The organism is Sphingobacterium corticibacter, from assembly GCF_003076635.1.
GTDB lineage: Bacteria > Bacteroidota > Bacteroidia > Sphingobacteriales > Sphingobacteriaceae > Sphingobacterium > Sphingobacterium corticibacter.
The window spans coordinates 1-57,671 of sequence record NZ_QDKG01000006.1 but is presented as its reverse complement, the minus strand read 5'-3'; the positions used below and the strand labels follow the sequence as shown (position 1 = coordinate 57,671).

At 42.9% G+C, this 57,671-nt stretch carries 40 protein-coding genes; 16 read left to right on the top strand and 24 right to left on the bottom strand.

What is annotated here, in order from left to right; genetic code table 11:
• Positions 1–78: 78 nt before the first annotated feature.
• From DC487_RS14390 to nhaA (DC487_RS14365), 6 genes are all read left to right on the top strand, one after another.
• Entirely contained in the window at positions 79–591 is a 513-nt protein-coding gene (locus DC487_RS14390) for an RNA polymerase sigma factor (protein ID WP_116776667.1), read from the top strand.
• A 70-nt stretch (positions 592–661) separates the two neighbouring features.
• A complete protein-coding gene (locus DC487_RS14385) occupies positions 662–1,279 on the top strand; it encodes a hypothetical protein (RefSeq protein ID WP_116776666.1) in 618 nt (205 codons plus the stop codon).
• A gap of 6 nt (positions 1,280–1,285) precedes the next feature.
• Positions 1,286–3,715, top strand: coding sequence for a TonB-dependent receptor (locus DC487_RS14380; protein ID WP_116776665.1), 2,430 nt, complete (start codon positions 1,286–1,288; stop codon positions 3,713–3,715).
• A gap of 18 nt (positions 3,716–3,733) precedes the next feature.
• Positions 3,734–4,951: a hypothetical protein gene (locus tag DC487_RS14375; RefSeq protein ID WP_133228619.1), complete on the top strand. Its 1,218-nt coding sequence runs from the start codon at positions 3,734–3,736 to the stop codon at positions 4,949–4,951.
• A gap of 132 nt (positions 4,952–5,083) precedes the next feature.
• On the top strand, positions 5,084–6,325 hold the full coding sequence (locus DC487_RS14370; RefSeq protein ID WP_116776663.1) for a PepSY-associated TM helix domain-containing protein: 1,242 nt from the start codon (positions 5,084–5,086) through the stop codon (positions 6,323–6,325).
• 169 nt (positions 6,326–6,494) lie between these two features.
• Positions 6,495–7,721, top strand: a complete 1,227-nt coding sequence (gene nhaA, locus DC487_RS14365; protein WP_116776662.1) for a Na+/H+ antiporter NhaA — start codon at positions 6,495–6,497, stop codon at positions 7,719–7,721.
• A gap of 28 nt (positions 7,722–7,749) precedes the next feature.
• On the opposite strand, the gene DC487_RS14360 is transcribed toward nhaA (DC487_RS14365), so the two are convergent.
• The 7 genes from DC487_RS14360 to DC487_RS14325 all read right to left on the bottom strand — a co-directional run bounded on the left by DC487_RS14360 (position 7,750) and on the right by DC487_RS14325 (position 19,183).
• Positions 7,750–8,595: a hypothetical protein gene (locus tag DC487_RS14360; protein WP_116776661.1), complete on the bottom strand. Its 846-nt coding sequence runs from the start codon at positions 8,593–8,595 to the stop codon at positions 7,750–7,752.
• A gap of 171 nt (positions 8,596–8,766) precedes the next feature.
• The gene (locus tag DC487_RS14355) at positions 8,767–10,749 is read right to left on the bottom strand and encodes a calcineurin-like phosphoesterase C-terminal domain-containing protein (protein ID WP_116776660.1); all 1,983 of its coding nucleotides are present in this window, start codon (positions 10,747–10,749) and stop codon (positions 8,767–8,769) included.
• A gap of 163 nt (positions 10,750–10,912) precedes the next feature.
• Positions 10,913–12,460 carry a DUF5689 domain-containing protein gene (locus DC487_RS14350; protein ID WP_133228616.1) on the bottom strand — a complete coding sequence of 516 codons (1,548 nt, stop codon included), beginning with the start codon at positions 12,458–12,460 and terminating at the stop codon, positions 10,913–10,915.
• Between the two features lie 31 nt (positions 12,461–12,491).
• Positions 12,492–13,946: a SusD/RagB family nutrient-binding outer membrane lipoprotein gene (locus DC487_RS14345; protein ID WP_116776658.1), complete on the bottom strand. Its 1,455-nt coding sequence runs from the start codon at positions 13,944–13,946 to the stop codon at positions 12,492–12,494.
• Between the two features lie 12 nt (positions 13,947–13,958).
• Entirely contained in the window at positions 13,959–17,396 is a 3,438-nt protein-coding gene (locus DC487_RS14340) for a SusC/RagA family TonB-linked outer membrane protein (protein WP_239016396.1), read from the bottom strand.
• Between the two features lie 151 nt (positions 17,397–17,547).
• Positions 17,548–18,519 (bottom strand): FecR family protein, encoded by a 972-nt coding sequence (locus tag DC487_RS14330; protein ID WP_116776655.1) that lies wholly within the window; start codon positions 18,517–18,519, stop codon positions 17,548–17,550.
• A 70-nt stretch (positions 18,520–18,589) separates the two neighbouring features.
• On the bottom strand, positions 18,590–19,183 hold the full coding sequence (locus DC487_RS14325; RefSeq protein ID WP_116776654.1) for an RNA polymerase sigma factor: 594 nt from the start codon (positions 19,181–19,183) through the stop codon (positions 18,590–18,592).
• 301 nt (positions 19,184–19,484) lie between these two features.
• On the opposite strand from DC487_RS14325, the gene DC487_RS14320 reads away from it, so the two are divergent.
• From DC487_RS14320 to nhaA (DC487_RS14300), 3 genes are all read left to right on the top strand, one after another.
• Positions 19,485–20,882: an NAD-dependent succinate-semialdehyde dehydrogenase gene (locus DC487_RS14320; protein WP_165799097.1), complete on the top strand. Its 1,398-nt coding sequence runs from the start codon at positions 19,485–19,487 to the stop codon at positions 20,880–20,882.
• Between the two features lie 1,079 nt (positions 20,883–21,961).
• Positions 21,962–23,380: an alanine/glycine:cation symporter family protein gene (locus DC487_RS14305; protein WP_116776650.1), complete on the top strand. Its 1,419-nt coding sequence runs from the start codon at positions 21,962–21,964 to the stop codon at positions 23,378–23,380.
• Between the two features lie 14 nt (positions 23,381–23,394).
• Positions 23,395–24,621 carry a Na+/H+ antiporter NhaA gene (nhaA, locus tag DC487_RS14300; protein ID WP_116776649.1) on the top strand — a complete coding sequence of 409 codons (1,227 nt, stop codon included), beginning with the start codon at positions 23,395–23,397 and terminating at the stop codon, positions 24,619–24,621.
• 151 nt (positions 24,622–24,772) lie between these two features.
• Here the strand turns inward: nhaA (DC487_RS14300) and DC487_RS14295 are convergent, their stop codons facing one another.
• Positions 24,773–25,768 (bottom strand): helix-turn-helix domain-containing protein, encoded by a 996-nt coding sequence (locus tag DC487_RS14295; protein ID WP_116776648.1) that lies wholly within the window; start codon positions 25,766–25,768, stop codon positions 24,773–24,775.
• A gap of 156 nt (positions 25,769–25,924) precedes the next feature.
• Here DC487_RS14295 and DC487_RS14290 point away from each other — a divergent pair, with 156 nt between their 5' ends.
• On the top strand, positions 25,925–26,659 hold the full coding sequence (locus DC487_RS14290) for a DUF6796 family protein (RefSeq protein ID WP_116776821.1): 735 nt from the start codon (positions 25,925–25,927) through the stop codon (positions 26,657–26,659).
• A 215-nt stretch (positions 26,660–26,874) separates the two neighbouring features.
• Here the strand turns inward: DC487_RS14290 and DC487_RS14285 are convergent, their stop codons facing one another.
• The 5 genes from DC487_RS14285 to DC487_RS14265 form a co-directional block, all read right to left on the bottom strand.
• Entirely contained in the window at positions 26,875–28,080 is a 1,206-nt protein-coding gene (locus tag DC487_RS14285) for a hypothetical protein (RefSeq protein WP_133228613.1), read from the bottom strand.
• Between the two features lie 127 nt (positions 28,081–28,207).
• The gene (locus DC487_RS14280) at positions 28,208–28,798 is read right to left on the bottom strand and encodes a hypothetical protein (RefSeq protein ID WP_116776646.1); all 591 of its coding nucleotides are present in this window, start codon (positions 28,796–28,798) and stop codon (positions 28,208–28,210) included.
• Between the two features lie 128 nt (positions 28,799–28,926).
• Positions 28,927–31,521 (bottom strand): outer membrane beta-barrel family protein, encoded by a 2,595-nt coding sequence (locus tag DC487_RS14275; RefSeq protein ID WP_116776645.1) that lies wholly within the window; start codon positions 31,519–31,521, stop codon positions 28,927–28,929.
• Between the two features lie 152 nt (positions 31,522–31,673).
• Entirely contained in the window at positions 31,674–32,372 is a 699-nt protein-coding gene (locus DC487_RS14270; protein WP_165799096.1) for a LytR/AlgR family response regulator transcription factor, read from the bottom strand.
• A complete protein-coding gene (locus DC487_RS14265) occupies positions 32,362–33,348 on the bottom strand; it encodes a sensor histidine kinase (RefSeq protein WP_165799095.1) in 987 nt (328 codons plus the stop codon). The genes DC487_RS14270 and DC487_RS14265 overlap by 11 nt, the downstream gene beginning before the upstream one ends.
• A gap of 190 nt (positions 33,349–33,538) precedes the next feature.
• Between DC487_RS14265 and DC487_RS14260 the strand changes: the two genes are divergently transcribed.
• The gene (locus DC487_RS14260) at positions 33,539–33,922 is read left to right on the top strand and encodes a VOC family protein (protein WP_116776820.1); all 384 of its coding nucleotides are present in this window, start codon (positions 33,539–33,541) and stop codon (positions 33,920–33,922) included.
• Between the two features lie 107 nt (positions 33,923–34,029).
• Here DC487_RS14260 and DC487_RS14255 read toward each other — a convergent pair whose 3' ends face one another.
• The gene (locus DC487_RS14255) at positions 34,030–35,085 is read right to left on the bottom strand and encodes a hypothetical protein (RefSeq protein WP_133228610.1); all 1,056 of its coding nucleotides are present in this window, start codon (positions 35,083–35,085) and stop codon (positions 34,030–34,032) included.
• Between the two features lie 252 nt (positions 35,086–35,337).
• Between DC487_RS14255 and purN the strand changes: the two genes are divergently transcribed.
• The 5 genes from purN to rimK all read left to right on the top strand — a co-directional run bounded on the left by purN (position 35,338) and on the right by rimK (position 40,220).
• On the top strand, positions 35,338–35,913 hold the full coding sequence (gene purN, locus DC487_RS14250; protein ID WP_116776641.1) for a phosphoribosylglycinamide formyltransferase: 576 nt from the start codon (positions 35,338–35,340) through the stop codon (positions 35,911–35,913).
• 45 nt (positions 35,914–35,958) lie between these two features.
• A complete protein-coding gene (gene purH, locus DC487_RS14245; protein ID WP_116776640.1) occupies positions 35,959–37,485 on the top strand; it encodes a bifunctional phosphoribosylaminoimidazolecarboxamide formyltransferase/IMP cyclohydrolase in 1,527 nt (508 codons plus the stop codon).
• Between the two features lie 123 nt (positions 37,486–37,608).
• On the top strand, positions 37,609–38,787 hold the full coding sequence (locus DC487_RS14240) for an AIR synthase related protein (RefSeq protein ID WP_116776639.1): 1,179 nt from the start codon (positions 37,609–37,611) through the stop codon (positions 38,785–38,787).
• A gap of 18 nt (positions 38,788–38,805) precedes the next feature.
• Positions 38,806–39,240 (top strand): ATP-dependent zinc protease family protein, encoded by a 435-nt coding sequence (locus tag DC487_RS14235; RefSeq protein ID WP_116776638.1) that lies wholly within the window; start codon positions 38,806–38,808, stop codon positions 39,238–39,240.
• Between the two features lie 41 nt (positions 39,241–39,281).
• Positions 39,282–40,220: a 30S ribosomal protein S6--L-glutamate ligase gene (rimK, locus tag DC487_RS14230; RefSeq protein ID WP_116776637.1), complete on the top strand. Its 939-nt coding sequence runs from the start codon at positions 39,282–39,284 to the stop codon at positions 40,218–40,220.
• Positions 40,221–40,258: 38 nt separating this feature from the next.
• Here the strand turns inward: rimK and DC487_RS14225 are convergent, their stop codons facing one another.
• The 10 genes from DC487_RS14225 to DC487_RS14180 all read right to left on the bottom strand — a co-directional run bounded on the left by DC487_RS14225 (position 40,259) and on the right by DC487_RS14180 (position 57,465).
• The gene (locus tag DC487_RS14225) at positions 40,259–41,602 is read right to left on the bottom strand and encodes an MFS transporter (RefSeq protein WP_207774437.1); all 1,344 of its coding nucleotides are present in this window, start codon (positions 41,600–41,602) and stop codon (positions 40,259–40,261) included.
• Positions 41,603–41,685: 83 nt separating this feature from the next.
• Positions 41,686–43,446, bottom strand: coding sequence for an alpha-amylase family glycosyl hydrolase (locus DC487_RS14220; RefSeq protein ID WP_116776819.1), 1,761 nt, complete (start codon positions 43,444–43,446; stop codon positions 41,686–41,688).
• Positions 43,447–43,658: 212 nt separating this feature from the next.
• Positions 43,659–45,980, bottom strand: a complete 2,322-nt coding sequence (locus DC487_RS14215; RefSeq protein WP_116776635.1) for a glycoside hydrolase family 65 protein — start codon at positions 45,978–45,980, stop codon at positions 43,659–43,661.
• 63 nt (positions 45,981–46,043) lie between these two features.
• A complete protein-coding gene (gene pgmB, locus DC487_RS14210) occupies positions 46,044–46,703 on the bottom strand; it encodes a beta-phosphoglucomutase (protein WP_116776634.1) in 660 nt (219 codons plus the stop codon).
• Positions 46,704–46,813: 110 nt separating this feature from the next.
• On the bottom strand, positions 46,814–48,682 hold the full coding sequence (locus DC487_RS14205) for a glycoside hydrolase family 13 protein (protein ID WP_239016395.1): 1,869 nt from the start codon (positions 48,680–48,682) through the stop codon (positions 46,814–46,816).
• A 65-nt stretch (positions 48,683–48,747) separates the two neighbouring features.
• Positions 48,748–49,812, bottom strand: coding sequence for a SusE domain-containing protein (locus tag DC487_RS14200; protein ID WP_116776633.1), 1,065 nt, complete (start codon positions 49,810–49,812; stop codon positions 48,748–48,750).
• Between the two features lie 36 nt (positions 49,813–49,848).
• Positions 49,849–51,432, bottom strand: coding sequence for a RagB/SusD family nutrient uptake outer membrane protein (locus tag DC487_RS14195; protein ID WP_116776632.1), 1,584 nt, complete (start codon positions 51,430–51,432; stop codon positions 49,849–49,851).
• 23 nt (positions 51,433–51,455) lie between these two features.
• Positions 51,456–54,413 (bottom strand): SusC/RagA family TonB-linked outer membrane protein, encoded by a 2,958-nt coding sequence (locus DC487_RS14190; protein ID WP_116776631.1) that lies wholly within the window; start codon positions 54,411–54,413, stop codon positions 51,456–51,458.
• Between the two features lie 284 nt (positions 54,414–54,697).
• Entirely contained in the window at positions 54,698–55,714 is a 1,017-nt protein-coding gene (locus tag DC487_RS14185; protein ID WP_116776630.1) for a LacI family DNA-binding transcriptional regulator, read from the bottom strand.
• Between the two features lie 203 nt (positions 55,715–55,917).
• Positions 55,918–57,465 carry a sulfatase family protein gene (locus tag DC487_RS14180; RefSeq protein WP_116776629.1) on the bottom strand — a complete coding sequence of 516 codons (1,548 nt, stop codon included), beginning with the start codon at positions 57,463–57,465 and terminating at the stop codon, positions 55,918–55,920.
• Positions 57,466–57,671 lie beyond the last annotated feature (206 nt).

The window sequence follows — 57,671 nt, the reverse complement described above, 5'->3', positions numbered from 1 at the left end:
TCAGACAGCTATTATTTGTAATTAATCTAAATAGTAATTACATTCGCCGCCAGAATAAAACATTACAGCCGGCCTTCCATGTCTGAAATTGATAGCAGTGCCTTTCGTGAAATATATGATGTGTACTGGCATAAAGTATATAAGTACGCCTCGCGCATTCTCGCAGATTCGGAGTTGGCTCAGGATGTAGTACAACAAGTTTTTGTATCATTATGGGAGCGCAGAGCTCATCTAGATCTGAACAATGTGGAAGCTTACTTGATACGCGCCATTAAATTTGCTTGCCTTGCAACCTTAAGAAAACAGCAAAAACAGCGAAGTCTCGACGAGAAAGACTATTTGTGGAGCGCCTCATCGCATGCAACCGATGAATACTCTCTTGGTAAAGACTTAGCAAGGCATCTTAACAAGATATTAGCGACTTTAAGTAAAGATGAAGAGTACATTTTCCGTATGCGATTTGAAGATGGTTTGGATAACAGGACGATAGCAGCTAACCTCATGCTATCAGAAAAAACTATTCGAAACAAGTTGTGTACGACGCTCGGTTTTGTCCGTAGAAAGCTCAAATCATACGGACTTAAGGATTAAACTTATTTAACAACAATTCTTTTTGATTTTTTTTCGGGACATATCCTCTAGTTAGGATACTACCCTATACATGAATCAAGAATTGTTAGCAAAATACCTAAACAATACTTGCACCGCAGATGAACGCAAGCAGGTGGAGCAATGGTTGGCACCAAAAGAATTTTCTGAAGAAACATCTATCGATCATTCTATCTGCGACTTGCAGCATAAAAATCGAATGTGGCAGGATATACAAAGCAGTATACAAGTAAGTCGCAAGCGTAGACCATATGCACTTATATGCTCGCGATATGCTGCAGCTGCCATCCTGCTATTGCTTTTTACTTTTCAGAAGAACGATACGCTATTCGTTGGCGATGCTTATAGGCATGCACTTAATGTGGAAAAGATTGAGCAGACTTCGCACATAGATATTCCCTTCAAGCTGCAAGATATACACCGCATCTCTAACCCCGGTAGCCGCGCTATACAGATACAGACCTACAGTCATGCAAAACAGCAAACGTTAGAGCAAAATAAAACCTATTTGCATATCAGACTAGCGCAAGACCCGGGCGTTATCGGCGATCAGGTACTCTTGCTATCTAAAGAGCAACTCCAGATGCTGCCAGATAGTCCTCTTGTTGCACATTTGGCCTCGCTTATTGATATGGAGAGTTTAGAAGCGAAAAATACTTTTTACCTATAGCTGATCATGAAATCACTCTACTTTGCTCTTGCAATTTTCCTATTTCATCTGTTTGGTACCACAGCACACGCACAGGTGCGTAATGGTGGCGAACTATCAGGCTATATTAAAGATACCTTCGGAAACGCCATTTCTAGTGCAACAGTCCGTATAGCCGGTACAAACGTGGTCACTAGTGCAGACTATGATGGCTTTTACAAACTGCAACACAACGTTGCTGGGCACGAAGCCGACATCGTGATCACCGCGATTGGTTTCTTGACAGAGAGAAAAACAACGGTCGTGAAGGACGGCAAACATACGATTGATTTTATCTTAAGAGGAGATCGTAAACAAATCGACGAAGTTGCTGTGACTGGGCAGACGGACAATGAACGGCATGTGCGTGAGATCGCACGTTCTGGATTTAATGTGAGCGTAATCGATCTCAATAAGTTTAGCAACGAAGCAGCAAATCTTACCCAAGTGCTCAAAAGAGCCACCGGCGTCACCATACGCGAAGATGGAGGTCTGGGTTCCAATTTTGTATTTCGCATTAATGGCCTGGACGCAAAAATCTTTATAGACGGTGTGCCCATGGACAACTTTGGCACATCCATGACCTTAAACAATATTCCGGTCAACTTGGTAGATCGAGTAGAGATCTATAAAGGTGTTGTACCTGCATTTTTAGGTTCTGACGCCCTTGGCGGAGCGGTCAATATCATTACTAAACGCCGTGCAAGGCCATTTTTAGATCTGAGCTATAGCACTGGTTCATTCAACACGCACCAAGCTGCCTTGGTAGGTACTTTCACCAACCCTAAGAACAAGTTGTCCGTACGTTTAAACGGTTTTTATAACCATTCGGACAATGATTATACGATGTACTCCGAAGAGAAATACAATGTGATTCTTCGGGGGGAAAGGAATAATAAACTTGACACAATCGATCAGGTAAAGCGCTTTTATGATGCCTACACTTCTGCTATGGGGCAACTGGAAGTTGGTTTTCGCGACAAGTCCTGGGCAGATCAATTCTATGTAGGGCTCACCTATTCTCAGAATCATAAACAAAACCAGCTAGGTGCTACCATCAACACACTAAACGTAGGACAATGGTCAGAAAGTAGCTACTGGATGCCAACGTTGAGTTATAAAAAAAGTGATTTTGTGGTGAAACGCCTCTACGTGGATCTATTCAGCAGCTACAGTATGGATACGCGTAATGTACGTGACACAGCCGCTTACAATTACAGCTGGTCGGGAAATTGGGTTCCAATCGGAAACGAACCACCTCGAGATCCTTCGCATACCAAGTATGAACTGTCCAATTATTTGGCCAGAATCAATCTCAACTATGACTTTGATGAAGAACGTAAGCAGAGCATCAACCTGAATTATAATTATAATAGTAGTAGCCAGCGAGAATTTGATATGATCAATGGTTACGATCGGTCGGGGTTACCCTCTAGCCTCGGACGGCACATATTGGGACTCTCGTGGCAAAACCAATGGCTTGACAAGCGTTTATCTAACGTGCTTGCACTTAAGTACTACCGATTAGACGCGGCCAAAGACATAGACGAAAGAGAATACAATGGCAATAACGAATTGGTTGAGGGCGAATTGATCCATTATGAAAAGGCTTGGAATTTCTACAGTATGAGCTTAGCCTCTAGATATCGTATTACACGTGATGGAGGCTGGAAACTTTCCTACGAACGAGCATACAACTTACCTGTGATGACGCAGTTTTTTGGCGACGGACTCAATACCATTTCCAACTTTGATCTTAAACCAGAACGAAGCGATAACATCAACACAGGGTTCTACTATAATTCGTTCTTAAACGAAGAGAATTTTCTCAATGTAGATGTTACCGGTTTTTACCGTCTTGCCGCAGATTATATCAATACGCGAGTGGTTGATATTAATGGTGATGGATATTCTCAATTTTATAATATTCCCGGTGTAAAACTCTATGGTCTCGCCGCCGAACTAAAGTACGGCTACAAGGATTTGATCGCAGTCACCCTCAATGGTTCGTACGATAAAGCCATCGACAACAAAAAATATACGGATGACAGCAACCAAGAGGTGAGCTTAAGCTACGGCTATCAAATTCCAAATAGACCTTGGGTATACGGCAGCATGGATCTCAGTTTGATTCAAAATGATTGGTTTCAAAAGGGAAGCCGCGTACAGCTATCCTACCTCACACAATACAATCATTGGTTTTATTTGAGTGAGTCTCATCTAGGATCACTGTCTTCCAAAGATCATATTCCATCGCAGACCATCCATTCGGCCATCTTAAGCTATTCTTGGAGTAATAACAGGTATAATATTTCTGCCGAAGCGCGAAATCTGACCGACGAACGCGCCTACGATAATTTTAGGTTGCAGAAGCCAGGGCGCGCTTACTACCTCAAATTCCGTGTATCATTAATGTAATATAAAAACACATAATCTATGAATATCAAACAACTACTTGCTCTGTGCCTTAGCGCCACCGTTATGTTATCTTCCTGCAAGGATTCGCCCGACGATGTCCCTTCCGAAGTCATCGATACCAGTGGTAATCTATACAGCTTATGGGTCACTTCCGCGACCGGCTCGTACCTGCTTACGACAAATGACCTCATGAAGGATACTTTATTGTCTCCTAACAACAATAAGGGAATTGATATCACGTCCCATCTACCGGCAGCCTTCTATGGGGTGTATGCGTATAACCACAATGGCAAATTCTACCTTTCTAACGACGGTAAACTATTTAGCCAACATGAAATTACGAGCGATAGTAAACTGCGGGAAACAAACAACTATGTGTTCCCTGGTAACTTCTTTATGGGAAAAGTGCTAGACAACATATCTACAAAAGATGAATTAGTACTCACAAAAACGGCTGGCACGACCAATAAGGAAAAAAAACTGCTCGAACAGCCTATTTATTTTATGAACACCAATAATCTGACGATCAATAAAACATTGAACGTCGAAATTCCGATGATCAACTATGTGCCAAAACAGACCAATGGTGCTGACGATGATCCATACATCGTACCTACCAGTATGACTGTACGTGGTGACAAACTATTTGTAGGTCACAAATACAGAAGTAATGTAACTCGTATGGATATCATAGATACCGCTTATATATATGTATGTGATTATCCGAGTTTAGCCAATGGGAAAATTATTAAGGACCCAAGAGGTGGATTTACAGCTGGACATTGGGAGATTAACAAACCTACATTCTTAGACGACAACAATGATCTATACATATTAACAAGACGTGTGGGCACATCTAGCTACGGACTCTTGCGCATTAAGGCGGGAGAAACTGCGATAGATGCCGATTATTTCTTCGACTTGAAAGACTTCAACATCTTCAAAAACTCATCTTCTATGATCCAAAAGTTAGGCAGTGGAAAAGCATACATTAGTCCTTATGTCGTCGATCCGGCCAATAAGAAAATCGTTGCTGATCTACGTATCCTTGCTGGCGGGGCAGAGCCTAAAACTACGATGAACTTTATGGAAAATGGCAAGTTATATGATGTATTCAAGACTGACGATGCCAAATGGTTTGTTTACGAATATGATCCTGGAACAAATACCATCAAACGCGGCGCTCAGATCGATCCGGGCATAACGTGGGTGTATCATGTGAATAAAATCAAGTAATTATAACCAACATAACGAAACGATAAGTTGTGCGCTCTACGCACAACTTATTTTTTTACCCGAAACAAACCAAAATAGTTACTATAAGTACGATTGATCCAAGTCGCTACGCCAATTCCAATATCTAAACACATGACTGTAAACCCAAAAAGAAGGAAAAATTCCGTCTTTCGCTCAATCAACAATTGGTTACACCTTTGGCTGGGACTAATATCAGGCATCATCGTGATGATCGTATGCATCACCGGTTGTCTTTGGGTATTTCATTACGAAATAACCTCATTAGTGATCCCGCAAAAAGAGAATACATTTGTTTTAGCGCAGTACAAATCTCTTTTGGCGCCCTCTCGTGTGTCCAGCATTGCAGATTCTCTTTTCTCAGGTAGCTCGATCAGCAACATCACTTATACCAGAGATTCTCCGATATCGTTCAGCATAGCGAATCCATCAGGTGTAGATAGAGAAAGGAGAACTAAGTCAGATATTCACTTACTACATCCATATAGCGGCAGGTATTTGGGGCTAAAAACTGCGGATACAGATTCGGAAAGTGCTCTGCACAAAAAGTTGGAAGCATTCTTTGCTTGGTCTATCAACGGACATAGATTCCTATGGCTACCGCGCGATATAGGCCGCCCTATCGTTAACTATGCCACGTTGGTATTTACAGTTACTTTGATAACGGGTCTAGTTTGGTGGTATCCAAAAAAATGGACAAAATCGACGCGCGATAAAAGCTTTAAGGTGAAATGGAAGGCTGGATGGAAGAGGCTAAACATCGATTTGCACAATGTATTCGGATTTTATTCCTTCTTGTTGATCGCACTATTAGCTATTACCGGCATGTACTACGGCATTACTTGGTTCAACAAAGCTCTTTATTGGTCTACAAATTGGGGAGAGACACTTGCGGAGCGACAGCCCGTGCAGTCAGATACTACGCAGATGAACCGCAACCATGATTTTCTATTTAATTTTGACCAGCAGATTGCAGAGATTTTGCATCAGTACCCCGACCCTCATTACTTAACCATCAGCTACCCGAATAGAGATCGCGCAGATGCCACCATTCAGGTATACATTCGTAATAGTATGGATAGGCAATACAATAATAGATACTATTCTTTTGATCGGTACACCGCAGCTTTTTTACCAAACAGCATTACGCTATTTAACAAAGACTTTTATGAGCTAAGTGCCGGAGAAAAATTCCGACGACTAAATTACGACATTCATGTCGGTTCGATATGGGGACTACCGACGAAAATCTTAGCCTTTTTTCTGACATTGATTGCAGGGTCTCTACCCGTAACGGGCTTTATAATTTGGTATAATCGCAAGTGGGCAAAAAAAGCGAAGAAAAAGAAAAACTGAGCGCAATAACCTTTGGAAGATAGCAAAGGATGTTCTTGAAATAATCAAAAAAGCCGTATTTTTACTCCAAACCTAGTAATAGCAGCGGAAATGTGGAAAGGACCCTGTCTATGTTACTAAATCGAAAACGCCCTTCAGAGAATCTGTACTGGTAAGAACTCCATATAAAATGCAACGAATAAACCTTACTGTTTTTAAAAGTTTTTTCAAATCCGCGAACGCCGGTGGTATTCTTTTGCTCATTTGCGTGCTGCTTTCACTCGCGATAGCGAATAGTCCTTGGAAAGATAATCTTCAGGCTTTTTTGGATTATCCTTTAGGTACAGACTTCGGATCGATTCATCTTAGATATCCATTGTTGCTTTGGATAAATGATGGATTAATGGCGATATTCTTCCTTTTAGTTGGTTTGGAAATAAAGCGCGAAGTAGTAGAAGGCGAACTCTCATCTCCAAAAAAAGCCTCATTGCCTATTTTGTGTGCCATAGGTGGTGCGATTGTGCCGGCTTTGATTTATCTCAGCCTAAATAGCGGTACTATCACAGAAGGTGGATGGGGTATACCGATGGCTACTGACATTGCATTTGCCCTAGCAGTTATCAATATTTTGGGCAAGCGTATTCCGGCAAGTCTAAAAATATTCTTAGCTGCCTTGGCCATAGTAGATGATCTAATTGCGATATTGGTTATTGCATTCTTCTACTCTTCAGGCATTGAGCTCACCTATCTCTTGTATGCAGGAATCGGTCTGGTTGTATTAGTAGTGATGAATCGTCTGAATGTGCTTAATCCGTATCTTTATCTTATCCCTGGTGTATTTGTTTGGTATTTTGTACATCATTCCGGCATTCATGCTACCATAGCTGGTGTACTCGTTGCGATGACTATACCGACCAACGATACCGAGATAGAATCACCGCTAGAACGATTGGAGCATGCATTGGTTCGTCCTGTTAACTTTTTAATCATACCGCTTTTTGCTTTCGCCAATACCAACATCACCCTGCAAAGCGAAATGATCGATGGATTAGCTGCACCTCTTGGCTTGGGAATTACCTTAGGCCTGCTGCTGGGAAAACCTATTGGGATATTGTTGACCACATTCCTTTGCGTCAAAACTAAAATTGGAGTATTGCCAAAAGGAAGTACTTGGATACACATTCTTGGTGTGGGATTATTAGCGGGAATTGGTTTTACGATGTCTATCTTTATTGCATTACTTTCTTTTTCCGACCCACTGCATGTATCGGAGGCGAAGCTGTCCATTTTATTAACTTCGTTATTTGCTGGATTGCTGGGCTATTTAATACTATATTTCAGCCCCAAAAAAATTATCTCCGAGAATAAGAAACTTGATAGCGAAACTATTACCATTGGAAAGTCCCTTGACGATTAGAAAATGACGCAGCGGTTTTTCACCACAGTCAGAGTGCCTCTTCGTTACAAAAATTAGGCAGCGGTATCGTGGTGCCTAGAAGAAACTGTTGTTGTTTTTTACGTGTAAAAAAGAAAACTAAAGATCTCATCTTTAGCAGCTCTCCACGCTTGTAAGTAACAGGCAAACCAGTTAATAAAGGAGCTACTCGCAGTGCTTCTTGATTAAATATGTCGTTGGCACCATAGATACTTAGTACAGAATCAACTTGTCCCAGTTTGTTCAACTCGACATGAAGTGTAACGATTACACGTCCTTCGATCTGCGGCAAGGATTTCCAATCGACCAGGGAATCAATCATAGCTGTCGGATACGAATCGGGCATGGTACGCATCGAACTTGTCGATAAAGAGTTGTCGAAATACATAGATTTTATTAATACACCTTTTTCAAAAACATGTTCAAACTCATCTTCATAAATACTGGAAAAGCCTGCGTGTAAATAATAAACTCGTTTTCCTTGATATGCTGTTACGGTATCTGTAAACCAGTCGGCAGATACTCGTCCATGATATACCTTACCAATAAATAAGCTATCGAGGTCTACTTTTGCGCTGTAGTTTCCGTTATAGATATTCGTTAGATACAATCGATCGTCGATAATTTCCCAAAAGGCAACATACCCCCGCCAGCATCCCGTTGAAAAACTACTTAATGAATCGGGGAATAATGGTTTTTTCCAATCATTTTGTTCTAGCCATTGCTGTAAAGGCAAAGCGTGTAATAAGGTGGTGTCGCCGTAAATAATTAATCGGTCTGGGGCTTGCTCCGTTGCATAAGAAGGAAGCGATGAGGTCAGGAAGATCACGAAACTTAAAAGGGCTGAATACTTCATAAAGGATGTGCTTTAGCATTATGATGAATAATTCCTCATAATTCCATAAGGCTATCAACCTATCCAAAGAGAAAACGCAGCAACGCAAAGTTCAGCAGCGAGTTTCTCAAAGTCTTTACGAAAACCCCAGCAAGCTGTTGGCTAAGCGGCCAGTAGCTTGCTGGGATCCAATTACCGCATCGAGTAGGTAAAAGCTTTTGGCCGTTCCATGGATTCGCTATAGGTATTACCGAAGCGATCGGTGACCTTGATTTGCAAGGTGCTGTTAACGGCCGAAGCCTTCACTTTGAACATATGGGAAGTATTTGCGGCGTCAAAAGTAGGTGTTGCATTCACGTTGAGGCGCTGCATACCATAAGAAATAATCTGCAGCGGATCGTACGAAGAAATGCGTTGTACGTCTAGTGGCCTGCCATTCTCGGTAACGGACACTGTCCACTTGGGATCATAGCCCCACACATTGATTAATACTTCATTGTTTTTATTTGCTTTGGCAAAATCGGCAGCATATTGGGGCACCATCGCGCGGAATGTGGCATTGGCAGCTGGCGCGTGCTTAGTTGCGGTGATTTCCACCTCATTCAGGTCGTACGCACGGAATTGGTATTCGGGCGCATAGCCGATGGACTTGTACTTCCAAGCGATATTACGCCCATTCATTTCCCAAAGACCATAACCACCTGGGCTGCCATCTGGCGCAATATGGTTGTCGGAATAGCCTGGCCGCCCTGTCCACCACCAAGTTCCGGAGAGCGCGGCAACGTTATGCTCCATAAATTTATCATTGCGTGGCACGCGATAGTTCACATGCGTATGGCCGGTCATCACATGCACTTCTGCAAAACGATCCAACAAGGAAATCAGCTGCTGCGCATTACTCGTACGAAAGTTGGGCGTGTTGCCTTGCTCTGTGGGTGCGTGGTGCAATTGGATGTGCGTGGAGAGCACGATAGGTGTAGTCGACGGTATAGATGCCAAATCCTTGGCCAGCCATTCCAACTGGTTTTCGGTGATTTTAGCGTTGTAATCTCTACTGCCCACCGTACCGTATGAACCACCTGTATTCAGATATTCCACATTATCGAGTACGACATAGTGCACCTGCCCCAGATTGAAGGAGTAATAAGTCGGGCCGAGAATTCTTCGGTACGCATTTTCGGACATCCAATCGTTGGCGAAGTAGGGATCATTATCGTGGTTTCCAATCGTGTTGAAAACTGGAGCTTGCAGGTTGCTCATCTGCTGAACATATTCAGGTAGCATGAAGCTATTGCTGTACCAGTAGGTTTCCCATGTCTGATCACCCAACGTCAGCGCATAAACTTGCTTTCCTTCCGATTTAAGGCGAGCGATTTGCTGATTCACATCTGCTATGAAGCCTTTCTGAAATTGACTCAAGTCACTATTTCTGTTCGCCAAGTGCATGTCGGCTAACGCCAAGATCACGTGGTCATCGTTGTTCACGGCTTTCAGTTCAAAATCACGCGTATCGACCAGATCTGGGTTGGAAGCCACAAATTGATAGAATTTTGGGGTCTTGTTTACTGTTTCAGTAAGTTCGTGGTTCGCTGGAATGGAAATAAATACATAGCCCGTGCGCTTGTTAGAGCTGAGGTAATAAACGCCTTGCGCATCTGTTTTCGTCACATCGTAGCCATCGGAAACAACTACATCGGCAAGCCCTTGCCCTGCAATATGCACCACGCCCTTGATATTCTTCCCATCTTGATTTGGGATGTCTGCACGTAGTACGTAGTTGAACTGGGTATTGCCTATCGGGTACGACGTAGTGCCACGCAGCACACTCAAACGGTAGTTGATCGATTCTAAATCGGTCGGGAACGTGACTTTGCCGTCAACAATGGCCACGGTCAGCACTTGTTTCCCTTGTTGTCCCGATTCTAACTGCAAGATATCTCCTTGCTGATAGCCGCTACCCGAAAGTAGCATGGCTTTGCCACGCTCAATATCCCATACGGGAGCAATAGTAGCCTTAAAATCATTGCTGACAGGGTTTTCTTCTGTCGGGATCTTGTCATCAATGGGATCTAGCGTGCTCTTGCTGCAGGAGTTGGCTAATAGCGTCATGAGAACGCATAGGCTCAGAACTCCCTTACATAAGCGGTAGATCGAAGAGAAGTATCTTTTTTTCATGTGAATTCTTAATTGAAGTCTTTTAAAAGGATGCTTACGTGCAAAAGACACCACCGCAGAGAGTAACTACGGAACGATCTCTCTCTTATAGATGAGATCGTTCCATTGTTGTTAGTATGCGATGATGTCGATAATTGACTTTTTATACAGCCTTCATTATTATTTAATCAACCTGTTGGGTCACACCCGTACCAGTAGATAGTATACTGGCTGGTGCTTGTTTACTTAGGCGTTCGGCGTAATAGCTTCTCGCTACTTCCCACTTGCGAGTGGTCGCGTTGAATACACCGCCCAACTTGATAAAGAAACCCACATTAGTAGGCACAAAATGTGGAATGCGATATTGATTGCTTCCCATAGAGAAGAAAGGTTGTGGCGCTAATGACTCGGGATGGAAACGCTGATAATGGTCGTTGTTCGGTATGCGATATCCTAGATTGGCGACCGAATCAATGATGGTGGCCGTACCTGTACCGCCAAACATCACCACATCCAGTGGTACGGAAGCCTCGTTGATATTGGTACCAACGAAGAGCGCCATACCACTTGCATTCCCACTATTTGCGAGAATATTGGCATTTGCATCGCCCAATCCATCACCACCAGTGGTAGCGTATGGAATAGCGCGTACCCAATTGAGCTCACCTAATGTCGTAGAGTTTGCGCCACTGATACGTTTTTGGTGACCACCAACATAGAAGAACTCCCCTTTCTTGACCGAACCTTCCGTCAGGTTGAATTTGAGTGTACGTGCACCACCGGTAGACCACCCTGCACCCGGTGCAGCACCCGCATTGGGTTGGTTTGCACCAGCATTGTTTGTCGTGACGACGGCAAATGGGATTTCTGCAAAGTTGATATCAGCGTTAGCCATCAACTGGATATACTCATAGTTGGTATCCGTACCTTCTGGATCAGGACAGTACCCGGTGAATACAAGTGGCATATCACCGAGATCGCCGGGAATTATTGGGTCAGATGTATCCTCGATATGCGCTTCTGCAAATGGCCAGACGGCCATTAGGCCATCCGTATCGCCCAATAATATACCTTTTACGTTCATATTGCGCGGTACAGGAAGCGCCGCATAGTTTGCCGTTGGCAATGTTCTAATCACAAGCGTATCTGCGCCGTTGAGCATTTTCTTTGCTCCCACAAAGCTATCACCTTCTACTGGCATTGGCACTAGCTCTCCGCCACCGATCTGCGCTAGGGTGCCTTCGTATTCATGAGGGCGCTGGTTGATAGCGGATGCAGAGACTTGTCTGGTACGTACGCTGCCCACATTACCTACCATTTCAAGATCGCTGGTACGCAGTCCGTCTATGTATAGGAATGTTTCGCGACGCAATGTTTTTCCGCCGATATTAATACGGATGGAATCGCCCATTCGGTATGCTGCCGCAAGGTCGCCGACCTTCAGTGCAATACCGTGTAATCTATTTCCCCGTTGGAGCTGTTGCACGATCATCATGCCTTCGGGCACATTGCCCGATTGTGCATCTGATATCACCACGCCGGTGGTCCATTCGGCTTCACTGACAGATTCTGGCGTAATCTCCACGTCATTGCCTTTGTGCACAGCACGAAGATCTTGTATGGAGATATACGGACTTAATGTCCCTAAGATATGGTCTCTGTTTTCGCAGGAGGTCAATAGCGTGATCAATCCCCATATGATAAATAGAACGCTATAGCTTAACTTTTTCATTTTCGTAATTGGATTATAATTGCGCATTCGATTAAGGTTTTTGCCACCATACCGGTGTATTGAAATTATCCGGTCCTTGCTCGGCTACAGCCTGTTGATAATTAGCACGGTTGGCATTTTGCACATAGACTGGGTAATTGAGTCTTACAGGCATTTTGCCCCCGTTGAGATGTCCCGATCCTATAGGCAGGACGGGGTGACCCGTACGGCGAAACTCAAACCAGGATTGCATATCCGTGAAGAATAACGCGTAATATTTTTGCAGGTGAATGAGTTCCATTTTCTGAAATTCATCAAAGTTATCGTCCCAAGCAGTCAGATCGGTCGAGAGGTAGAACGAAGGCATTTGATGCCCCCACAGCTCGATACCTGCTCTGGTGCCACGTTCGTAATATTCACGTGCTGATCCAGTGGTAATGTATCCTTTAACGGCTGCTTCGGCTAAGATGAGCTGTAGCTCGCCATAATTCAACATGTTTCCTAATAAAGGGTGAGACATCAAGTCGGTGTGTAGCGCAGAACCTTGTACAGGTGGTTGCCCAATCGGATACCCACTCGGCACGCCAAGATAGTCGCCATTGAAAAGGGAAACCCAGCTTACAATACGCGGATCACTTCGCTCACTAAGTTTGTCGATAAAGAAGCTGGCCGATTTTGGACCGTACCAATCGGCCGGCCGCCAAGTCCCAAAAGGTGATACATACGGTGATACACCAGTCCATCTCAAAATAGCGGAGTCATCATTGCTACGCATAATGGGATACCGTATCGGTTCGTCTTCGATAATCTTTTTGATAATCGCCGCAGTATTCAGCTCAGTCTTGTGTGCAAGACGTAGTGCCAAGCGCAGGTATAAGGAATTACCAAATAGGCGCCATTTGTACATTTGCCCATTAAAAACAGGGTCTGCATCTGCTTTTATTTTGTATTCAAAAGCGATACCGTTCAGTAAGGTATTGGCTTCTTCTAACTTCTCAAACAGCGATAAATAGATCGCCTGCTGCTTGTCGAATACCGGTTGCACTATGTTTGAATCTCTTCCCAGTAATGCTTGCGAATACGGAATATCACCATAAATATCGGTAAGTATTGAGAACAACCACACTTCAGAAATCTGGGCAATTGCTTTGTATTCTGGTTGATTGAGTTCATCCGCGTACTCGTAGATATCGCGAAAGTTGCGTAGCTGCACATAGAGATTATTCCACATGTGATCGGCTTCGTTGGTGCGGATATCGTATCGGAAGATACGACCTTCGCCGTCCCCCATATTGACCGTTACTTGCATCAGTTCGTTGGTGATGCGCTGGCTACGACTCATGTTGGCACTCACTGATTTTGCTAATGCAGGAGCGAGCAGGTTCTCCGGTTGCACCCGAGGGCTGGTATTTGGGTTGGTATTGATTTCTTGGAAATCCTTGTTGCAGGAGGTGAATATACTCGAGCAAACGATTCCTAGTACTATTACTTTTATAAGATGTTTCATATTTACAATGATTTAAAGGCCAATAACTAGGTTGACACCAAAAGTGCGCGTAGCCGGGAATTGCCCCAACTCAAAGCCTCGGGTGATGTCGCCATTACCCAATGTGCCAAACTCGGGATCAAAAGCAGGCCAGCTTGACCAGATAAACAGGTCGCGGCCGAAGGCGCCTATGGTCGCACGTTGCAAGCCTAACTTAGCCAAGGTTTCAGGCTTCAAACTATAATCGATTCGAAACTCTCTAAACTTTAGAAAGTCGGTCGAATAACTGGTGCCTTCGACGTTGTCACGCCCCATATGCGCATTGTAATAATCCCACACATTGGTAGCGATCACGTCGTTTGCTCGGTAGCTGCCATCTCCATTGTCGATCACACCATTTCCGATGATACCGTTGTAGCGGCCAGGTAAGGTATTGGTGGTTTTACCTTGCTCACTATTGACCGCAGAGGTCAATGAATAGCCGACCGCACCAAATTGCGCGTCGAATAAAAAGCCAACGCGGAATTGCTTGTATCGGAACTCGTTGTACAAGCCTAAACGAAAGGCAGGATTGGCTTGGCCAATGTATTGTACCGAATCGGTTAATTGAGGTAGACCATTTTGGTATACAATCTGTCCATCGGGTGCACGTTGGTAACCGCGACCCCATAATTCATCCATGCGTCCACCCACACGAGCTACCATCATACCGCGGCTGCCGGGCCCGTTTTGCAAGATCATTTCTTGCTGGTTGTCGGTCAGTTCCAACACCTTATTCTTATTGGTGCTAAAAGTGGGGCTCATCGTCCAAGTAAGGCCATCCTTCTTCTGAATCGGTACGATGGATGCTTCTAATTCAAATCCACTATTTCGGATGCCACCGGCATTGATCAATACGTTATTTGCGCCAGACGCACGATCGATGACGGCAACTAAATGCTGATTGGTTGTCGTTGCGGTGTAATAGGTCGCGTTCAAGGTGAATCTATTTCTAAAGAAGTTGAGATCTGTTCCAAGTTCGTAACTGACCGTTTTGAGGGGCTCTAGTTGTAGGTTAGGAAGCGAGGTAGGGTTTGATCTTCCGCCGGGAAATGTAGGGTCTACATTGTACGTGTAGGACGTGCGATAAGGTACCATTGAGCCACTTCCAACTTCGGCGATAGATCCGCGAAACTTGACCATGGAAAACTGTGCTGGCAAGTTTACCATATCAGAAAGCACATAACTCACGTTGACAGATGGGTAGCTAAACGACTTGCCTTTGTTGGTGGGCGAGGCTAGCGCGCTATTCCAGTCGGTACGAAATGATAGATCGGCAAATAAATAATCGCGAAATGCAACCGTACCAAAGGCATACACACTGTTGAGCACCAGTTCGCTGCGAAAAGGTGTACTCACGATCACGCCTGCCGGATTCCCCATATTGAAAATACCGGGATAAGCCAATGAATCGGCAGAATTGCGTTCTAGCGCATTTTCATTGCGTAGGGAGCTACCTCCACCAGTGATTCTTATTTTGAAATCGTCGTTGATATCCTTCTTGTACGTTACCATCAATTCAGAATTGGTTTCTGTGTTATTGATGGCTTGGGTACGAAACATTCCCTTTCTAAATTTTTCGGTATCGTATGGCCGCTGTTGGCTGCGCCGTTCGGCATTTAGATCCATAGTGGTACGCACCAGCACATCCCATTCGTCCGAGAACTTATACGTGGCTTCGATGTTACCCGTTAGGCCATGTCGCTTATTCTTGTTGAGCATTTCGTATGCGATTAGGTACGGGTTGTCGACTAGACTACTATACGGATAGTTTTGCACCAGGTTTTCTGATCCATGCTTCCAATAATCTTCCAACCAACTCAACTGCGCATTAGGTTGCCAAAAGGCATTCCAGTACATGAAAGATTGATTGTTGTAGCCAGAAGTGGGCAAGTTATCACTACGATTTTGTCGGTAATTGATGCGGGTCTGGATGCGTAGTTTATCGGTGACTTGATGGGCGGCCGTCAAGGATACGTTGTTGCGTTCGTATCCTGTATTGGGGATGATCCATTTATTGCGTAGATCCGTAAAAGAAAAACGCACTTGTGTACGGGCATTGCCCCCATCTAGGCTGATGGAATTAGTAAATGTGGTTCCGGTTTCGAAAAACTTCTTACGCTCATCTGGGAACGCCTCCCAAAGCGTGCGCTCTGCAGCACGAGTCTGGGTGATCGGGTCGTATTGGAAATACATTTGACCATCAAATTTTGGTCCCCAAGCAGAGCTTGTGCTTCGTGTGCTCGGGCCATCGATCCCATCATTGAAGGAGTAATAGCGTACGCCCTCCGTTCCTTGTCCGTATTCATACTGGTAGTCTGGCCAGCGCGATACGGATTCGATCACAGCATTAGAAGATACCGTGACACCAATGCCTTTGTTGATCCTTCCTGATTTTGTGGTGATGACAATCGCTCCATTAGCTCCTCGCTGTCCATAGAGCGCCGTGGCATTGGCACCTTTAAGTACAGTGAGAGAGGCAATGTCTTCAGGGTTGATATCGTTGATCCCCGTTCCGAAATCTACCGGTGAATCGCCACCTAAATAAGCGCCATGCCCTTGCCCGACTTGATTGCCACTGCTATTATTGATCACAACTCCATCGACAATGATCAAAGCTTGGTTGTCTCCCGTCAAATTGTTTTCGCCACGTAGAATAATCTTGTTCGAACCTGCTGGACCTGCTCCCGAGCGCACGAGATTGACCCCGGCAATGCGTCCTGAAAGCGCCTCCGTCCAATTATTGGGCATGGTTTCAGCAATCTTCTCGCCTTTTAGTTCGGTCGCGGCATAGCCTAATGACTTTTGCTGACGTGATATGCCTAGCGCGGTCACGACTACCTCAGCTACTTCATCCATGGCAGGCACTAATTGAAAACTTAAGGTCATGGTTTCACCTTCTTGCACAAGTACCTGATTTTTGCTCATGGTCTCAAACGAGATGTAGCTCGCCGTGACAGTGTAGGATCCGGGACGTACTGAAACGGTAAACCGACCATCGTTGTTGGTGGTGGTAGTTCTATTGAGCTCCACAATACGCACGGTTGCCGATGGTAAAGGATCGCCGTTTTCATCCAACACAACGCCTGTGAGCACACCGGGCTGCTGCGCTTTCTTCAGGATAATAGTTCCCCTATCATTTTCTTCAAAAACGACATTCGTACCGATAAATAGGTTTTGCAGTATGCGTGCAATGGAAGTCGTTTTAAATGATTTATTAGACACGGTTTTAGACGATAGCCCTAGGAGCTTATCATCAAATGCAATGTCCAAGTTTTGCTCCTTTTCGAGCTTCTTGATGGCCGTATACAACGTGATATCAGTCGCTGTAAAATCAATTTTTCGCTGGTGGATTTGTCCCATGAGAGGCGCCGCCAATAGAAATTGGCCAATCATCGTCCCAAATAAGCAGATCATAATTGTCGCACGCATAATAATTCGTATGAACAATAGATTTATATTCATTATTTTTATAGTCTTAGTAATTCATAAAAAGCTAAGTGGCCGGGTAATGGGTCTCAAGCAAAGCCGGGCCAACATTCATTGCGGACGGCACCTTTGGGTGCCGCACGTAATCGTCTGGTTAGTATAGCATTAGTTCATCGCCTACCCTCCTATATTTTAATCGGTGTATACTGCATATTTTTTCCATGTTTTCACTTAGTGGTCTATCCGCATAGAGTGTTAGATCATACGAATAGGTCTGCTTTGAATTTGCAGGTTTCTTAACCGTTACTCCGTGCATGTTTTGAATAACTTGTGCCATTTCCTCAAAGCTGGCTTGCGCCAATACTACTTTACCATCGCGCCAAGTGCCTTGGTTGGCTGTTTCCTGCAACGCATATGTGCCTTGATCCTTTGCAAACACGAGGGATTGTCCAAGGGATAGTTTCTCTAGCGGAACACCATTTTTCTCCACTTGAACTGCACCACGATCCACGCTTACATGGATGGTCTGTAACCGGGCATAACTATTGATATTAAAGGCTGTTCCGAGTACGCGCACACTCAGGTCGTCTAACTCGACTATAAATGGTTTGGAAGGTTGGTGAGCCACATCAAAGAATGCTTCTCCTGATAAGTGTACACGACGCACACTATCACCATAATTTGCCAGTACTTCCATGGTAGAATTGGCATTGAGCCAGATCTGTGTGCCATCAGGAAGCACCAACATCTTACGTTCTTTTCGTCCCGTACTACTGCGGAAGTCAGGCACGGATGCTTGTTGAGCTATGCTACTGCTATTGGAGGAGAACATGCGCTGCTTAATAGCAATCGACATTCCTAATACGAGCAATACCGCAGCGGCACTGATGAAATGGACGAGATATCGCTGTGTGAACCCACGCTGTGGTATAGGTTGGGGGCTCATCTCAATACCAGACCAAATGCGTTCGCGAGCGCGTGTCTTTTGTTCGCTATTTTCGAATGCACCTTGCTCCTGATTATCCGAGAAAGAGGCATACCAAGTCTCGATGAGTTGGCGCTCGGCTTCGGTAGCTTGACCGGATTGGTGCTTATTGAGCAGTTCTTTGAGTTTCTTTAAATCCACTTGCTGTTGTTTTCACTCTTATAGTGCAGCGAATGGGTAATAAGTACCTCAAGAAATCGTTAAGTTGCTATTAAGTAATTATTAAGGCAAGAATAAAGGCGTACAGGCTGGAGGATACTTCGGGATGCTCTTTGCTTAAGATATCTTTCAACTGTTTTAAGCCCATAGTCGTATTATTTTTCACGGTTTGGGGTGAGAGGCCGAGGGCTTTCGAAATCTCCGCTATGGTGAAGCTTTGCATCCGCAATAGGATGATATCATGCATATTCTTGGGGAAATGATGTATCGCTTGGTTGATGGTATGCTGAATTTCTTTCGCGGTAATCGCATCTAGTACGCCTTCTTCAAAGACAGTCATCTGCCGCAAAACGTGATCAACGGTTTCTTGATGCAGGTTATTTTTGGTATAATGTCGAATCAATTTATTTTTCAGCGCACCTGCGAGGTATGCTTTGATAGAGATATTAATGGTCGTGGTCTCACGATTCTGCCAAAAAGAAGTAAAAATTTCTTGCACGATGTCCTCAGCATCATCATGGTTCTTGAGACGAAAATATGCTTCTCGATAAAGGTAAGCCCAGTACTCGTCAAAAAACTGCGCGAAAGCTTGTTCATTCCCCGCTCTGATGGCTTGCATGAGTTGATTATCCTGTAACATCTCCATAATTTCTTATCTCATAGGATCAACAAATATAGAGAGCCCATATTAACTTAATGTTATGCTACAGAATACCTTGCGACTGCAGCAACTCCGTATTGGTGAAAACGCCATGGTAAAATCCGCCAAAGACAAAAACACCTCGGAATTGACGAAGTAGTGGAAAAATGCCCTCCTGATTATGTCAATTGGTCGTCAGCATTCATTCGACAGCAAACTGAACACGCTCTTTGTATGTTGTAAACGTATACATGAGCAGAGCTGCTCATATACACAATGGAATAATAAATCAACAACAAACAATACAATGAGTAAATCAACATTTAAAATTATCAATCCGTATACCGAACAAGTTGAAAAAGAATATCCATATCATAGCGTAGATGAGTCTATGCAGCTGCTGGACAAAGCCGATCAGGCATTTCATAGTGTGTGGAAGAAAAAAGATGTCTCCGAGCGAGCGCAATTATTACTAAAATCTGCTGAAATCTTGGAAAGTCGCAAAAGCGAGATCGCCAAGCTTGCATGTGTAGAAATGGGAAAGCCATTGACATCCAGTGAAGGGGAAATAGATTATTGTATCCAAATTTTAAAATATTATGGGGAGAATGCTGCTAGATTTCTAGAAGATCAATCTATCTCCGAAATAGAACATGGCGAAGCCTATGTGACCCATGAACCATTGGGCGTTCTATTATCCGTACAACCTTGGAATTTCCCATTTTCGCAGTTGATTCGATTTGCTGCACCAAACATAGCTACGGGGAATACTATTTTGATGAAGCCAACCACCGCTGTATATCAATGTGCCTTGGCCATACAAAAAGTTTTTGTTGATGCCGGATTACCGGAAGGTGTATACAATACCTTCGCGATTGATACCGACGAGATTGAAGCAATAGTAGCAGATAAGCGCGTCCGCGGTGTGATGTTGACCGGAAGTGAAAAAGCCGGTGCAAGTATTGCTGCCTTAGCAGGGAGATACCTTAAAAAATCCGTTTTAGAACTCGGCGGTTCAGATCCACTTATTGTCTTGGAGAAAGCGGATTTGGATAAAGCTACAAAAGGTATTGTGCAAGGGAGATTGGAGAACTCTGGTCAAGTCTGCACCTCATCCAAACGGATCATTGTGGTAGAATCTGTATATGAGCAAATTGAAGCAAAAGTGAAAGCGGCCATGGCTAAAGTCAAAATTGGAGATCCTTTAGAATCGGATACCGAATTTGGCCCCATGAGTTCGGAAAGACAAATGGATACGGTATTAAAACAAATTAAGGAAACCGAAAATAATGGCGCTACGTTGCTAGCTGGTGGTAAGAGGCTGGAACAAAAAGGATTTTTTATTGCGCCGACGCTGTTTAGTAACGTCAAAAAAGGCCAACCAGCATATGATGAAGAGATATTTGGCCCAGTGATAGCTCTGATCAAAGTGAAAGATGATGAAGAAGCCATCAATGTGGCCAATGATAGTCATTTTGGCCTTGGATCTACTATCTTTTGCGAAGATATTCCGCATGCAAAGAGTGTTGCAAAACGCATAGATGCCGGGATGGTTTTCATCAACAGACCGACGACTTCGTCGCCGCAACTGCCTTTTGGAGGTGTTAAAAATTCAGGATATGGCCGCGAATTGTCTTGGTTGGCGCTTACAGAATTTGCGAACCAAAAGCTAGTACGCGTTACTGATATTGAAGCGCCTTACTAACATAATCTGATGATGCAACTTTGGACATTATCTAACAATAAATAATAGGATCTAGTGATCGAAGCGCTTGAAATTCAAAACTTCAAGCGCTTCGATTTTACGCTACTGTACAAAACAGCTACAGTATTCCGTATTTCAGTACTTACCTAACATGGGCAACAAGGTTGATGTCATATCACTCAACATTTACACATCATTCATAAAAATATAAAAAAAGACTGCGCCTGTAAAATAACACAATACGTCTATCCAGTCGGCAACAAACCCAGGCTGCAATACAGGAAATATAACCTCTCCTAAGATACTCACCAGTATAAGATAGTTAAAGATTCCGAAGATTGACAGCTTGTAACTGTCACCCTTTTCAAACAAATAGCGCCTTTCCCAAAGTAGTAAGTGTAGCGTGATCGGCATCATGAGCAAAGGGTCGAGATAACTATCAAGCCATCCTATGGGGATTCCCAGCCCCCACTGCACAACCTGATGTATAATAAATAGCAGCGCAAAGCACAAAAACCATGGATTAATAAAATGTGCGACGGCCTTATTCAAAGCATTAAGAAGAATATCAAACCTGCAACAATGAGCATGACTGGCGAACAAGCTAAGACAAATAGAATAATTGGAATTTTAAGTATGGACTTCCCTATTTGCACCCATTTGGAATCGTCAGGGTCGGGTTTGCACCATGCGCTGAATTTGCCAATTTTATCTGTAATCCAATCCCAAAGTTGCGTTCTGGTTTTTTTTGCATCCATACTTATCTGTCCACACAGTTTGATTACTTCACTAACAAATATTTAAGAGCTCAGTTTTGGATATTCATTACTTCCAGTGATTATATCCATACGCAGACCAAATCTATGTCGTCCTACCCGCTAAAAAGACCGGGCAATATGGATTCATAATGATGGCTTTAGCCAAACTCTTTTGAAACAGAACACAACCCGCTACGATCAGGAGCATGAAACTCAAACAAATCTAGGTGAGATATAAGAACTCGGCCGCAGATTATCTCACAAAAAGAACTTTACACACGAATATTTTTACATATTTTGCAGGCAATTACAAAATAATTCATGGAAAAAATTATTGATACCGTTTATAATGTCGTTTGGAGCGACGCTCTCATCTATTTATGCCTAATTTCTGGAATATTTCTCAGCATTAAACTAAGACTACCTCAATTACGGTATATAAAACATTCTGTTCAATTACTTTTTGCCAGAAAAAGTTCTGACAAAGGAATATCATCCGCTCAAGCCTTCGCTATAGCTATTTCAGGCCGCGTTGGGACTGGAAATATTGCAGGCGTGGCCACGGCCATTGCGATGGGCGGACCAGGAGCTATATTTTGGATGTGGGTTATTGCATTTTTAGGCAGTTCGTCGGCTATCGTAGAGGCCACACTTGGACAATTGTACAAACAAATAAAGGATGGCCAGTTTCGTGGTGGCCCAGCGTTTTATATCCTTCATGGATTAGGCTCAAAGGTATTCGCTTGGATTTTTGCCGGAATTACGGTGATTAGTTGTGGTTTTTTATTGCCAAGCGTGCAGAGCAATAGCATCGCCGTGTCAGCAAGCAGTGCATTTGGCGTATCAGGTATAGCGGTTGCACTATTTACAATGCTTATATTAGGAATCATTGTTTTTGGTGGCGTGAGACGGATCGGAAGAGTTGCCGAATTTGTCGTACCCTTCATGGCGGGCGCTTATATCCTAATGGCTGTTATTATCATTACCCTGAATTACGATCGGATACCAGAGGTTTTTAGTTTAATTTTCCGCTCCGCATTTAATCTGGAACCTGTGTTTGGCGGTATCGCCGGCATGGCTTTATCTTGGGGCGTAAAAAGAGGGATTTACAGTAATGAGGCCGGACAAGGTACAGCGCCGCACGCTGCTGCCGCCGCTGAGGTTTCTCACCCAATCAAGCAAGGGCTAGTGCAGGGTTTTTCGGTATATGTAGATACGCTTTTCGTGTGTACCGCGACCGCACTCATGATTCTATTTACCGGACAATACAATGTGTCTGATCCGGTAGGTGGTTTTATTGTACAACACATTGATGCCAGTCTAAGTGGCCCCGAATTTACCCAAGAAGCGGTAGCGCATCACTTTCCAAGTTTTGGGCACGGATTTATTGCCGTAACGCTCTTTTTCTTTGCATTTACGACCATCATGGCCTACTATTATATTGCGGAGACAAATATCAGCTTTCTGTTTTCTGGAAAACGGATGCGTTTTGCGATCCAAGGTTTGCGTTTAGCGGTACTGCTATCAGTATACATAGGCTGCGTGAACACAGCCGAAATGGCGTGGAAATTAGGTGATATTGGAGTGGGATTAATGGCTTGGCTTAATCTTATCGCTATTCTTCTGTTGTATAAAAAAGCCGTATTCCTGCTCCAAGACTACGAACAGCAGCGGAAACTTGGAGAGGATCCTGTCTATGTTGCTAAATCAAAACGCCCTTCAGAGAATCTGTACTGGTAAGAACTCCGTATATAATGCAACGCATAAACCTTACTGTTTTTAAAAGTTTTTTCAAATCCGCGAACGCCGGTGGTATTCTTTTGCTCATTTGCGTGCTGCTTTCACTCGCTATAGCGAATAGTCCTTGGAAAGATAATCTTCAGGCTTTTTTGGATTATCCTTTAGGTACAGACTTCGGATCGATTCATCTTAGATATCCATTGTTGCTTTGGATAAATGATGGATTAATGGCGATATTCTTCCTTTTAGTTGGTTTGGAAATAAAGCGCGAAGTAGTAGAAGGCGAACTCTCATCTCCAAAAAAAGCCTCATTGCCTATTTTGTGTGCCATAGGTGGTGCGATTGTGCCGGCTTTGATTTATCTCAGCCTAAATAGCGGTACTATCACAGAAGGTGGATGGGGTATACCGATGGCTACTGACATTGCATTTGCCCTAGCAGTTATCAATATTTTGGGCAAGCGTATTCCGGCAAGTCTAAAAATATTCTTAGCTGCCTTGGCCATAGTAGATGATCTAATTGCGATATTGGTTATTGCATTCTTCTACTCTTCAGGCATTGAGCTCACCTATCTCTTGTATGCAGGAATCGGTCTGGTTGTATTAGTAGTGATGAATCGTCTGAATGTGCTTAATCCGTATCTTTATCTTATCCCTGGTGTATTTGTTTGGTATTTTGTACATCATTCCGGCATTCATGCTACCATAGCTGGTGTACTCGTTGCGATGACTATACCGACCAACGATACCGAGATTGAATCACCGCTAGAACGATTGGAGCATGCATTGGTTCGTCCTGTTAACTTTTTAATCATACCGCTTTTTGCTTTCGCCAATACAAACATCACCCTGCAAAGCGAAATGATCGATGGATTAGCTGCACCTCTTGGCTTGGGAATTACCTTAGGACTGCTGCTGGGAAAACCTATTGGGATATTTTTGACCACATTCCTTTGCGTCAAAACTAAAATTGGAGTATTGCCAAAAGGAAGTACTTGGATACACATTCTTGGTGTGGGATTATTAGCGGGAATTGGTTTTACGATGTCTATCTTTATTGCGCTACTTTCTTTTTCCAATCCACTGCATGTATCGGAGGCGAAGCTGTCCATTTTATTAACTTCGTTATTTGCTGGATTGCTGGGCTATTTAATACTACATCTCAGCCCAAAAAAAATTATCTCCGAGAATAAGAAACTTGATAGCAAAACTATTACCATTGGAAAGTCCCTTGACGATTAGAAAATGACGCAGCGGTATCGTGGTGCCTATCCGATAGCATGCTCGAAGTACCGGCGATCGGTCATACCGAAGTGCGACAGTTATCTCGAAATCCCATACCACCTATCTGAGAAAGCGGCGAACGAATAAGAGAGATAACTGGTCTACTAATTTAATAGTCTTGAAACGGTCTTCGTATTTTGGCAGGTGATACACCAAACTTTCGTTTGAATGCAGTGCCAAAATGCCTAGTGCTAGAATATCCGGTAAGAAAAGCTACCTCATATACAGTACGATCTTGATCCAGCAGTAATTCTTTTGCACGCTGCAACTTTAAGTCGCTCCAAAATGCGAATACGCTAGTGCCAAACAGTTCCTTAAATCCCTTTTTCAATGTATATTCATTCGTGCCCACCATTTTTGCCAGATCGGTCAGCGAACTTTCGGCATCCAGATGACTAGTAATAAAATCACGTACCGCATGCATCTTATCTGCATCGGATTTTTTGATAGACAATGCTAGTTTTGTACCCTTGACGAATTGTTCCAACTGCAACATCAGCAATTCAATCACCTTATGTTCTAGATACAACCGCTTGAAAATACCTTGAGCGTCACAATTCCATATATTTTGTAGTAGCTGATGCATCTGATGGGAGATCAGTCTATTTTCTTGCGCTAGCAATTGTGAACATTCCTTTTCAATGTTATTTCTAAAACGATCGAATAATGTATTGCCTTCTGGCAAATATTTTTTAAAAAGTTCTGGCGAAAAATTGATCTCACAGGATTGGAATTCGTCGGCTTCCCATTGCATATCTGCTTGCAGGCCTTTTGCAAAAAGGATGTTGTGTTGGTTGGACGCAAAAGCTACCGGTTTATGAAATTGATCTGCCTTGGCTGACTTCATTCCTTGAAGTGCAAAATGCATTTCCACGGTCTCGACATCGCTATGTACATCGAAGCGTTTGATATGAGGTACAAGCGCACGGCCAAAACCGATGTGTATGCCATCAAAGTAGATTTCACGATACGAAGTATCTTCTCCCAAATGATGCCAACTTGTAGTCTGGTCGATGACGCCCTGATGGGTTGGCACATGCCAACTGGGATATGCTTTCTCCACTAGCAAGTCTTGTGAGTTGCGATCATAAATCTTGACTTCCATATTCTGGTAATTTTATTCCTTTTCGCGGATCATCTATTCCTTTCAAAGTACATCTGATTGAACAGCCAAATCTACCTTTGTGTAAAGGTATCTATTCAGAACGATTCTAGATAACTTAAACACAAAATTCCTTCTTCAAAAAAATAAAACATGTATGTGACGTACTCAACTAAAATTAAATGGGCATTCGTCTCCGCCCTTATCGGATCAATCTTATGGGTTATCGGCGATGTTTTCGTCGCTGGTTTTGATGTGGATCCAAGCCGCTACCCCCTATTTTCTACAACCTACGCCGATCAGATCGATATCGGTATTTCCGTTTTGATGCTGGAAGGCTCGACTGCCCGTCTAATGTTTGGTGGTTTGGTCGCGTCGATGAGTGCAGTATTGTTCCTTCCCGCCGTATGGTTATCTTTTCAATTCATCAGCAATCGGCAATCATTTAATGCTTGGGGCAATTATTATTTACTTATCCTAAGCGTTGTATTGATGCCTTTAGGGCACAGTGTATTCTTTTACGTAGGCGAAATTTCGAAAGCCATTTATAACACCGATGTCAGTGCACATCCGTACTTACTAAATACCGCCCGCGCATTTACCATGATGCTTTACATCGCTTGGGGCATTGCAATTTTTGTACTGATGGCAGGTTGGTTGTGGTACTCTATCACCGTGTTCCGTGGCAAAACTGCTTTGCCGCGCTGGGCAGGATTGATCACACCAGTGTGGTTAACACTATATCAAATGCCTTTACGCTTCGTATTGCCGATGTCAGAGCTTCGAGGCTGGCTGATAGCAGCCGGTTTTAACATTTCCTATCTTCTCTATTTCGCGTTATTGTGGTTATTATTTCGGCATATCCCGCTAAAAATGCAGGAGAAAAAAATATAGATTGCGAGATGCTTTTTATATTTATCGTACAAGGCAAGATACTTCTAACAGATCGCTTCTTACCTCGGCATGATTCAAGTAACCTTAAGCTGAATTAGAGTAAAATAGCATCCAGCGCCAAGCTGGATGCGTTATCTCTTTTTACGCAGCTTTCAAACCCACCAAAAAATTGGTAATGATCTTCGAAGCATAGAGAGAATAACTATTGTTTCAATTTACATTTTACTTTGAGGAGATACCTCTGGGATAATGATCAAATAATCAAATCCGTCAATAAAATTGATGAGAGCAGCCGACTTTAGATTAACGTGTTTCTTCTTGATTTGGCTATTCACTTTATTCAGATCAAATAGCAACCACTCCGTTGGACTTTGGCACAAATCCGTAAATGATTTTAGATAGGGTAATCCATCTGTAGGTACATTTTCGCCGAAAAGACCGCCTACTTCGCCAGACTTTTCCATGATAGCAATATGCAAAGATCGCTCACCTTCGGCATCCGCCAAATTGAGCGCAAAATTGCCAATATCCGGCGTACCTTGCCCCAGACTTTTGTGTTTGGTAACGTGGTTGGCACCAAATTTAAAGAGATTCTTTTTGCCCGCTAATGTATGCTGGTTGGCTAATAGGTTTTTCTTCATCAAGGAAATCCGCATTTCATGAGATTGCAAACCTCTTCCAGCGATGGCCATAGTGTAGATCGCGTTGCTCTGCAGGAGATCTTGTATAATTTGTCGCTCTTTTGCTGAAATCTCTTGAGACAAAAGGGGGTGCAACTTGGTCGATAGTTCTTCGGAAAATAGCAACGGAAGGCCATTTAAATCGAAGGGAGGTTGGACATCGGGATTGTTTTTATACGCAGACCACCTGATTTCTGCTATATTCATCAATTCTTGGTATACGGCTTTTGCTTTTTCGTTCATCGTAGACTTGCTCAACTCGTCTAATAAAGGAACATCGCTGCTTGCAAAAACTTGATCTAATTCAATCACTGGTTTGTTTGCCAAGACAAAGTATTCTAATAATTCGCGGTCCTTCTCGAAGGTATAAAACCCGAAGCGATCTGTATATCGCTCTAGCAAATCATCATAATCCCGCTCCGACTTTTTTAACGTTTCACTTAAGAGGTTGGTGACCGATTGGTTACCTTCCATGATGTAATTATCAAAATTGACTTTTTGAAGCAAATAGCGAATAAAGGAGGGCACTTCATTGGTATGATGTTGTTCTCCGATCAGGATATATTGATGATTATTTATTTCAGCCAATAAAGAGTCTAAGCTATTACCGCTGAAACTGTCCGCTTCATAGACAAAAGTTTCTTTGTGTGCTGCAGCAATACTATCTAAACTTGAATCCGATTGGGCAGAGGCAAAATTGGCAATTAGAAAAAGTATGGCGAGAGGCAAATGTGATTTCATAAGGCTATTTTGATCTAAAATAGCATTATTTGCCAAGTGGAAAAAGGTGTTAGCCACAAATATTCTTTCAATCAAGACTATTTAATGGTTAAAGCAAATCTTTTCGTGTCAAGCAGTTTTTTACAAATTAATAGCGTATAAGAACTATTCCCCTTATTGATTCGTTGACAAATGGAGGCATACCTCCGTAAAAGCCATTCTTGACAAGATTATAATCATCAAATGTATTGAAGAAAATGTGGATGGACGAATCTGAAATAATGTTTCTATTTCTTAGAATTGCATATTTCAGCTTCCCATATAGATAAGGCTGGGGCAGTTTGGCATCATTAGCCGGAAAAGTCGGAATAGTAACATAAAGCCTATTTAGATCGGCTGGATTCTTGATCGACTCACCATATTTACCGATCGTAATAGGCGACTCCTCAAAACGCCCAATATCGAAACTAGCCAACTTACCTTCCTGAAAATATAGTTTCGTACCTCCCGGATATTCGATTAAATCGCCCCAAACATCATCCATTTCATAAAAATATTTGTCCACTTTTAGCGGTTGACCAAGCGTAGACTTAACCCGAGCTAAAGTACTCCCAATTGTTACCGTTCTAGAAGGAACTTCTTTCAAACAAAGATTTATTTCTGCAATATCCACCGTGATGCGTTGTCCGAATAGGTTTAGATTTATGGTGATTAGCAAGAATAGAAGTATTGATCTCATGGTTTTAAATGTAAGATTTAATGACTCGAAATCCTAAAACAAACAACGCCCGAAGCAAAGGACTTCGGGCGTTGATCTCGTATCCGCTACTTATTAGCAGCTAGACGAGCAGGATATTAATTGTTGTATTATTGCATTTGCATATCACCCATTGGGTTGGCGTTTCTATTTCGCTTAAATAGATTCATGTCCATTTTTCCGAATCTGTACGAGAAGTTCAGCTTGATCATACGCGGATTGGATAAGCGGTAATAACTTTGCGAGAAACCATCTCCATAGGATATAATCGTATTGCCTCTTGTCGCAAAGATATCATTGGCCGATAGTGTAACCGACGCTACCTGATTTTTCAAGAAATCCTTTTTAATCGCTAAATCTACACCGTGATAAGGCTCAATATAACCTTGAGATGAACTCTGAGCTAGAGATGGAGGACCAAAGCTTTGACCTTGACTAACTGGCATATTGGTCTTGCCTTGATATTCAAAGGCGAGTTGCACCGTCCAATGCTTTTTCAAATTGAAGTTATTGTTCAATTTACCAAACACCGTCCACAATGGATCTTGTGCATTCACACCTTCGCTAACGGTGATCTTCGAGTTGTAAAAATTCAGATCAGCGGTCAAATCCCACCATGGTTTTATGCTGTTGGTATACGTAAACTCCGCCCCATAATTCTGCCCAGAATTGGCATTGATATAAGTATTGATAAAGTCAAGATTGCCCGTAATAGGATTCGTTTCCTGTGCTAAGAAGCGCGTAATCAAGTTACTCGTGTGCTTGTAATAAACAGTAGCAATAAAGGTGCTTTTGTTACTGCTTCTGCTATAGCTCAACTCTCCAGAATTCGTAAACTCGGGCACTAGATCGGCATTACCACGGGTAATATTCAAACTATCCGTATAATCTACAAATGGAATCAGTTGAAAGAAGTTCGGACGATTGACCCGGCGCGTTCCGCTGATCTGAATCTGATCTTTGTCCGACAGCTTTTTGCTTAAAAATAAGGACGGAAAAAGGTTTAATGGAAAACGGTTGCTAAATGTCTCTCCCGTATTGATTAAGCGACCGTCGTAGGCAGAGCTTTCGACTCTCAGTCCTGCTTTGTACGAAAACAAATCTTTTACCTCTCCGCCCAATGAAGCGTACGCAGCATAGACACTGTTCTTACTATCATAGTTGGCCGAAGCGGCTTCGATGTTCTCAAACTCTGTCTCGCCTACGCGTCTCAGTAAGTTTTGATTGTTATTAGCTACATTATTGATCTGAGCGCGAGCTCCTGTTTCTAATTTCATACCATTGGCAAAGGGTTTGACGTAGTCAATCTGAAAGGTAATATTTTCATTATCACCATTCCCAAAGTTGCGTTGGATTTGCGTGCCACCGATTTGTCCAGCGGCATTGAGGTAGTTGGTGGTGTACAAACCATCCATCTCATTACGACCACCAAAATAATTAAAGTCGGCCGTCAACTCCTCGCCTTCTTTCGCGAATTTTTGGATCAAACCCGCTTGAAATCCGCGTGGTTTGAAACTTCTTTCCGATTCTGCAATACGATCACTGATAGATGACTGCCCAGACAATAAATTAGTGATGTGGGTATTTTCTACTGGTTTGAAACTTCCGCCACCTATAATACCAGCTACTGAAATCGTAGTTTTCTCGCTCAGATCGTAATCTACCCCTAATCTTCCGAAACTGATCATGCCCTTAGTTTTGCTATCGATGTCTTGCATTACCTGCGACGTAACACCATCTAGTTCGCTCGAACGGTCGCTATTACCTTCCGTATTATTACGAATACGCATATTCATGGCCGTCAAGGAAAGGTTGAATTTACCTTGTCTCGCATTGAAACTACCCATAAAATTAGATCCGCCTAATCGATCAACGCCAGCATTGACCATACCGTTATATCCCGTTTTCTTGTTTTTCTTGAGTACAATATTTAGGATTCCAGCCATACTACCAGAGGCATCGTACTTGGCAGAAGGATTGGTAATGATCTCCACTTTTTCAATCACATCCGCCGGAATCTGATCAAGCGTTAAGGTGGTTGGTCTACCATCTACAAATAAGGTTGGCGAAGCATTTCTCAGTTTTACATTACCATCAATATCGACTTGAACCGAAGGCATATTTCTTAAAACATCAATGGCCGTACCGCCTGCAGATACGATGTTTTTCTCGACATTGAAGACTTTCTTTTCCATATCGATTTCTAGCAATCTCTTGCGCCCGGTCACGGATACAGCGGCAATATCAGTTGCATCGCCTAGTAAAGTAATCGTGCCAAGATCTTTATTGAAAGCTGCCATCATCTTGGCAATCGTAGCAGCGTCCGGTTTGCCTGTGGGTGGGCCAGCAAGGCTGTCGCGCTTAGGCATTTCGTATTGTACTGGCATTTCTACAGTAGAATAGCCGATCGCACTGATTTTTACCTTGAGCTTTTCCGTCAAGGGAACATTTTCAAACTTGAAAACACCAGATGAATTGGAAACGGTGGATTGTACCAAAATCTCCTTGCTTACTCCGCTTGTGCTGTCATCAACGATTTTGAGTAGTACAACGGAGATTTGCGCTAAAGATTCGTCGGTATCATTTTGTATTTTTCCATTCAATGTACCTTCTGGTTTTGCGCCTGATTTATTGGCAAAAGGATTTTGTGCGTATGCCGTACATAATAAAAATGTAAGGACGATGAGTGATAAATAGTTTTTCATTTTGTGTGGTAAAATCTCTGCTCTTCCATAAACCCACCAAGGGCGGGGATGGAAACGGTACAAAGATTACCATCGTCGCGAACTTCTACAACAAACTGTAGACAAACGACCATTATCTGTAGACGATTGAACTCTACATGCATCGCATCCGATCAGGAATTGAACTTTCGGATAGCTTCAGCATATTTTTTGCCGATAGGCAAAGACACCTCTCCGAGGAATAATTTGCTGCTATGAATAGTCGAAATCTTGCTGGTATTTACAATGTAAGAATTGTGAATCCGTAGAAAAGAAAAATTGGATAAAACCTCGGCCATGCCACGTAAATTCATCCGCGTTAGGAGTGGCTGTGCGCGATTCACCAGATGAATCTTTACATAATCTTTCAATCCTTCGACATGGCTAACATCATCCACTAGTATCTTGACTTTTTGATATTCTACGTTAATGGTAAAATAATCGCTGACAGGGCTTTGAGCACTATTCTTCGTCAGTTCTAATCGAGCGGACACCTTATCCAATGCCACTCCTAATCGCTCTTTACGGATCGGCTTAGTGAGGTAATCGACTACATTTAATTCAAAACCCTCGACGGCATATTGATGGTAAGCCGTAGTAAATATGACTAAGGGAATATTTTCTAAGCTTCTGATAAATTGCGTGCCTAATATCTCGGGCATCTGGATATCAGTAAATATCAGATCTACCTCGTGGTTTCGCAAATATTCCCGAACGGGTAATGTGCTGGTGAACTTAGCTAACACTTCGACATTTGGAAACATGGATAAATCATCTTCCAACAGGTTCAGTGCAAACGGCTCGTCGTCTATTAAAATACATTTAATTACCATGGCACGTAATATGAAGTGATACATTGAAAAAACCACGCTCTTTCGAGATCAATAGTTCATGTTTATCCGGATATAGCAGTTCTAGTCGCCGTTTGACATTACTCAAGCCAATACCGGTATTATCTTCTCGACTAGCTTCTATTAAAACTTTATTTCTGGACTGAAAGATAATCCCTTCTGGCGTGGTTTCGAAAAGGAAATAGATATCCGGCGGTGTTTCGCTATCTACGCCAAATTTGAAGGCGTTCTCTATAAAATGAATAAAAAGCAGTGGATGGATCAAATGATTTTGGAGATCTGGCGCGACGGATAGTTCGACACGACCTTCGACTGGGAAGCGTAATTTCTGTAGCTCCATGAAATTTTTGATATGCTGAATCTCCATGTTCAGGGCCACTTTATTATCGCCTACATCATAGAGAATATACCGCAGTATTTCCGACAGTTTAAAAATAGAATCTTCGGATTCGTGCGGTTGTTTGCGTACTTGCCAGCGGATATTGTTGAGCGTATTGAATAGGAAGTGCGGGCTGATCTGTAGTTTCAATAGGTTAAGCTCAGCGGTGGTTTTCTGTAATTGTATCTGCTTGTTAAGCTCTTTTTGTCGGTCTTGTTCATTATAAAAGAACAGCATATTGCCAATGATGACACATAGGAAGTAAAGAATACTCGGAGCGACAAATAGTCTGACGACTACTAATCCCTCTCGCTCCATCTTAGCAAAATCACCATTCGGATTATGAGCTATTAATAAGTAATTAATGACGATATAACACAGCAAACCCGCAATGGTAAACAGGGTAAATTTGCCGCGCTGATGGAAGAAAAACTTTGGAGCGATGTATTTACTGAGCAAATAGAAGCTCGCACATAGGAAACAGACATTCACCGTATGAGATTTGAGAAAATAGGGATCAAAATCCCGCATTTTCTCCGGTTCGTACAGATAATTTACGAATGGCAACGTAAATATCATAAACCACACAAATATGTGGACGTAATAATTCCTCAGGAAATTTGCAATCATAAGTTGAATACTGTAGTATGCTATACAACGTAATGTAAAGAGTTTTTGGTACTAAAAAGACATTTGGCGCATAAAAATGTAAATTTACATGTTGTGCCCATTTAAATCCATAAAGAAACAGACGATTTTTATTCTGCATATGAAAACATCCAATCCGATCATTTACATTGAAATCCCTGTACTAGATATGGATAGGGCGATTGATTTTTATCAAACGGTGCTCGACTGTGTATTAGAAAGAGAAGTGCTCGATGGTTATGAAATGGCACACTTCCCTTTTCATAGCAATCAAGGTGGTGCCTCGGGATCATTAGTGAAAGGTGACGTGTATAAACCGACGAAAGATGGTGTAATACTCTATTTTTACACAAACGATATCGAGCAAACGCTAGAAAGAGCCCGAAAGTTCGACAGCGAAATTTTGTATCCAAAGACCATCAATACGGATTTAGGTTATGCGATCGCAGAAATAAGTGATTCTGAAGGAAATCGCATTGCGCTCAAGCAGTTAATCACTTCCTAATTTATATCATCAATAATTCGGCTATAAAAGGATCTTAAAGCAAAAATTCCGAGTGTTTTATTTTCTACAACCACACATTTATAAAACAACTGCTATCGTGGTCAAGATTACTCTGAAAGATATTTATCTACAGCTGTTTTGATTTCTTGCTTTTTCAATGGATCACTAACAAATTCATAAATTGGAATAATACCTGGTCTCCCCATACCAAATCTAATATCGATCAACGTAGCTTCATCCAAGTTATTCTCACCATAAAATCTATCATATTCAATAGGTGATCCACTATAATTCGTCACATCTATCATCCAGGCATTATGCTCCGGTCTTGTATTATCCACGACTTCTACATATAGATTTTCTTTAGCGGGACTTTCGGCATCAGCATTATTCGGCCATACACCAATTCCCGGAGATATATTGAAGTTTTCGCGAATGCGGCGTGTGAACCAATACTGCGCATCGTGCGATTCGTAAGGAGAATGACGGTACAGGTAATCCGCGCGCTTGCCTAATACGGCATACTGTAACACATGGGTTCCATATTTGATGATAATATCATCCGCAGACATCTGGAGGATGTCTTGTCTGAATTGAGGAGAAACATAAGCATCTAATTGCTCTGAACTGATTCCATCAAAATGATATGTATCAAAATAGACGGTACGCATCACTATTTGCTGCGATACATAAGCATATGTATATTGCAGATTAGGATAATGAGTTTTATCAGCAGCAAATTTATCGGCAAAAGATCCTCGAAATAAGTTTTTATACTTAGACAGTTCATCTTGGTTAAAATTCGCCTGAGCTCCTTTTACACGAACAAACTCTTCTAATGATCCTGTCAAGATAGGCGTAGGACCATTACTCGTTGATCGATTTACTCCAATACGAGATTCATCCAATTGGTTCAAATCAATAACCTTGGCACGTACAGACGAAGGATGTGCAAATTTACCAGTGGCATCGTAACCATAGCCCAACATCAAAAATTCCTCATCTGCCCAAGGACGCTCCCACGTTAAGGTATGCGATACGGATAGATCAATGCCCGTTTTATAGGAATCTTCTTCGGTATTATCAATGGCTAAGCTATCCTTGTCTGAACACGCAGAGAACAAAACATTAACACATAAAAAAGCTAAAAATAATAATCTCATTTGCTTGGTAATCATCGCTAGTCAGTTTGTGGATTTCCTTTCAAATATACTACAATTAAGCAATGAAGTAAAGACATTAAGACCTATCATATAGTTTAATTTTCTAAATAACAAGAATATAAAAAAGCTACTGTAATTCTATTCTTTGCCCCGACATAACGCTTTATTAATAGAAGATATAGGGTTTTTGGGCCGAAAATGTGTTATATTTGAGTGTAAAAAGGCTACTGACACTATCAAAAATCATTATTTGTGAAAAAACGTATCGCTATCTTTGCTTCAGGATCAGGTTCCAATGCTCAAAAAATCATGGAACATTTCAAATATTCGGACCTCGCTGAGGTAGCCATCGTATTGAGTAACAATCCAGATGCTTACGTTTTACAGCGTGCGGATAATTTTGAGATCCCTTCGCACATTTTTGATAAAACGGTATTCTATCAAACCAATGAAATCGTTGATCTATTAAAACGGTTGGAAGTGGATATGGTCATACTAGCCGGTTTTCTTTTGTTAGTGCCTGAAAATTTATTGCAGGCATTCCCCAACAAAATTATTAACATACACCCAGCTCTTTTGCCAAAGTTTGGCGGTAAAGGCATGTATGGCGACCGCGTGCATAAAGCCGTTCTTGCAGCTGGGGAAAAGGAACATGGCATCACCATTCATTTTGTCAACGAGCATTTTGATGAAGGCGAAGTCATTTATCAAGGGCGTTTTGCGGTGGATGCGGGCGATACCTTGGAGATCATCAAATTTAAAGGACAGCAACTTGAGCACCTGCATTATCCAAAGGTAATCGAAAACTTGCTTAAGAAATACAACTAAATAGTTCATTTATTGCTACCTTTGCGGCTTCATAAGCAGAAGATAATGAACCACGCCGTAAAGATTAAAAATGCCTTGGTTTCCGTTTATTACAAAGACGGATTGGCCCCTCTTATTGAATTATTGAACAAATATGGAGTTACCTTCTATTCTACAGGTGGTACCGAATCTTTTATTAAAGATCTAGGTATTGGAGTAGAACGCGTAGAAGACCTAACTTCGTATCCATCTATCTTGGGTGGTCGCGTAAAGACTTTGCATCCAAAAGTATTCGGCGGAATTCTTTCTCGTCGTCCATTGGATAGCGACAAAGAGCAGTTGGAACAGTACGAAATTCCTGAAATTGACTTGGTGATTGTGGATTTGTATCCATTCGAAGAAACACTAGCCTCTGGTGCTTCGGAAGAAGATATCATTGAAAAGATTGATATTGGTGGTATTTCTTTGATTCGCGCTGCCGCAAAGAACTTCAACGACGTGGTGATTATTTCTTCGAAGAATGACTACAAAGAATTAGAAGAAATCCTAGCTGCACAAGCTGGCGTAACCACTTTGGAGCAACGTAAATCATTCGCGAAGCGTGCTTTCAATACTTCATCGCATTACGATACCGCGATCTTCAATTATTTCAACCAAGAAGATCCACTTCCAGTATTCAAACAATCTGCACAGCAAAGTCAAGTACTTCGCTACGGTGAGAATCCACATCAGCAAGGGGTATTCTACGGTGATTTGGACAAGATGTTCGACAAATTAAATGGTAAAGAGCTTTCTTACAATAATCTGGTAGACGTAGATGCGGCGGTAGCAATTATCGATGAGTTTGAAGATCCTACATTTGCAATCTTGAAACATACAAATGCATGTGGTGTAGCTTCTCGCTCAACGGTGAAAGAAGCTTGGACGGCGGCATTGGCTTGCGATCCAGTTTCAGCTTTTGGTGGTGTACTCATTACGAATGCAACTGTCGACGCGGCAACAGCAACAGAAATCAATCAATTGTTTTTTGAAGTGTTGATCGCACCAGCATATGATCAAGATGCAGTCGAGATCTTAACAGCGAAGAAAAATCGTATTATCTTGAAACGCAACGAAGTAAAATTGCCAGAGCAACAATTCAAAACTTTGTTGAATGGGGTGATTTTACAAGATAAAGACAACACCGTAGAAGGTCCTGATTTGATGACGACGGTAACGGAAAAACAACCAACCGAAGCGCAATTAGCCGATCTATACTTCGCGAACAAGATCGTGAAACATACGAAATCGAATACGATTGTATTTGCGAAAGACAATACCTTGATCGCTTCTGGCGTAGGCCAAACGTCACGCGTAGATGCCTTAAAGCAAGCGATCGAAAAAGCAAAAGCTTTTGGCTTTGATATTAAAGATAGCGCGATGGCATCGGATGCCTTCTTCCCTTTCCCAGATTGTGTGGAGATTGCTGGTGAAAATGGTGTAGCAGCGGTATTACAACCGGGCGGCTCGATCAAAGATCAACTTTCTATCGATATGGCAAACGAAAAGGGCTTAGCGATGGTGATCACCGGTGTGCGTCATTTCAAACACTAATGATCATTTATAGTAGATAAATACAAATCCCTTCCTTCAACCGGAAGGGATTTTTGTTTAGTACTGTTTTTAGTGACTCGGTATTTCACTTTTTCCTTTCCAATTCCCTATTTTTGCGCTAACATGTCAGACTTAAAATACAATCAACGAGGTGTCTCGGCCGGAAAAGAGGACGTACACAATGCGATCAAAAACATTGATAAAGGACTCTATCCGCAGGCTTTCTGCAAAATCATTCCTGATATCTTGGGCGGTGATGCAGACTGGTGCAATATCATGCATGCGGATGGTGCGGGCACCAAATCTTCGTTGGCGTATGTGTATTGGAAAGAAACTGGCGATACATCCGTATGGCGCGGAATAGCGCAAGATGCGATCATCATGAACTTGGATGATTTGTTGTGCGTGGGCGCCACGGATAATATTTTGCTTTCGTCGACTATAGGGCGTAACAAAAACCTGATTCCCGGTGAAGTGATTGCCGAGATCATCAACGGTACAGAAGAGATTCTGGCGGAATTGCGTGAGATGGGCATCGGGATTTATTCTACTGGTGGCGAAACAGCTGATGTGGGCGATATCGTACGCACGATCATCGTAGATAGCACCGTAACCTGCCGCATGAAGCGCGAAGAGGTAATCTCCAATCACACCATCCAAGCAGGCGACGTGATCGTTGGTTTGGCTTCTTATGGCAAAGCAAGCTATGAATCAGCTTATAACGGCGGCATGGGATCGAACGGATTGACTTCGGCACGCCACGATGTGTTTAATAAAGCTATCGCAGAGAGATATGCAGAAAGCTTTGACCCTGCTGTTCCTTACGAGTTAGTATTTAGCGGCAGTCGTTCATTAACCGACAAAATTGCTATTGGTGATGGTGAAGAGGTTACGGCCGGACAATTGGTCTTGTCGCCAACCCGCACGTATGCGCCAGTGATCAAAAAGATATTGGATCAGCATCGTGCACAAATCCACGGGATGGTGCACTGCTCTGGTGGTGCACAAACGAAAGTATTACACTTCGTAGATAATGTACACGTGATTAAAGATAACTTATTCCCTATTCCACCACTTTTTGACCTGATTCAGAAAGAATCGGGCACGGATTGGCAAGAAATGTATAAAGTCTTCAACATGGGGCATCGCATGGAGTTGTACGTTCCACAGGAGTTAGCCGCTGATATTATTGCGATCTCTAAATCTTTTGATATCGATGCGCAGATCATCGGACGTGTAGAAGCAGCTGACAAAAAACAGGTAACTATTCAGTCGCCTTACGGCGAATTTGTATACCATTAAGGTATCCTAAAATAGCGTATGGTAAAAGAGAAAAAGATCATAGGCCGCACGGAGATTATAGACTTGCCAGAGCTGGGACTCTACAATCTTCCTGCGAAAATTGATACGGGAGCAGAAACTTCGGTAGTACACTGTGAAGATATGGAAGTGCTCGAAGAAGATGGGCATCTATATATCGTAGCGCATATTGCGGCATCCGACGACTCGGATGATACGATGGAGATTAGATTTCCAGTACACCGAGAACGCACCGTCAAAAGCTCTTTTGGACAATCGGAAACACGTCATATTTTTAGAACAAAAATTAAAATATTCAACGAACTATACGACATCAAGCTTTCCTTTAGAGATCGTTCTGCTATGACCTACCCTATGCTGTTGGGCAGAAACTTTATTGCAGGGAAATTTTTGGTGGATGTATCAAAAAGAAATCTAGGGCAAAATTTGCGCTAAAACTTATCCACTCATTCTTTGTTTTCATAAAAAACTACGTTTTGAAAATTGCCATTTTATCGACAAATAAAAATTTGTATTCTACCAGACGTCTGGTAGAATCCGCTCAGGCACGCGGTCACGAATGTGTGGTAATCGACCATAGCAAATGCTATGTCGGTATACAGCAAGACAAGCCTAGCATACATTATAAAGGACAAGACATTGCCGGTATTGACGCGATCGTACCGCGAATTGGTTCTTCGGTCACTTTCTACGGATCAGCAATTGTTCGCCAATTTGAAGTGATGGATGTCTTGTCGGCCAACCCGAGTCAAGCGATTACTCGTTCTAGAGACAAACTACGTTGTATGCAAATCCTTTCGGGAGCCGGTTTAGGACTTCCGATCACGGGTTTTGCCCGCACTGCTTCAGATGTAGACGATTTGATTAGTATGGTAGGCGGTGCGCCGCTGGTGATCAAATTATTGGAAGGAACGCAAGGAATTGGTGTGGTATTGGCCGAAACCAAAAAAGCGGCTTCTTCAGTAATTGAAGCATTCTACGGCTTGGGAAACAACATCCTTATACAGGAATACATCAAAGAATCTAAAGGGTCGGATATCCGTGCTTTTGTGGTAGATGGCAAGGTAGTGGGCGCCATGAAACGTACCGCAAAAGAAGGTGAATTTCGTTCAAACTTACACCGCGGCGGTAGTGCTGAAATAATTAAGTTAACACGTAAAGAGAAAGAAACAGCCATATCTGCGGCAAAAGCCATGGGACTCACTGTAGCTGGTGTGGACATGTTGGCCTCAGATCGTGGACCGCTTATTCTGGAAGTAAATTCATCACCAGGTTTGGAAGGCATCGAAACGGCCACTGGAAAAGACATCGCCGCTGAAATTATCCAATATCTGGAACGGCAGCACGAGGCTAAATTGGCCTTAAAGCCAGCCGTACGTATTAAAAGACCCGTTAAAAAAGAAAGCAAACTTTAAAAGTTTGCTTTCTTTTTTAACGGGTGTCTCACGATTAACTAAGCGGTAATCTTGCGTACGCTGATCGCTCCGATAATCATTAAGCATCCTGCTCCCAGCAAGGCATAAATTGCTTGACCCTGAAATACATATTTGATCAAATAACCACTGGTCAATCCACTGACGATCTGCGGAAAAGTGATAAAGAAATTGAACAAGCCCATATACAATCCCATTTTTCGCGCCGGTAAGCTATCGCTCAAAATCGCATAAGGCATAGCTAAAATACTACCCCAAGCAATACCAATGCCTAACATCGCAATGATCAGCATCTCGGGTGTGGTCATAAAGTAAATAGATCCTAACGCAATACCACCAATCGTCAACGATAAAGCGTGCGTAGCTTTGCGACCAATAGCACGGGCTATCCGCGGTAAACACAAAGCATAAATCGCTGAAACGGCATTGTATATACCAAAGAGCACACCGACCCAGTTACCCGCATCGGCATAACCAACGGACGTAGTATCTCCGGCAGGTACATTATAAATATGCTCGGCAATTGCAGGCGTCGAAAATACCCACATAAGGAATAGTGCAAACCAAGAGCAGAATTGAACCAAGCCCAATTGACGCATAGCAGTCGGCATTTTTTTAATATCTTCTTGCAAGCCTTTTAAAAAGCCACGGGCTACCAAAGGCTCGGTAACGGCAGTAGCTTGTCCAGATTCGAAACTTTCCAATTCTTCGGGTGAATATTCCTTGGTCGTAAACACCGTCCAGAGAATGCTTACAATAAGCACCGCAGCACCCACGTAAAACGAATAAATCACGTTATTAGGAACGAAACCTGATTCGGCGACTTTAGACACGCCGCCATATTCTGCCAGAATATACGGAAGCCAGGATCCCAGCACCGCACCCAACCCAATCAAGAAGGTTTGCATGGAAAAACCTAGACTACGCTGTTCGCTCGGCAAATTGTCGGCTATCAAAGCGCGAAATGGCTCCATCGTCACATTGATCGAAGCATCCATAATCATCAACATTCCCGCACCAATCAGTAACGGCGGCAGCATAGCTGCCAACACCGCCGAGTTGGGCATGAAGATTAACGCGATAGCGGTAAACAGAGCCCCACCTAAGAAATAGGGTCTTCTACGACCTAAACCATTCCAAGTACGATCACTATAATGGCCGATAATCGGTTGAACAATCATTCCGGTCAGTGGCGCAGCCAACCAGAATAGGGAAAGATGCTCGACATCAGCGCCAAAGGTTTGTAAGATACGCGAAGCGTTACCATTCTGTAAGGCAAATCCCATCTGAATACCCAGAAAGCCGAAGCTCATGTGAAATATTTGCGCCACGCTCAGCGATGGTTTACGTATTGGTTTATGCATGATAGTTGGTTTATATTGATCAACAGGTACTTTTGCTTGTGCTTCATTAGCAAGTGGTAGGCCGATCGTAGTTTACATGGGTTTTAAAACTTTAAAATAATCGATTGATTACCAGGTATTCGCAACGGTATTTCCTTCTCGAAATTGGCGATAGAGGATTCCATCCCGGTCAATAGATCGGTGAATTGCAAATCCTCTTGACCAAGATGGAAAGCATCTACCACATCAGCAGGAAGATGAATGCTGAACTGTTGCTCTTGGTGCTCAAAATTGTTCACGATGAGTAGTCGTTCATCCTCCGTATAGCGCAGATATGCATATACCCGGCGCGGCATCATGGAGTTAGCCTGTTGTGCCGGCATCAAATCATAAAATCCACCCGACCTAATAGCTTTTTCGTTGCGCACTAAGTGTAATAGCTTACGATAAAATGCGCGCAAATGTTTATCTGAATCGTTCAATTGCGCCCCATCAAAGGCGCCATTGTTCATCCATTTTTGGTGCTGAGGCACACCCCAATAATCAAAAATTGTGGTGCGACCGTCTTCGCCACTAAAGCCCGCATTGCCGGCGCCGGGCTCTCCTACTTCTTGTCCACTGTAGATCATGACCGGACCGCTGGATAACGTAGCTGTAATGACCATTGCAGGCACTGCGCGCCAAGCGTCACCGCCAAAATCTGGTGAGGCAAATCGTTGTTCATCGTGGTTTTCTAAGAACCGCAGCATCTTCGATGAGTATCCAGCGACTTCGCGTCGCCACACATCTTGTATACCTTGCACACCTGCATGATCTTCGTGACGCACTAAGGTTTTCAGCGTATCATACAAACCGACTTTATCGTACAGATAATCGAATTTGCCCACCTCATAGAAGTTGGCGTATTCATTTTTATTATAGGCTTCGCCAATGAAAATTATTTTTGGGTATTCTTGTTTCACTTCTTGTACTACCCAACTCCAAAACTCGACGGGAACCATTTCGACCATATCACAACGGAAACCATCCACGCCTTTGTTCGCCCAGAATAGCAAGATATCGCGCATCTTGTACCACAGCGGTGGAATGGGTTCAAAGTGTGCAGCGTTTTGCTGTTGTATATCTACTCCATAATTCAACTTGATGGTCTCAAACCAATCATCTTTAGACGGACTAGCGGAGAACACATTGTTGCCAGTCACCTTGGCCGGGAACTCGCTGAACTGACCGTCTTTGGCGGGCGATTGGAAGGCGTCACCGCCAGGATTATATCCGGGTGGCACTTGCAAAGGTTGGTTGGGTAGGTAATAAAAATCATTGGTGCTAGCAAAAGCGACGTCGGTATGATCGTCTGCACCTAAATCGCGTACGTCTGCTGGTTTCTGATCCGAACCGTACGACCGCGCCACATGATTGGGCACAAAGTCGATAAGCACTTGCATACCGGCCTGATGTGTACGTGCGATCAATTGCTCAAATTCGCGCATACGATTTGGAACTTCTATTGCAAAATCCGGATTGACATCGTAGTAATCTTTGATAGCATAGGGCGATCCGGCGCGACCTTTTACGACATCCGGATCATCCACTGCAATGCCAAAAGCACTGTAATCTGTCATCGTAGCATGTTCCAAAACTCCAGTATACCACATGTGCGTGACACCCAGATCTTGTAGTTCGGCGAGCGCTTTTTCTGAATAATCATTGAATTTACCAACACCATTCTCCTCAATCGAACCATAATACTTATTAGTGGTATTTTTATTCCCAAAATGTCGCACCAACGATTGATAGATAATAAGCTTATGGTCTTCTATCGGTTCATTCAACGTGTTTTCTGTATTCAGTAGCTCTATTTTATTCATATGCGAAGCACAGGAAGATCCCATTATTATAGTCATTAGCACAGGCCAATACGCCTTTGGGTATCTGATATATCTCATTGTGTGATGTATAGGCGATCAGATTAGATCCAGTATCTGATTTTAGTTATGACAATACAATTCATTTTTTGTTTAACCTTTAGGTGGCAGAATGATGGTAGTTTCCAGAAAACAAGGAAACTACCATCATTTGTTTATGCCTTTGAAGTAACCACATATGGCACGTCCAACGTGCCATTGGATAGCATGACGTATTGCGTATCCCACAAAACAACCTGCACATCTTGCTTACCAGAATTGGTGACATGTACTCCTTCTTGGTCTACCTTAACTTGCAGATCTGCACCTCGGAAGGTGATTCGGAAGCTGTAGCTGTCCCACTGAGAAGGCAATATCGGTTGAAAATGAACCTTGCCATCGCGAATACGCATTCCGGCAAATCCTTCTACGATCGTCATCCAGGTACCTGCCATAGATGTGATATGCAATCCATCTTCAGTATCGTTGTTATAATCGTCCAGATCCAAACGGGAAGTCCGCAAATAGAATTCGTATGCTTTATCTTCCTTGCCCAGCTTGGCGGCAATAATGGCGTGCACACATGGTGAAAGCGAACTTTCGTGTACCGTCATCGGTTCGTAGAAATCGTAATTTCGACGAATAGTATCCAGATCGTACCGATCTTCTAAGAAATATAATCCTTGCAACACGTCCGCCTGTTTAATGTAGCAAGAACGTAAAATGCGATCCCAGCTCCATTTTTGATTTAGGGGACGCTCGGAGGCTGGCAACTCGCTCACTGGAATCAATTCCTTATCCAAAAAGCCATCTTGCTGTAAATAAATGCCACGCTCCGCATCTTCTGGATAATACATGTTGGCGACGATATGCTGCCATTTTTCTTTTTCTGCTGTCGCAAATGATGTAGTTTGCAAAATATGCTGTAGACGATCTGGGTTTGATGACGCTAATTGGTCGATAACTTCGGATGTATACTGCAAACACCAAGCAGCAATGCGATTAGTGTACCAGTTGTTGTTTACGTTGTTTTCGTACTCATTCGGGCCGGTCACGCCTAACATCACATACTGTTGCTTCGCTTCGCTCCAGTTGACGCGTTGCGCCCAGAAACGGGCAATACCTAACAGTACTTCCAACCCATACTCCTGCAGATAGCTCACATCGCCGGTATAACGTACATAGTTGTATATAGCAAACGCGATAGCACCGTTACGGTGAATTTCTTCGAATGTAATCTCCCATTCATTATGACATTCTTCGCCATTGATAGTTACCATAGGATACAGCGCAGCACCATCTTTAAAACCTAACTTAGCGGCATTCTCAATGGCTTTTTGCAAGTGTTTATAGCGATAAATCAAGAGATTTCGGGCGATTTCGGGCTTGGTGGTGGCCATGTAGAATGGAATGCAATAAGCTTCGGTATCCCAATAGGTAACGCCGCCATACTTCTCACCAGTGAAGCCTTTAGGACCAATATTCAGACGGTCGTCTTCACCCGTGTAGGTTTGGTACAATTGAAATATATTGAAACGAATGGCCTGCTGAGCGGCTACATCGCCTTCAATCTGGATGTCGCTATCTTGCCAGATCTTTGCCCAACCTGCAGCCTGTTCCTTAATTAATTTTTCGAAGCCTTTATCGGCTACGCTTTGCAGTAGAGTTTCAGCATGTGCCGATAAATCGGCTAAGGGATGGTTTTCGCTGGTCAGAATGACAGCGTATTTTGACAGGCTAGCCTCCTGCCCGCTTTCCAAAGTAAACTCATATTGCTGCGCCACATATTTCTCACGGTCGATCACCTGACCGACGGCGATAGATTGGCCATCGTGCACAAGTTGTTGGGTGACATGGGTATGCACATCAAATCCTGTCTTTTTGGTCTTCAACTGCAAGCTAATGTATTCTTCATTGGCAGAGCGAGCTACTTCATCCCAAAATTTCTCATCATAGTTGGAGTCGCGATTGCTGATATCACCATCCAAGCCACTCTCTAATAATATGTGTGCTTTGCCTTGCACGACGCGAATCTGATATGAGAGTGCTGCCGATTGCGACTCTGCTACACTATACAATCTTCGAGAAGTAATAGCGAGTTGGGTGCCATCGGGCATAGTAATTCCTACTGTACGGTGCAATACTCCGGCCTTCATATCCAATCTTCTTTCGAAGTTCGTCACAGTGACTTGGGCTAGATCTAGCAGTATACCATTCACCGTGAGGTGCAATCCAATCCAATTGGTGGAATTGATGACCTTGGCAAAGTATTCTGGATAACCATTTTTCCACCAACCGACACGGGTTTTGTCGGGATAATAGACGCCTGCTACGTAACTCCCCGAAAGGGACTTGCCCGAATAATCTTCCTCAAAGTTAGCGCGTTGCCCCATCCGACCGTTTCCGATCGAAAAAATGCTTTCCGATATTTCGTTGTATTCTGGTCTGAACTGATCTTCTATGATCTGCCAAGGGTCTTTTACTATATAATCTTTCATGTTTTTATCTATCTTTTCACCAAAAATTTTGATACGTGGTTTCCGTGTATCTCTTTGCGGCGCTTATTTTTCCTGTAAAAGTTTGCTCAAATCGGACACTAGTACATTGGCTTCAGGCAATGCACCCTCTTCGCCAATACCGATCACGTCCATACCACCCGCGATTGCGGCAGCCACACCGGCTTCGGCATCTTCAAATACCAGACAGTCCTCGGGCGGAAAGCCCAATTTACGTGCTGCGCAAAGAAATACTTCGGGGTTGGGCTTGGACAAAGTCACTTCGTTGCCATCTACAATCGCATCGAAGAAGCGTGCAATACCGGTCTTTTCCAAAATAAGGGGCGCATTCTTACTGGCTGATCCTAAAGAGATTTTCTTGCCTGCCGAGCTTGCTTGTCCTAAAAAATCCAATACTCCTGGAAGCAGATCGGAAGCTGTCATCTGGGCTACCATCTCTAGATACCAATCGTTCTTCTGCTGTGCAAGTGCCAACTTTTCAGCTTCGGTCTTGCTCACTCCTCCCCAGTCCAGTATTTTCTCTAATGATTCTACCCGACTTACTCCCTTGAGTTGCTCATTTTGAGCTACCGTAAAATCAAAACCTAATTGATTGGCCAAACGCTTCCACGCTTGGTAGTGAAATACGGCGGTATCTACCAATACACCATCCAGATCAAATATGTAAGCTGGACGATTTAATATAGTCGTTGTTCCTGATGTCATGTTGCGTTGTTGTGGTTTGTGTTGTATATGCAGATTGGCTATTATTTGATAACCTAAATCTGTTCATCTGCTTTTATTTAGGAGCGTGATCCAAGGACGCTCCTTGTATTTTATCGTAATTCTAATGCTAATGCGGTAAATCCTGGAACGGTAATCTGATCGTTGATGTCCACTTCGCGCTGGGCTACCACATCCCAGCCAATGGTATGCGACTGTATACGTTCTGCAAAACGCTGGGTTTTAATCGATTTTTCACCTTCATTGGTATTCATTATCACCATTACAGTTTTCTGATCATCATAGCGGAAGTATACGTAAATGCCATCTTCTGGCACAAACTGCATCAGTTTTCCTGTTTGCAATACGGTATTCTCTTTACGGTATACAGCCAATTTTTTCACATGGTCGAATACACTATTTTCAGTATCATTTCGGCCTTCGCTTACAAACTTATTTTGCTGATCTCCTGTCCATCCTCCTGGAAAATCTTCCCTAACTTTCCCGTCTGGATCTGCAAAATTTTTCATCGCAATTTCAGCACCATAATACAGTTGCGGAATGCCTCGGGTGGTCAATAGCCATGTCAAACCAGATTTGTATTTGTTGATATCTTCGCCCACAATTGACAAAAATCGACTCACATCGTGATTATCCAAGAAAACGACATTCCGTGTCGGATCTTTGTAGATATAATCATTGGCTAAGGTGCTATATAAAGCATTCACCCCTTCAGTCCAGCCGAATGGCTCGGTGAAAGTTTTATTAATCGCATGGAAAGTTTGAAAGTCAGTGACCGCCTGTAAGTGTGTATCGAAGTGCTGATTGATGGTGCTTCCTTCGGTAAAGACGGCTTGATTTGTCATACCATTGACCCACGTTTCCCCAAAATAGGTCATACTCGGATATTCTGCGGTAATATCTTGTGCCCATTTGGCCATGTACTCGGCATCATTATAGGCATACGTATCTAGACGAAATCCGTCGACACCAGCATACTCGATCCACCAGATATGGCTCTGGGTGATGTAATTTTGCATGAACTCGGTGCGCTGATTAAGATCGGGCATAGAAGGTACAAACCAGCCATCGGTCATCTTACGTTTGTCGGACTGCGCGGCATAAGGATCAAATAATACTTGATCTTTGTAGGTGGTGTTGGTGTATTCGTCCCAGTTATTGAGCCAATCTTGGAAAGGCTTATCTTTTACCGTCCAGTGCTCAGCGCCCACGTGATTGTGTACCAAATCCTGAATCAGTTTCATATCTCTTTTGTGTAGCTCATCGGCCAATTGGCGATACAATTCATTGGTACCTAACCGTGGATCGACTTGGTAAAACTCAGTAGCCGCATAGCCGTGGTAAGAAGCTTTTTCCATATCGTTTGTCAACACAGGATTGAGCCATACAGCCGTCACGCCCATATCTTGTAGGTAATCCAAATGATCGATAACTCCTTGGATATCGCCACCGTGACGATAATACAAGGAGTCGCGGTGCAAGTTGGTTTCGCGCGCGCCTTGGATCACATCATTAGAGGGATCGCCATTGGCAAAGCGATCGGGCATGATGAGGTAAATAAAATCTTCGTTGGTCACGCCTTGTGCTTTCTTTTGCTTGGTATCGCGTGCCGCTAAAGTATAAGGCATGACGATATCTGCCTTTCCTTGCTCATAAAATACAATATTGAACTCGCCGGCTTTGGTTTTAGCATCGATTTTCAAATCAAGAAACAAATAGTTCGGATTTTCTACCCGATTTACTTTGAGCAGTTCCACACCTTTGTGATTAATCTTTGGGGTGCGTGTACCAAGGTCTTTATGAAAAACCATCAATTGTACATTCGGATTTTTCATACCCACCCACCAACTTAATGGAGCGATTCGAGGTTCGTCACTCTTCCGCATTTGTTGTGAGAATGCCGCAGTCGTTCCAAAAATCAATAACCAGATTAGGCTGGCAAAAAAAGGTTGCATCTTCATATTTGTTCGTCTTAATAACTAAAAAGGTATCCTCACGAAGGGTGAGGATACCGAGGTATTCTGTTTTACTGTGCTTCTATGGTGTAGGTATAGTAGCCTGCATTGCGAAGATCAAGCGTGACTAAGTAACGTCCGCTTTCTGCGATTCGTAGGTTGCCACCGCCGTTGCTGAGTACGCCATTGCGTGCTCCAGCACCAAGGTTGATGGCGTAGGCATTATTGGCGCGGAACTTAAATTCGTCTGCATTCATGTCTAATGTAGCTGTCCACAATCCGCTGTTCGCATCATAGGTTAGTGCCACATCATCGGTATCGCCCCAACCTCCGGCTGCTGCACCAATAATACCCCAGGTTACCAGCGTAGCCGACCAATCTAAAGTTTCGGTATCTGCTTTCAGCAAATAATAACCTGCTGCTGGCACTTCTAAGTTTCCGGCATCGCCGGCGACGCTCAACTTACCAGCTGCAGCTGCTGCACCGTAATTGGTGCCATCCCAGTTGGCTTGGCTTGAAAACTTAAATGCTAAATTGCCAGCTGTGAAATTGGCATAACCTTCGTATTTACTATCGCCCTCGATCGACCCGACGCGGAAATCATTGCTATGAGACCAACCATTCAACGCACCAGCGATAAATAGAGAGGGTAATAGCACCACGTCTTCATATGGCGTGGCCTTTAATTCAATGACATTGGAGTACATAATATTGTTTGGCGCTAGCGTCATAGCTAGTCGTGCCAATAGAACAACGGGCTGCTCGGGAGCAACTTTGGCTTCTAATAAGGCGGTATTAAGTGTATTCACCGTAATACTTGCAGAAATTCCTTCTGCATCTACAGTGAGCAGCGGGCTTCCTTGGAAATTGCGCTCTTGCGTGCTGATTTGGATGCTATAACGCAAGATATTACTACTTACCGCCTCATTTGACCAGTTGACTTCTAATGGCGACCAATTGAAAGTAAAGGCCGTATCGGTCGCATTTTGCTGTAGCAATACTAGCGAATCGGACGATGCCGTTAGTGTAGGCAGCTCACCTGTCGTGACGGTGACCATCTCGTTATCCTTCTCGCAGGATCCCAATGTACTGGCCACACAAGCCAACGCTACTGCTATGATATGATTGAATTTCATGTTCGTATATTCCTAAATTTTCACAATTAGTTTGGATTAATAGCCTGGGTTTTGCATCAGGTTTGGATTGGCAATCACGTCAGATGCAGGCAAAGGATAAATGGTTCTGAAGTCAGGCACCGATGTGCCTGCTGCTGTACCACCTTTGAATGGCCAAACGTATGCTGCACTAGTGTAACGACCAAAACGAATCAAGTCGGTACGGCGGTAGCCTTCCCAGTAAAATTCACGTGCGCGCTCGTCTAAAATAAAGTCTAGATTGATGCTGCTTACATCGCCCGTATTATTGCCATATGCACGGCGACGTACGGTATTGACATAATTGATGGCTTCACCCATATTACCACCTCCACCACGTAATACGGCTTCCGCATAGATCAAGTAAGCATCTGCTAAGCGCATTAATGGGAAGTCGGTCGATACTTGGGTACCGTCGTTGGAAGGTGCAGCGACACCGTTGCGATCCACGTTTTTAAATTTCGTAACCGCTAGGCCTTGTACAAAAACAGCCGGGTCCGTAATGTTGGGGTCTTCGCCGAAGAACATCGCTCTACGATCGGTCTGCCCACTTGGATCAGCAAATTTTGCTGGCAAAGTACGACGACTGCGATTACCGCCCCATCCGCCGCTAGGAATACCCAAGGCGGCCATATTCATACCCGAACCGCTGGAAGAATTGACTAAAAATGTTGTACCACCGAAGTTTTGGGTTCTGATGGCGTCGTAGTTGATGGACAGGATCACTTCATCTTGCCCAATATTATTATCGGCTAAAAATAGGTGTGCGTAGTTTTCCTTTAATGTATAGGCCGAATTAATCACACGCGAAGCATAGCTAAGTGCGTCTTGATAACGGCCAGTGCCAGTGTAGACTTCCGCATTCAGGTACAATTTGGAAAGCAACATCCAGGCTGCTGCCTGATCGGCACGACCATATTCATTCTGACGCGGTGCCACCAATTCTTCCTGTACGGCCAGTAATTCAGATTCTACATAATTAAATAGATCTACACGGCTAATCTGCTCAGGAGGTGTTTTACCAATCGTATTTTCTTCGGTTACAAATGGTGGGTTACCAAACAAGTCCATCATCACCCAATACTGATAGGCGCGCAGGAAACGAGCTTCGGAGCGAAAACCACGTACAGCTTCTGCATCTGCACCCACAATACCGCGGTTGGCTAAATTATCATCAGAACTCTCCCGAATAAAGTCATTAGCAACGGTGATCTGATACATAGAACGTGCATACATACCTAAAACCATCACATTATTGGAAGACCAGGTTAAGCTGTTTATCTCTGACACGCCTGGATCTTGTATCCAAGCACAAATGGCATTATCAGAAGCCACTTCTTGTAAATTAAAATATAAGCGTAAGAAATCGGATGCGCCAGCATCGATACCGGCAATATCTCCATCACCCGAGGTGCCTCTACCGCCAGACATAGCCATACTTCCATATACCTTACCTAAAGATTGTTTGTAGCCTTCAACGGATTGATACACGACCTCGGAGGTCACGTCGTTAAGTGGAACTAAATCCAGCTTATCGTGGCAAGAAGACGCGCTGAACAGGCTAGTTGCAGCGACTATATAGGTTAAAAAATTGCGTTTCATAGTGTTTTCTCTTTAAAATTGGATTACAAATCAAGGTTTACACCCAATACAAATGTGCGTGGACGTGGATACAGGTTATTGTCAATACCACCTTGTATTTCAGGGTCAATACCTTTGTAGCCACTCAATACAAACACGTTTTGTACATTGCCCGATACACGGATATTTTTTCCTTCGCCTAAAGCATTCATGAAATTATAGCCCACTGAAATATTATCCATACGCAGGAATGATCCGTCGTGTAAATAAAAATTGCTCAACGCACTGTTGTTAATAAAATTGGTATTTGTCAACGAGCTTGGTGCATTGTTTATAATGCCAATTGGACTTAATACATTGTTGCGAATAGCCAAGTTAGAGCTAATATTATCATAGATATGTTGTCCAAGATTCGAACGTAGTACCGTGCTGAATGTCCAGTTTTTGTAGTCTATGCCAGTAGAGAATCCAAGTAAATATCGGGGCAGTGGTGAGCCGAACAAACGACGATCGGACTCGTTACCAACGCCGTCGCCATTAATATCTGCATAGACTCCCTCTAACGGACGACCGTCCGCACCATAGATTTGCTGTTGCAAACGGTATGTAAACGGGCTATAGCCCACTACGTGCGCCTGTACATTCTGACCCGTACCGCCCGTGATTCCACCAACTTCTACAAAGTAATTTGGATCAGCTACGGCTGTCAGGTTGGTTACCTTATTCGTATTGTACGTGAAGTTAAAATTGACATTCCAACTAAAATTCTCGCGGCGTACTGGTATGGCATTTAGATTAAATTCTACCCCGGTATTTTCCATATTACCGACGTTGGTCAGTAGGCGGTTGCTGAAATTGGTACCAATTGGAATAGGAATGGTACTTAATAGATCCCGCGTATTCTTACGATACACATCAATACTACCATCTATGCGGTCGCCTAGGATACCGAAATCGACTCCGGCATTGTACGTCGCCGTGCTTTCCCAACGAAGATCTCTATCGTAGGCGATCGGGGAATATGTGCGGTAGAATTCTTCACCAAATTGGTACTGTGCTTCATTGACACTTAGATAGTAGTTAGGAAGATACGAGTAATTCGCAATACCATCTTGCTGGCCGGTAACGCCATAACTCAGGCGAAGATTTAGTTTGGATAAGGTCGTAACATCTTCCAAAAAAGATTCACGGTTTACTCTCCAGGTTACGCCCGCTGATGGAAATACACCCCAGCGATTTTCCGGACTATACCGGGAAGAACCATCGGCGCGTAGTGTTCCAGAGATGATATATTTCTCATTTGCCGTATAAGTTGCACGTCCAAAATAAGAGATCAATCTATTCTGCTGAATGTCTCTAGGAAATACCGGCTCCGTTAAGACTGTTCCATCAGCACGTAAACTAGGGTAATTATTAGTCGCTGTTTGGTAATCATAATATCCATAACCCGCCGTCGCATCCAAGTGACCATTGATAGCAGAAAATGTTTTATTATAATTCAAATAAAATTCACCCACCAAATTGGTGTAATCGTTCATAAAACGGGTTTGCAAACCCTGTGTACGATTCTCCATGGCGGCGAAATCTGGCACGAATACACCTCCTTGTCCGCGGGAGATATCATACCCCAGATTCAGGTTAGCTCTTAGGCCAGAAATAAATGGCATCGTATAATCGATCTGCACATTACCAAAGCTTCGTGCAACTTTTGCGTCGTCGTCTTTCAGGTTTATCATCGCCAATGGGTTACGAGGTGCCAATGGGTGAGGCAAATCGCCCTGCATATATTCGAAATAATTTCCACAGGCATTCTCTTGGTAAACAGGTTGCGTAGGATCAAAGACAATGGCAGAACCAATCGCACCATCATTCGCAAACATGGAGTTCTGCAGTGATCCTTTTAAGTTCAACTCAACCTTTAAACTATTATTAAAGAACTTTGGTGTAACTGATAGACTGGCAGAGGTACGATCCATTACATCTCTTTTCAATACTCCTTGCTGGTTAAGATAACCAACAGAAGCGCGATATGGCAGGCCTTTGTATGCGCCTGCGATACTCACGTTATTGTCCGTAGTGAATGCGGTGCGGTAGATCTCGCGTTGCCAATCCGTATTTTCAGTACCCAAACGGGCGATTTGTGCTGCCGTACCGTAGGTATTGACGTAAGAACGTAAACTATCTGCCGACATGACCTCATAGTACTTATCGATGGTGGACAATGAGTTTACTGTGCTAAAATTAATGCGTGGTGCACCAGTTGTACCCTTTTTTGTAGTAATCAAAACAACGCCATTAGAAGCACGGGATCCATAGATAGCCGTGGCATTGGCATCTTTCAAGACCGTGAATGACTCAATATCATTCGGATTAATAAGAGACATTGGGCTGGCTGATCCATTAATTGTGGTGGGGCTAAAAGGAACTCCATCGATCACATATAATGGATCATTACTGGCATTTAGCGAAGCGCCAGCACGAATACGAACGGTACTTCCTGACCCAGGTCGACCACCAGCAGACGTAATCTGAACACCCGCTGCTTTACCCTGAATTAATTGCTCAGGCGTCGTAATAACCCCACTTTGGAAATCTTTGGATCCAATTGCGGTAATTGAGCCGGTTAATTGATCTCGACGTTGGCTACCGTACCCAATAACGACAACTTCTTCTAAATTGCTGGAAGATTCTTGAAGTTGAATGTTTAGGGTATTGGATCCAGCAGCGATTACGATAGATTGTTGTGCTGTTTCGAATCCAACGACTTCTACGGTAACCATGCGATTACCTAATGGAACACCATTAAATGCATATTCTCCCGCTTCGTTGGTAGAGATGGCCAGTTGCGTGCCTAATACACGAACTGTTGCTCCTTGCACCGCTTCGCCGCTCCGCGTCGAGACACGCCCCGCCAGATTGTTGTTTTGCGCAAAAGCAGACATGAACAGCACCATCAATAAGCTAATGCTCATCACTGTGCGTAATGTAAAATTGCTGATCATAATACTAATTTGGTTTATAGATTTATTTACTGTTTGTGTTGTTTTTCGGTAGCAAATAGCGCTGGCAGATCATATACATCTCACCAAATAGAATAAAACAACCCAACCACGGACCGAAGTCTGAACGGGTATTTGCATCTGCACGCTAACGTCTTTGTTTACTTTAATTTATAATTGCGGCCGAAGGCCAGTATCATCACAATGAGATCGTTCCCGGGAACGTTCCCAAAACGGTACTAAGGTAGCACAAAAAATAAATTACACAAAGTAAGTGCGAAAATATTTTATACTTTGCGACTGGAATGTTGAAATATCAACTCAGAATCTAAAAAGAGAAGGTTACGTATTCCGTCTGGCTTGCGACCGCACAGGATATCAAATAGTTGTGAAGTAGCTTGTATCCCCATCTCATACGCAGGTTGTTTGACGACACTGAGAGATGGTTGCAACATATCAGCAATATCGAGACAAGAGAAACAGATTAACTTAAGATCATTAGGAATGGTCAGATGGAGCTCTCTAGCGACACGAATGGTGCTCATTGCTAAACGTTCTACCGAAGCAAAAATAGCATCTGGATGCTGGATTTGTATCAATGTCTTGATATCTTGGTAATTGACATGCACATCGTTGGATGTATCCAATATCAATTGTTCGTTGATGGGCAGCTTCGCTTCTTCCAGCGCTTTTTTATAGCCTTCCATCCTTATTTTGCCGATAGATACGTCCTTATTAACCGCTAAGTAAGCGATCCTTTTCGCTCCGTTAGTGATCAAGTGTTTGGTTGCCTGATAACTGGATTCAAAATCATTGCCAGTGATGCAGGCTGTAGGTACATCTTCATAATAGCGATCAAAAAAAACAAGCGGCACTTTATTATTTTGCAACAATTTGAGGTATTCATGATTGTTGCCTTCTCCTGATCCAGACATGATGACTCCATCCACACGTCCATTCACCAGAGTTCGAATAATATCTGCCTCCTTCTCCGCACTATGATCCGTGACGTAAATCAATACGTGATAACCATTATTCCTAGCGACCCACTCTATGCCTTTAATGGCCTGAGAAAAAAACTTATTACCAAATTCTGGAATAATGATGGCGATCGTGTGGCTTTTATTGCCACGCAAATTGCTCGCATAGAGATTTGGCGAGAAGCCTAGCTCATTGGCCTTCTGAAGTATCTTTTCCCGCGTTTTTGGGTTGATATCTTCGCTATCGCGGAATGCCCGTGACACGGTTGATTTGGAAAGCCCTAATGCCGCCGCCAATTCTACTATAGTGATGTTATTTGCCATACCTATTGATTAAGCAAACATAGTTAAAAAACGAATTAGTTGATCTGTTAACTAGCACAGATGCGTAAGATTTGCCACGCTAAATTGTTGCCAGACCACCATCAATAGTAGATTAGCATAACTAGGATAGCATCAAAGACCACAACATCTATAGCTATGATTGTACTGAAGGAACGGGATAAAAAAAAGACTACAATTTCAATCTATTCTTGCATGATACGTTTTGCAAGATCATCTTTAAATTCGTTCGTAGATACAGCTAATTGCTGTTTTAATGATTTAACTAATTTCGGATTAGTATTCAACATTATATCATAAATATTGTTTAGTTCTTGCGGATCTTCGTTCAAATCGTACAATTCCCAAAAATCCTGCTCTCCGTAGAAGCGTACTAATTTGAATTGGGGCGTTCTAATGCCAAAATGTGGTATGACACGATGAGGTTGTGGATATTCATAGTAATGGTAATAGGTTTGTTGCCGCCAATCACCGGCCTTCTGCTGCAAAAGCGGTAAGAAAGATTTTCCTTGAATTTCGGAAGGAACAGTTGCACCCGCAATCTCCAGTAAAGTTGGTGCCCAGTCAATATTAAGAACCTGCTCGCTAATAACAGAGCCCATCTTGATAACACTCGGATAGCGAATCATAAACGGTGTACGCAAAGATTCCTCATAGATAAACCTCTTATCAAACCAACCATGTTCCCCTAGATAAAATCCCTGATCAGAACCGTAAATAATAATTGTATTCTCTGATAAACCGTGCTGATCTAAAAAATCCAACACCATACCAATATTACGATCTACAGCGTTAGCTGTGGCAAAATAATCTCGCATATAACGCTGAAATTTCCACTCTATAAGCGCGTTACCCTTAAGTTGATTGTCATTAAATTCTTTACTGATTACGTCACCATAATACGACTTATAGGCACTGCGCTGATGATCATTTAATCGTCTGTAAATAGCATCTTTTTCATAATCTACATTGATCTTGAGGTCAAATATTAAATTCATCGTCTCAGCAATAGACATATCTTGATGTGCGGCAGCTATGCGCCCTTTATAAGAATCATAGAAACTTGCAGGTAGGGGAAATATCACATCATCGTAGGAACCTAAATCTTCTACAGCTGGCAACCACTCACGATGGGTAGCTTTTTCACCGATCATCAATAAAAAAGGTTTATCCTGATCTCTATTCTTCAACCAATCGGTAGATAACGTCGTAATGATATCGGTTACATAGCCTTCATAGTTTAGGGTATCATGATGCTGGTTTATAAAATCAGGATTGAAATAATGCCCTTGATCGGGAAGAATATTCCAATAATTAAATGCATCATCTGGTAAAGTTTCTAAATGCCATTTGCCAATCCAAGCAGTTTGATAACCAGCATCATTTAACGCCCTTGAAAATAGAAATTGATTGATGTCAAACTGATTATTATTTGATACAAATCCATTAATGTGGCTATACTTACCGGTCAATAAGGCAGCTCTACTAGGCCCACAAATAGAATTAGTGACGAAAAAATTAGTAAAAATAGCGCCTTCCTTAGCAATTCGATCAATATTAGGAGTTCTTGCCAATTCATTACCATACGCACCAATAGCTTTATTGGTGTGATCATCTGAAAGGATAAAAATTATATTAGGTTTGCCTACCGTGGCTATACTAGAGGTTTGTGAAAGGCTGGGCAGGGAAAAAATAATTAGAAAGCAAACACTATATATAAGACATCTCAACATATCAATTAAGTTTAAGAATGTTAAAGATATATATTCTTAACCAATAACATATTCTTTCGGCTGCCTAGTGCTGATACAAAAAATCTATAAACGCAAAAAAGCCCTTGCAAAGTTTTTTGCAAGGGCTTTAGTATAAAATTAGGCACCGACCTACTCTCCCACCTGTTACGGCAATACCATCGGCTCTGGCGGGCTTAACTACTCTG

What these genes read in the sequence shown, in the direction of transcription:
- DC487_RS14265 (WP_165799095.1), bottom strand. Translation starts at nt 33,348, where the DNA reads ATGATATTTACGTTGCCATTCGTAAATTATCTGTACGAACCGGAGAAA.
- DC487_RS14385 (WP_116776666.1), top strand. Translation starts at nt 662, where the DNA reads ATGAATCAAGAATTGTTAGCAAAATACCTAAACAATACTTGCACCGCA.
- DC487_RS14260 (WP_116776820.1), top strand. Translation starts at nt 33,539, where the DNA reads ATGAAAACATCCAATCCGATCATTTACATTGAAATCCCTGTACTAGAT.
- purH (WP_116776640.1), top strand. Translation starts at nt 35,959, where the DNA reads ATGAACCACGCCGTAAAGATTAAAAATGCCTTGGTTTCCGTTTATTAC.
- DC487_RS14340 (WP_239016396.1), bottom strand. Translation starts at nt 17,396, where the DNA reads ATGCGTGCGACAATTATGATCTGCTTATTTGGGACGATGATTGGCCAA.
- DC487_RS14225 (WP_207774437.1), bottom strand. Translation starts at nt 41,602, where the DNA reads ATGCATAAACCAATACGTAAACCATCGCTGAGCGTGGCGCAAATATTT.
- pgmB (WP_116776634.1), bottom strand. Translation starts at nt 46,703, where the DNA reads ATGACATCAGGAACAACGACTATATTAAATCGTCCAGCTTACATATTT.
- DC487_RS14360 (WP_116776661.1), bottom strand. Translation starts at nt 8,595, where the DNA reads ATGAAGTATTCAGCCCTTTTAAGTTTCGTGATCTTCCTGACCTCATCG.
- DC487_RS14375 (WP_133228619.1), top strand. Translation starts at nt 3,734, where the DNA reads ATGAATATCAAACAACTACTTGCTCTGTGCCTTAGCGCCACCGTTATG.
- DC487_RS14355 (WP_116776660.1), bottom strand. Translation starts at nt 10,749, where the DNA reads ATGAAAAAAAGATACTTCTCTTCGATCTACCGCTTATGTAAGGGAGTT.
- DC487_RS14370 (WP_116776663.1), top strand. Translation starts at nt 5,084, where the DNA reads ATGACTGTAAACCCAAAAAGAAGGAAAAATTCCGTCTTTCGCTCAATC.
- DC487_RS14240 (WP_116776639.1), top strand. Translation starts at nt 37,609, where the DNA reads ATGTCAGACTTAAAATACAATCAACGAGGTGTCTCGGCCGGAAAAGAG.
- DC487_RS14345 (WP_116776658.1), bottom strand. Translation starts at nt 13,946, where the DNA reads ATGAAACATCTTATAAAAGTAATAGTACTAGGAATCGTTTGCTCGAGT.
- nhaA (WP_116776662.1), top strand. Translation starts at nt 6,495, where the DNA reads ATGCAACGAATAAACCTTACTGTTTTTAAAAGTTTTTTCAAATCCGCG.
- DC487_RS14195 (WP_116776632.1), bottom strand. Translation starts at nt 51,432, where the DNA reads ATGAAACGCAATTTTTTAACCTATATAGTCGCTGCAACTAGCCTGTTC.
- DC487_RS14390 (WP_116776667.1), top strand. Translation starts at nt 79, where the DNA reads ATGTCTGAAATTGATAGCAGTGCCTTTCGTGAAATATATGATGTGTAC.
- DC487_RS14295 (WP_116776648.1), bottom strand. Translation starts at nt 25,768, where the DNA reads ATGGAAGTCAAGATTTATGATCGCAACTCACAAGACTTGCTAGTGGAG.
- DC487_RS14270 (WP_165799096.1), bottom strand. Translation starts at nt 32,372, where the DNA reads ATGGTAATTAAATGTATTTTAATAGACGACGAGCCGTTTGCACTGAAC.
- DC487_RS14320 (WP_165799097.1), top strand. Translation starts at nt 19,485, where the DNA reads ATGAGTAAATCAACATTTAAAATTATCAATCCGTATACCGAACAAGTT.
- DC487_RS14205 (WP_239016395.1), bottom strand. Translation starts at nt 48,682, where the DNA reads ATGAAGATGCAACCTTTTTTTGCCAGCCTAATCTGGTTATTGATTTTT.
- DC487_RS14325 (WP_116776654.1), bottom strand. Translation starts at nt 19,183, where the DNA reads ATGGAGATGTTACAGGATAATCAACTCATGCAAGCCATCAGAGCGGGG.
- DC487_RS14235 (WP_116776638.1), top strand. Translation starts at nt 38,806, where the DNA reads ATGGTAAAAGAGAAAAAGATCATAGGCCGCACGGAGATTATAGACTTG.
- nhaA (WP_116776649.1), top strand. Translation starts at nt 23,395, where the DNA reads ATGCAACGCATAAACCTTACTGTTTTTAAAAGTTTTTTCAAATCCGCG.
- DC487_RS14280 (WP_116776646.1), bottom strand. Translation starts at nt 28,798, where the DNA reads ATGAGATCAATACTTCTATTCTTGCTAATCACCATAAATCTAAACCTA.
- DC487_RS14305 (WP_116776650.1), top strand. Translation starts at nt 21,962, where the DNA reads ATGGAAAAAATTATTGATACCGTTTATAATGTCGTTTGGAGCGACGCT.
- DC487_RS14200 (WP_116776633.1), bottom strand. Translation starts at nt 49,812, where the DNA reads ATGAAATTCAATCATATCATAGCAGTAGCGTTGGCTTGTGTGGCCAGT.
- DC487_RS14350 (WP_133228616.1), bottom strand. Translation starts at nt 12,460, where the DNA reads ATGAAAAAGTTAAGCTATAGCGTTCTATTTATCATATGGGGATTGATC.
- DC487_RS14275 (WP_116776645.1), bottom strand. Translation starts at nt 31,521, where the DNA reads ATGAAAAACTATTTATCACTCATCGTCCTTACATTTTTATTATGTACG.
- DC487_RS14215 (WP_116776635.1), bottom strand. Translation starts at nt 45,980, where the DNA reads ATGAAAGATTATATAGTAAAAGACCCTTGGCAGATCATAGAAGATCAG.
- DC487_RS14190 (WP_116776631.1), bottom strand. Translation starts at nt 54,413, where the DNA reads ATGATCAGCAATTTTACATTACGCACAGTGATGAGCATTAGCTTATTG.
- DC487_RS14180 (WP_116776629.1), bottom strand. Translation starts at nt 57,465, where the DNA reads ATGTTGAGATGTCTTATATATAGTGTTTGCTTTCTAATTATTTTTTCC.
- DC487_RS14220 (WP_116776819.1), bottom strand. Translation starts at nt 43,446, where the DNA reads ATGAATAAAATAGAGCTACTGAATACAGAAAACACGTTGAATGAACCG.
- DC487_RS14255 (WP_133228610.1), bottom strand. Translation starts at nt 35,085, where the DNA reads ATGAGATTATTATTTTTAGCTTTTTTATGTGTTAATGTTTTGTTCTCT.
- DC487_RS14185 (WP_116776630.1), bottom strand. Translation starts at nt 55,714, where the DNA reads ATGGCAAATAACATCACTATAGTAGAATTGGCGGCGGCATTAGGGCTT.
- DC487_RS14285 (WP_133228613.1), bottom strand. Translation starts at nt 28,080, where the DNA reads ATGAAATCACATTTGCCTCTCGCCATACTTTTTCTAATTGCCAATTTT.
- DC487_RS14380 (WP_116776665.1), top strand. Translation starts at nt 1,286, where the DNA reads ATGAAATCACTCTACTTTGCTCTTGCAATTTTCCTATTTCATCTGTTT.